Origin of the sequence: Flavobacterium sp. EDS, from assembly GCF_020991525.1 — a bacterium.
Lineage (GTDB): Bacteria > Bacteroidota > Bacteroidia > Flavobacteriales > Flavobacteriaceae > Flavobacterium.
In genome coordinates this window covers 1-57671 of sequence record NZ_JAJMOZ010000011.1, presented here as the reverse complement: position 1 = coordinate 57671, position 57671 = coordinate 1, and the positions used below count along the sequence as shown (strand labels likewise).

Annotated in this window: 48 protein-coding genes and 1 pseudogene (1 of these 49 running past the window's edge); 29 read left to right on the top strand and 20 right to left on the bottom strand. The window is 31.9% G+C overall.

Annotation, left to right across the window (positions count from 1 at the left end; genetic code table 11):
• From hisC to LPB87_RS15390, 7 genes are all read left to right on the top strand, one after another.
• A protein-coding gene (gene hisC / locus LPB87_RS15420) for a histidinol-phosphate transaminase (RefSeq protein ID WP_129538450.1) crosses the window boundary here: on the top strand, positions 1 to 1048 show its 3' portion. It extends 2 nt beyond the left edge of the window; only the last 1048 of its 1050 coding nucleotides appear in the window; only part of the start codon is in view: it crosses the left edge, with 1 base visible at position 1; the stop codon is at positions 1046 to 1048.
• 102 nt (positions 1049 to 1150) lie between these two features.
• Positions 1151 to 2287, top strand: coding sequence for a bifunctional histidinol-phosphatase/imidazoleglycerol-phosphate dehydratase HisB (gene hisB, locus LPB87_RS15415; protein WP_230728471.1), 1137 nt, complete (start codon positions 1151 to 1153; stop codon positions 2285 to 2287).
• A gap of 77 nt (positions 2288 to 2364) precedes the next feature.
• Positions 2365 to 2952, top strand: a complete 588-nt coding sequence (hisH, locus tag LPB87_RS15410) for an imidazole glycerol phosphate synthase subunit HisH (RefSeq protein ID WP_230728470.1) — start codon at positions 2365 to 2367, stop codon at positions 2950 to 2952.
• A gap of 71 nt (positions 2953 to 3023) precedes the next feature.
• Entirely contained in the window at positions 3024 to 3746 is a 723-nt protein-coding gene (hisA, locus tag LPB87_RS15405) for a 1-(5-phosphoribosyl)-5-[(5-phosphoribosylamino)methylideneamino]imidazole-4-carboxamide isomerase (RefSeq protein ID WP_230728469.1), read from the top strand.
• Positions 3747 to 3986: 240 nt separating this feature from the next.
• Complete coding sequence (gene hisF, locus LPB87_RS15400; protein WP_230728468.1) at positions 3987 to 4742, top strand: imidazole glycerol phosphate synthase subunit HisF; 756 nt, start codon at positions 3987 to 3989, stop codon at positions 4740 to 4742.
• Positions 4743 to 4785: 43 nt separating this feature from the next.
• Complete coding sequence (gene hisIE / locus LPB87_RS15395) at positions 4786 to 5385, top strand: bifunctional phosphoribosyl-AMP cyclohydrolase/phosphoribosyl-ATP diphosphatase HisIE (protein ID WP_230728467.1); 600 nt, start codon at positions 4786 to 4788, stop codon at positions 5383 to 5385.
• Positions 5386 to 5714: 329 nt separating this feature from the next.
• Positions 5715 to 6179, top strand: a complete 465-nt coding sequence (locus LPB87_RS15390; RefSeq protein WP_230728466.1) for a hypothetical protein — start codon at positions 5715 to 5717, stop codon at positions 6177 to 6179.
• 10 nt (positions 6180 to 6189) lie between these two features.
• Here the strand turns inward: LPB87_RS15390 and LPB87_RS15385 are convergent, their stop codons facing one another.
• Positions 6190 to 6888 (bottom strand): carbohydrate-binding family 9-like protein, encoded by a 699-nt coding sequence (locus tag LPB87_RS15385; RefSeq protein ID WP_230728465.1) that lies wholly within the window; start codon positions 6886 to 6888, stop codon positions 6190 to 6192.
• A gap of 156 nt (positions 6889 to 7044) precedes the next feature.
• Between LPB87_RS15385 and LPB87_RS15380 the strand changes: the two genes are divergently transcribed.
• Positions 7045 to 8700 carry a M1 family metallopeptidase gene (locus LPB87_RS15380; protein WP_230728464.1) on the top strand — a complete coding sequence of 552 codons (1656 nt, stop codon included), beginning with the start codon at positions 7045 to 7047 and terminating at the stop codon, positions 8698 to 8700.
• A 259-nt stretch (positions 8701 to 8959) separates the two neighbouring features.
• A complete protein-coding gene (locus tag LPB87_RS15375) occupies positions 8960 to 9169 on the top strand; it encodes a hypothetical protein (protein ID WP_129538441.1) in 210 nt (69 codons plus the stop codon).
• 148 nt (positions 9170 to 9317) lie between these two features.
• Here LPB87_RS15375 and LPB87_RS15370 read toward each other — a convergent pair whose 3' ends face one another.
• On the bottom strand, positions 9318 to 10862 hold the full coding sequence (locus LPB87_RS15370; RefSeq protein WP_230728463.1) for a hypothetical protein: 1545 nt from the start codon (positions 10860 to 10862) through the stop codon (positions 9318 to 9320).
• Between the two features lie 155 nt (positions 10863 to 11017).
• On the opposite strand from LPB87_RS15370, the gene LPB87_RS15365 reads away from it, so the two are divergent.
• The 14 genes from LPB87_RS15365 (at position 11018) to LPB87_RS15300 (ending at position 27389) form a co-directional block, all read left to right on the top strand.
• Entirely contained in the window at positions 11018 to 12193 is a 1176-nt protein-coding gene (locus LPB87_RS15365; protein ID WP_129538439.1) for a 2-isopropylmalate synthase, read from the top strand.
• A 47-nt stretch (positions 12194 to 12240) separates the two neighbouring features.
• A complete protein-coding gene (gene leuB / locus LPB87_RS15360) occupies positions 12241 to 13359 on the top strand; it encodes a 3-isopropylmalate dehydrogenase (RefSeq protein ID WP_129538438.1) in 1119 nt (372 codons plus the stop codon).
• A gap of 279 nt (positions 13360 to 13638) precedes the next feature.
• A complete protein-coding gene (gene ilvD, locus LPB87_RS15355) occupies positions 13639 to 15312 on the top strand; it encodes a dihydroxy-acid dehydratase (protein WP_230728462.1) in 1674 nt (557 codons plus the stop codon).
• A gap of 172 nt (positions 15313 to 15484) precedes the next feature.
• Positions 15485 to 17173, top strand: a complete 1689-nt coding sequence (ilvB, locus tag LPB87_RS15350; RefSeq protein ID WP_230728461.1) for a biosynthetic-type acetolactate synthase large subunit — start codon at positions 15485 to 15487, stop codon at positions 17171 to 17173.
• An 84-nt stretch (positions 17174 to 17257) separates the two neighbouring features.
• A complete protein-coding gene (ilvN, locus tag LPB87_RS15345) occupies positions 17258 to 17782 on the top strand; it encodes an acetolactate synthase small subunit (RefSeq protein WP_129538435.1) in 525 nt (174 codons plus the stop codon).
• 75 nt (positions 17783 to 17857) lie between these two features.
• A complete protein-coding gene (gene ilvC, locus LPB87_RS15340; protein ID WP_129538434.1) occupies positions 17858 to 19327 on the top strand; it encodes a ketol-acid reductoisomerase in 1470 nt (489 codons plus the stop codon).
• 558 nt (positions 19328 to 19885) lie between these two features.
• On the top strand, positions 19886 to 21793 hold the full coding sequence (acs, locus tag LPB87_RS15335; protein WP_230728460.1) for an acetate--CoA ligase: 1908 nt from the start codon (positions 19886 to 19888) through the stop codon (positions 21791 to 21793).
• Positions 21794 to 21965: 172 nt separating this feature from the next.
• The gene (locus LPB87_RS15330; RefSeq protein WP_230728459.1) at positions 21966 to 23096 is read left to right on the top strand and encodes an NAD(P)/FAD-dependent oxidoreductase; all 1131 of its coding nucleotides are present in this window, start codon (positions 21966 to 21968) and stop codon (positions 23094 to 23096) included.
• A 2-nt stretch (positions 23097 to 23098) separates the two neighbouring features.
• Positions 23099 to 23812 (top strand): methyltransferase domain-containing protein, encoded by a 714-nt coding sequence (locus tag LPB87_RS15325; RefSeq protein WP_230728458.1) that lies wholly within the window; start codon positions 23099 to 23101, stop codon positions 23810 to 23812.
• Entirely contained in the window at positions 23809 to 24861 is a 1053-nt protein-coding gene (locus tag LPB87_RS15320; RefSeq protein ID WP_230728457.1) for a type III polyketide synthase, read from the top strand. Before LPB87_RS15325 ends, LPB87_RS15320 begins: the two co-directional genes overlap by 4 nt.
• A 37-nt stretch (positions 24862 to 24898) precedes the next feature.
• Positions 24899 to 25327 carry a 3-hydroxyacyl-ACP dehydratase FabZ family protein gene (locus tag LPB87_RS15315; protein WP_230728456.1) on the top strand — a complete coding sequence of 143 codons (429 nt, stop codon included), beginning with the start codon at positions 24899 to 24901 and terminating at the stop codon, positions 25325 to 25327.
• 24 nt (positions 25328 to 25351) lie between these two features.
• Positions 25352 to 26623, top strand: coding sequence for a beta-ketoacyl-[acyl-carrier-protein] synthase family protein (locus LPB87_RS15310; protein WP_230728455.1), 1272 nt, complete (start codon positions 25352 to 25354; stop codon positions 26621 to 26623).
• Positions 26624 to 26647: 24 nt separating this feature from the next.
• A complete protein-coding gene (locus LPB87_RS15305; RefSeq protein ID WP_129538427.1) occupies positions 26648 to 26911 on the top strand; it encodes an acyl carrier protein in 264 nt (87 codons plus the stop codon).
• Complete coding sequence (locus tag LPB87_RS15300; RefSeq protein WP_230728454.1) at positions 26898 to 27389, top strand: 4'-phosphopantetheinyl transferase superfamily protein; 492 nt, start codon at positions 26898 to 26900, stop codon at positions 27387 to 27389. Before LPB87_RS15305 ends, LPB87_RS15300 begins: the two co-directional genes overlap by 14 nt.
• A 95-nt stretch (positions 27390 to 27484) precedes the next feature.
• On the opposite strand, the gene LPB87_RS15295 is transcribed toward LPB87_RS15300, so the two are convergent.
• Positions 27485 to 28081, bottom strand: coding sequence for a 3'-5' exonuclease (locus tag LPB87_RS15295; RefSeq protein ID WP_129538425.1), 597 nt, complete (start codon positions 28079 to 28081; stop codon positions 27485 to 27487).
• 1 nt (position 28082) lies between these two features.
• A complete protein-coding gene (locus LPB87_RS15290) occupies positions 28083 to 29999 on the bottom strand; it encodes a DUF294 nucleotidyltransferase-like domain-containing protein (protein WP_129538424.1) in 1917 nt (638 codons plus the stop codon).
• Positions 30000 to 30817: 818 nt separating this feature from the next.
• On the opposite strand from LPB87_RS15290, the gene LPB87_RS15285 reads away from it, so the two are divergent.
• On the top strand, positions 30818 to 31243 hold the full coding sequence (locus LPB87_RS15285) for a helix-turn-helix domain-containing protein (RefSeq protein ID WP_129538423.1): 426 nt from the start codon (positions 30818 to 30820) through the stop codon (positions 31241 to 31243).
• Between the two features lie 155 nt (positions 31244 to 31398).
• Here LPB87_RS15285 and LPB87_RS15280 read toward each other — a convergent pair whose 3' ends face one another.
• Entirely contained in the window at positions 31399 to 31812 is a 414-nt protein-coding gene (locus tag LPB87_RS15280) for a hypothetical protein (RefSeq protein ID WP_129538421.1), read from the bottom strand.
• Between the two features lie 149 nt (positions 31813 to 31961).
• Between LPB87_RS15280 and LPB87_RS15275 the strand changes: the two genes are divergently transcribed.
• Positions 31962 to 33191 carry a multidrug effflux MFS transporter gene (locus LPB87_RS15275; RefSeq protein WP_129538420.1) on the top strand — a complete coding sequence of 410 codons (1230 nt, stop codon included), beginning with the start codon at positions 31962 to 31964 and terminating at the stop codon, positions 33189 to 33191.
• 621 nt (positions 33192 to 33812) lie between these two features.
• On the opposite strand, the gene LPB87_RS15270 is transcribed toward LPB87_RS15275, so the two are convergent.
• The 4 genes from LPB87_RS15270 to LPB87_RS15255 all read right to left on the bottom strand — a co-directional run bounded on the left by LPB87_RS15270 (position 33813) and on the right by LPB87_RS15255 (position 39308).
• The gene (locus LPB87_RS15270) at positions 33813 to 35081 is read right to left on the bottom strand and encodes an NAD(P)/FAD-dependent oxidoreductase (protein WP_230728453.1); all 1269 of its coding nucleotides are present in this window, start codon (positions 35079 to 35081) and stop codon (positions 33813 to 33815) included.
• A gap of 83 nt (positions 35082 to 35164) precedes the next feature.
• Positions 35165 to 36499 (bottom strand): DEAD/DEAH box helicase, encoded by a 1335-nt coding sequence (locus LPB87_RS15265; protein ID WP_230728452.1) that lies wholly within the window; start codon positions 36497 to 36499, stop codon positions 35165 to 35167.
• A gap of 629 nt (positions 36500 to 37128) precedes the next feature.
• Positions 37129 to 38667 carry a DEAD/DEAH box helicase gene (locus LPB87_RS15260; protein ID WP_129538417.1) on the bottom strand — a complete coding sequence of 513 codons (1539 nt, stop codon included), beginning with the start codon at positions 38665 to 38667 and terminating at the stop codon, positions 37129 to 37131.
• A 107-nt stretch (positions 38668 to 38774) separates the two neighbouring features.
• The gene (locus LPB87_RS15255; RefSeq protein WP_230728451.1) at positions 38775 to 39308 is read right to left on the bottom strand and encodes a DUF6155 family protein; all 534 of its coding nucleotides are present in this window, start codon (positions 39306 to 39308) and stop codon (positions 38775 to 38777) included.
• 104 nt (positions 39309 to 39412) lie between these two features.
• On the opposite strand from LPB87_RS15255, the gene LPB87_RS15250 reads away from it, so the two are divergent.
• On the top strand, positions 39413 to 39697 hold the full coding sequence (locus LPB87_RS15250) for a DUF3817 domain-containing protein (RefSeq protein WP_129538415.1): 285 nt from the start codon (positions 39413 to 39415) through the stop codon (positions 39695 to 39697).
• Positions 39690 to 40946: a mechanosensitive ion channel domain-containing protein gene (locus LPB87_RS15245; RefSeq protein WP_129538414.1), complete on the top strand. Its 1257-nt coding sequence runs from the start codon at positions 39690 to 39692 to the stop codon at positions 40944 to 40946. Before LPB87_RS15250 ends, LPB87_RS15245 begins: the two co-directional genes overlap by 8 nt.
• A gap of 93 nt (positions 40947 to 41039) precedes the next feature.
• Here LPB87_RS15245 and LPB87_RS15240 read toward each other — a convergent pair whose 3' ends face one another.
• Positions 41040 to 41423 (bottom strand): hotdog domain-containing protein, encoded by a 384-nt coding sequence (locus tag LPB87_RS15240; RefSeq protein ID WP_129538413.1) that lies wholly within the window; start codon positions 41421 to 41423, stop codon positions 41040 to 41042.
• A gap of 70 nt (positions 41424 to 41493) precedes the next feature.
• On the opposite strand from LPB87_RS15240, the gene LPB87_RS15235 reads away from it, so the two are divergent.
• Positions 41494 to 41907: a glyoxalase gene (locus tag LPB87_RS15235; RefSeq protein WP_230728450.1), complete on the top strand. Its 414-nt coding sequence runs from the start codon at positions 41494 to 41496 to the stop codon at positions 41905 to 41907.
• Between the two features lie 63 nt (positions 41908 to 41970).
• Here LPB87_RS15235 and LPB87_RS15230 read toward each other — a convergent pair whose 3' ends face one another.
• The 3 genes from LPB87_RS15230 to LPB87_RS15220 form a co-directional block, all read right to left on the bottom strand.
• Positions 41971 to 42720: a hypothetical protein gene (locus LPB87_RS15230; protein WP_230728449.1), complete on the bottom strand. Its 750-nt coding sequence runs from the start codon at positions 42718 to 42720 to the stop codon at positions 41971 to 41973.
• A gap of 408 nt (positions 42721 to 43128) precedes the next feature.
• Complete coding sequence (locus tag LPB87_RS15225) at positions 43129 to 45441, bottom strand: glycoside hydrolase family 3 N-terminal domain-containing protein (protein ID WP_230728448.1); 2313 nt, start codon at positions 45439 to 45441, stop codon at positions 43129 to 43131.
• An 11-nt stretch (positions 45442 to 45452) separates the two neighbouring features.
• Positions 45453 to 47705 (bottom strand): TonB-dependent receptor, encoded by a 2253-nt coding sequence (locus LPB87_RS15220; protein ID WP_230728447.1) that lies wholly within the window; start codon positions 47703 to 47705, stop codon positions 45453 to 45455.
• Positions 47706 to 48092: 387 nt separating this feature from the next.
• On the opposite strand from LPB87_RS15220, the gene LPB87_RS15215 reads away from it, so the two are divergent.
• Positions 48093 to 48839, top strand: a complete 747-nt coding sequence (locus LPB87_RS15215) for an NUDIX domain-containing protein (protein WP_230728446.1) — start codon at positions 48093 to 48095, stop codon at positions 48837 to 48839.
• 447 nt (positions 48840 to 49286) lie between these two features.
• On the opposite strand, the gene LPB87_RS15210 is transcribed toward LPB87_RS15215, so the two are convergent.
• The 7 genes and pseudogenes from LPB87_RS15210 to LPB87_RS15180 all read right to left on the bottom strand — a co-directional run.
• Positions 49287 to 49565 (bottom strand): DUF983 domain-containing protein, encoded by a 279-nt coding sequence (locus tag LPB87_RS15210; RefSeq protein ID WP_230728445.1) that lies wholly within the window; start codon positions 49563 to 49565, stop codon positions 49287 to 49289.
• Between the two features lie 1238 nt (positions 49566 to 50803).
• Complete coding sequence (locus tag LPB87_RS15205) at positions 50804 to 51022, bottom strand: hypothetical protein (protein ID WP_129538406.1); 219 nt, start codon at positions 51020 to 51022, stop codon at positions 50804 to 50806.
• Positions 51023 to 51436: 414 nt separating this feature from the next.
• Complete coding sequence (locus tag LPB87_RS15200; protein ID WP_129538405.1) at positions 51437 to 51964, bottom strand: hypothetical protein; 528 nt, start codon at positions 51962 to 51964, stop codon at positions 51437 to 51439.
• 24 nt (positions 51965 to 51988) lie between these two features.
• Positions 51989 to 53980 carry an OmpA family protein gene (locus LPB87_RS15195; RefSeq protein WP_230728444.1) on the bottom strand — a complete coding sequence of 664 codons (1992 nt, stop codon included), beginning with the start codon at positions 53978 to 53980 and terminating at the stop codon, positions 51989 to 51991.
• Between the two features lie 13 nt (positions 53981 to 53993).
• Positions 53994 to 54908: a type IX secretion system membrane protein PorP/SprF gene (locus tag LPB87_RS15190; RefSeq protein WP_129538403.1), complete on the bottom strand. Its 915-nt coding sequence runs from the start codon at positions 54906 to 54908 to the stop codon at positions 53994 to 53996.
• Between the two features lie 362 nt (positions 54909 to 55270).
• A complete protein-coding gene (locus LPB87_RS15185) occupies positions 55271 to 56503 on the bottom strand; it encodes a gliding motility-associated C-terminal domain-containing protein (protein ID WP_230728443.1) in 1233 nt (410 codons plus the stop codon).
• 285 nt (positions 56504 to 56788) lie between these two features.
• Positions 56789 to 57671, bottom strand: a pseudogene (locus LPB87_RS15180) (hypothetical protein); the annotation flags it as partial.

The window sequence follows — 57671 nt, the reverse complement described above, 5'->3', positions numbered from 1 at the left end:
GGAAAATTTTGATATAAATAACTTAGTTCGCACAAACGTAAAAAAATTAAAACCCTATTCGTCTGCACGCGATGAATTTGAAGATTTTGATACCGCCAACATGGTATTTTTGGATGCTAACGAAAATCCATATGAAAACGGTGTAAATCGTTATCCAGATCCACAACAAAATAACGTAAAGCAAGTTTTAGCAAAACAAAAAAATGTCAACCAAAATCAGATATTATTAGGAAACGGAAGCGATGAAGTACTCGATTTACTATTTCGTGCATTTTGCGAACCTAAAAAAGATAATGTGATATCATTACCACCAACATACGGCATGTATAGTGTGTTGGCAAATATAAATGACGTAGAAAATAGAGAGGTCTTACTCTCAGAAGACTTTCAGCCACAGATTGAAAAAATCTTAAGCGCTGTAGATGAAAATACTAAAATTATCTTTTTATGCTCACCAAATAACCCAACAGGTAACTCATTTTTAGATGAGAGTGTGGTTACATTATTACAGAATTTCAAAGGCTTGGTAGTTATTGATGAAGCGTACATCGATTTCTCTAAAAAAGAAAGTTGGATTAACGAATTGGATGCGTATCCTAATTTAATAATTACTCAAACCCTCTCAAAAGCATATGGATTAGCAGGGATACGATTAGGAATTTGCTATGCCACTAAGGAGGTTGTTTCTATTTTAAACAAAATAAAACCACCCTATAATGTAAACGAACTAACACAACAAAGAGCAGGTTTACGCCTAAAAGAAAATGCTAAAATAAATACAGAAATAGCTTCTATTATTGCGCAAAGAGAGCAATTACTTAAAGTATTACTTAATATAGATTATATTAAAAAAATATACCCAACCGAAGCCAATTTCATTTTAGTAAAAGTAGATGATGCCAACAAAAGATATGATGAATTAATTGCAAAAGGAATCGTTATAAGAAATAGAACAACTCAGCCATTATGCGAAAATTGTTTGCGATTAACTGTTGGAACTGAGGTCGAGAATAAAAAATTAATTGAAGCATTAAAATTATTGAATTAAAAGAATAGGCTACAGATTTCGCAGATTAAACAGATTATTAAAATTTTCCCTCAATAAAAACCCCTCTTTAATCTGTAAAATCTGTGACAAAAAAAATAAACCATGAAAAAAGTACTTTTTATAGACCGTGACGGAACAATGGTTCTAGAACCAGCAGATTACCAATTGGATAGTTTTGAAAAATTAGAATTCTACCCAAAAGCATTTCAATATTTGGCTAAAATTGCCAATGAACTAGATTATGAATTAGTAATGGTAACTAATCAAGACGGATTAGGAACCGATTCTCATCCTGAAGAAACATTCTGGCCAACACATAATTTTATAATAAAAGCATTTGAAAATGAAGGAGTTGTTTTTGAAGCAGTTTTTATAGACAAAACCTTTCCACATGAGAATGCACCAACACGTAAACCTAGAACTGGAATGTTAACACAATACATAAACAATCCTGCATACGATTTGGAAAATTCATTTGTATTGGGAGATCGTCTAACAGATGTAGAATTAGCTAAAAATCTAGGTTCTAAAGCTATTTTCATTAATACCGATGAAGGTTTAGGTAGTACTGAAGTAGCATCAAAAAGAGAAGAATTAGATCCAGTAATCGCATTACAAACCACTGATTGGAAAACAATATATGAGTTTTTGAAGCTTGAAGCACGTTCAGCTACAATAACACGCAAAACCAACGAAACTGATATTTACATCAACCTGAATCTTGACGGAACTGGAAAAAGTAAAATCGAAACAGGAATTGCATTTTTCGATCATATGCTAGATCAAATTGCCCGCCACGGACAAATGGATCTTGAAATTCTCGTAAAAGGAGATCTCGAAGTCGATGAACATCACACAATCGAAGATACCGCAATTGCATTAGGTGAAGTTTTTGCAAAAGCATTAGGAAACAAACTAGGAATTGAGCGTTATGGTTTTTGCTTACCAATGGACGACTGTTTATCGCAAGTTGCCATAGATTTTGGGGGTAGAAACTGGTTGGTTTGGGAAACCGAATTTAAACGTGAAATGGTTGGAAAGATGCCTACTGAGATGTTTTATCATTTCTTTAAATCATTCTCGGATGGCGCCAAAGCAAATATCAACATCAAAGCCGAAGGAACAAACGAACACCATAAGATAGAAGCTATTTTTAAAGCTTTCGCAAAAGCAATAAAGGTAGCCGTAAAAAGAGATACCGAAAAAATGTTTTTACCAAGTACAAAAGGAATGTTGTAAAAAATGTTTCAAGTTTTAGGTTTCAGGTTCGATATGTAACTTGAAACTTTAAACTTTAAACCTGAAACAAAAATTAAATGAAAATAGTAATTATAGATTACGGTGCAGGAAATATTCAGAGCATTATGTTCGCAATTGAAAGATTAGGATATAAAGCTACTTTAAGCAATAATCGTAACGAAATAAGCACTGCAGATAAAGTCATTTTTCCAGGTGTTGGCGAAGCAAGCTCAGCAATGGAAAAATTAGTAGAAAGCGGTTTAGATTCTTTGGTTCCAAATCTAAAACAACCCGTTTTGGGAATTTGCTTGGGAATGCAATTAATGTGTAAATCAACAGAAGAAGGAAATACGTCTGGATTAGGAATTTTTGATGTTGATATAATAAAATTTAGACCTACAGTAAAAGTACCACAAATGGGTTGGAATACCATTTACAATCTGCAATCTTCTTTATTTACCGGGATTAACGAAAACGAATATATGTACTTAGTACATAGCTATTATGCACCACTTTGCAAAGAAGCAATTGCTACAACAAATTACGGTGCAGAATATGCATCGGCATTACAAAAAAACAATTTTTATGGAACTCAATTTCACCCAGAAAAAAGTGGAAATATAGGAGAACAAATTTTGTCTAATTTCATTAAATTGAATGATTGAAAAATTTAAAGATTGAAAAAAAATCAAAAATCTTTAAATTGTTTAATTTTTAAATCTTTTAATAAAAAAACATGAGAATAATACCAGCCATAGATATTATCGAAGGGAAATGTGTTCGCTTATCCAAGGGAGATTACAACACCAAGATTATTTACAATGAAAACCCACTCGAAGTAGCCAAATCATTTGAGGCACACGGAATAGAATACTTGCATTTAGTAGATTTAGATGGAGCAAAATCAAGCCAAATTGTGAATTATAAAATTCTGGAGCAAATTGCAACAAGAACAAACTTGAAAATTGATTTTGGAGGCGGATTAAAATCCGATGCCGATTTAAAGATTGCTTTCGAGAGCGGTGCAAACCAAATTACTGGCGGAAGTATTGCAGTAAAAAACAGAGAAATATTCGAAAAATGGATTGCTGAATACGGTTCTGATAAAATAATACTTGGAGCAGATGCTAATAATGAAAAAGTTGCTGTTTCAGGTTGGCTAGAAGATTCTAACGAAGATCTAATCCCATTTATACAAGATTATCAAGGAAAAGGAATTCAGTACGTTATTTGTACCGATATTGCAAAAGATGGAATGCTAGAAGGTCCTAGTTTTGAATTATACACCAAGATTCTGGCTCAAGCCAATGAAATAAAACTTATTGCCTCTGGTGGGATTTCAACATTTGACGAATTACCAAAACTAGCTGAGTTGGGTTGTGAAGGAACAATTATTGGGAAAGCAATTTACGAAGGAAGGATTTCATTGAAACAACTTGAACAATATATAATTAGATAATGAGAAAATTTAATAATTAGATAATTACAACGTTCTGTGAAACAATTGTCTAATTGACGAATTCTCAAATTTTATAATGAGAAAATTTAATGATTGGATAATTACAACGTTGTGTGAAATAATTGTCTAATTGACGAGTTCTCAAATTTTATAATGAGAAAATTTAATAATTAGATAATTACAACGTTCTGTGAAACAATTGTCTAATTGACGAGTTCTCAAATTAACACATTAAAAAAAATGTTAGCAAAAAGAATTATTCCTTGTCTTGATATAAAGAACGGAAGAACTGTAAAAGGGGTAAATTTTGTAGACTTACGTGACGCTGGAGATCCAGTAGAACTAGCCAAAATATATTCTGATGAAGGCGCAGATGAATTGGTTTTTTTAGATATTTCAGCAACAGAAGAAAGACGAAAAACCTTAGTAGATTTAGTTCGTAAAGTGGCGTCAACAATTAAGATTCCATTTACTGTAGGCGGTGGAATTTCATCTGTAGAAGATGTTGCTATTTTACTAAATAATGGAGCCGATAAAGTCTCTATAAATTCTTCTGCAGTAAAAAATCCGCAGTTAATTAATGATCTAGCTCAAAAATTTGGAAGCCAATGCGTGGTAGTCGCCATCGACGCAAAACAAATTGACGGACAATGGATTGTGCATTTAGTAGGAGGAAAAGTCCCAACAGAGTTAAACCTATTCGATTGGGCATTAGAAGTTGCAGAGCGAGGAGCAGGTGAAATTTTATTCACATCGATGGATAATGATGGAACAAAAAACGGATTTGCAAATCAAGCCTTAGCCAAGCTTTCAGAATTAGTAAACATACCAATAATCGCATCGGGTGGAGCAGGCAACATACAGCACTTTATAGATGCTTTTAAAGAAGGAAAGGCAGATGCAGCACTAGCAGCAAGCGTTTTTCATTTTAAAGAAATTGAAATCAAAGACTTAAAACAACAAATTAAAAATAACAATATAGAAATTCGAATCTAGTTTTTTTTAAGACTTTCGACTTTATAACTTTTGACTAAATATTATGAATATAGATTTCTCAAAAAACAGCGACGGATTAATCCCAGCAATAATACAGGATAGCGAAACCAAAAATGTGTTGATGCTTGGCTACATGAACGAAGAAGCGTATCAAAAAACGATAGCAACTCAAAAAGTTACTTTTTATAGCCGCACCAAGAAACGATTGTGGACAAAAGGCGAGGAGAGTGGTAATTTTTTACACTTAAAAAGTATCAAAAATGACTGTGATAATGATACCTTATTAATTCAGGTACAACCCGAAGGCCCAACCTGTCATACAGGAACTGACAGCTGTTGGCAAGAAGAAAACAAAACTACTTACGGCTTTATAACAAACCTTGAAAATACAATTAAATCAAGAAAAGAAAATGCCGATTCAGAAAAAAGCTATGTTGCTTCACTATTCAAATTAGGCATTAACAAAATTGCTCAAAAAGTAGGAGAAGAAGCTATAGAAGTAGTTATTGAAGCCAAAGATGATAACGATGATTTATTCTTGAGCGAAAGTGCCGATTTACTTTTTCACTATCTTATATTACTGCAAGCCAAAGGCTTTCAATTAAACGATGTGGTAGATGTATTAAAAAAACGTCAGAAGTAATCGTTACTGATATTTTTTAGATTTTTAATACCTGTATCATTTTCTTACAAAAACTATAAAAGGATATTTCTATGAATATAATAACCTTTGTCAATTTTTAGATTGACAAAGGTTAATTTGTTTATATACATCATTTTATAATGATAGCATAACTCTTTTTGATCTACAAATATTTCTTAGCAACATCAATAGATTAAAAGTAAAATAGTATTATTAATTTAAAAATATGTTATTTTTCTTATTTTTAATTAACTTAAATAATTCTAATTCTTGTTAAATTAATTTAATCAATCCAATAGTTTCATTATACTTGCAAAAAATAATGCAATATGAATATAGAAATAACGAAAGAGAAATTTTTGAATAATGAAAATTTAAGCCCAGAAGAATTACTTTTAATTTTAAAAGATAGCATAGAAACTGTTTTAAAAAAAGGAAAGTTTGAAAACAAAATAAATGCTTTTTATACTAAACATAATTATACACTTATACTAAAAGCTCTCTCAGAGAATCAAATAGAAATTCCATCACATTTAAATTTTAAAATGGAAAATATAGAAAGACTCATCAAAATAGAATACAAAAAAGACTTTAAAGTTATGAGAAACCTAGGAGGAGCACTAATAGTAATAGGATTAGTCTTTACGATTTTAATTATAAAAGATCCTTATTTTAATACTAATTATAGACTTACTCATTCAGAAAAAAGAATGATTCAATTTATTGTTATTACAATCCTAGCTGGTTTTGTATTCTTATTTAGAGGAATCATCAAGTTAAAAAGCCTAAAATAATTAGTATTACTTACTCCAAAAACACAAAAGTTTTAAATTGTTCTGGTTTATGAAATCCATATTCTAAATTACTATAAGAGGAAATTGCAAGATACTCAGTTCTATTACCATAATCAATCCTAAAAAGATTGCCTTTCCATTTTGTACCAACAACAGGAGTTATAAAACCTGAATCTTTAATAGAAGTCAGACTAGAAAACGGAATCATAATTTCAACATCATAACCGTCGGTAGTAATTTTACTAACGGTTTTCATTCCTAAAATATCCAATGAAATATCCGTATCCCAACCGCCACATGAAGGCGAAACACAATGAATAATCATATCGTAATTACTCGAAAAAGCATTCACACCAATCTCAATATAGTTTTGAGAATCTCCATCGGGATCAAAAAACAACTCGACCAAATCATCTATTTTAAATAATTGTGTATCATTCTTTTTAGCTGATCCCACAATTGTAGAATCTTTACTCTTATAAGCAAGATATAAGTTTGTATCATCCCATGAAAGAGAAACATACGTGTCTTGCGTAGCTTTTAATCCAGAATTATGAATAACAAATGGACCGATAAAAGGAGTCTTCCAATCGGATAAATCCCCATCAATCGCGATAGGATTTGTTATTCTATGAATTGGAAAAATTTGCGAATAAGATGTAAAAGAAATACCAAAAACTACAACATAAAACAAACAGGGGAACTTCATAGACTGAATATATAGTTTTATACCGCACTAAAATAAACAAGAAATTTCAGATAACAATAAATTAAATTCAAATTAGCTTGAATTTAATTCGATTGGTTACATTTGTTGAAATAAAAATTTCACCAAAAAATTAACGATAACCCAAAACTTTAATTCATGAAAAAATGTTTTAGCGCTATTTTTTTCGCTGCATTTATTTTTAATTATGCAGGCGCACAAGGACTTCTTAATAAGTCCGAAACTACCTTTACAAGACAAGATACCTTACGCGGTAGTATTACCAAAGAAAGAGCTTGGTGGGATTTAAAATACTACCATCTAGATGTAAAAGTAAATCCTAAAGACAGTACAATTACGGGATCAAATACAATTAAATATACAGTTTTACAGGATTATAACAAAATGCAAATTGATTTGCAAAAACCAATGGATATCTACAAAGTAGTCCAAGATGGAAAAGAATTGAAATTTGAAAGAGAGGGAAATGCATTTTTTATTCAATTAATCGCAAACCAAAAAGTTGGTGAAGTAAAAGAAGTAAAAGTATTTTTTGGAGGAAAACCTAAAGTTGCTGTCCGACCACCATGGGATGGAGGTATTACTTGGAGAAAAGATAGTAATGGAAATGATTTCATCGCTTCATCATGTCAAGGATTAGGAGCAAGCATTTGGTGGCCAAATAAAGATCATATGTATGACGAGGTTGAAAATATGCTTATAAGTGTAAACGTTCCTGGGCACTTAACAGATGTTTCTAATGGTCGCTTGCAAAGCATTAAAAAAGAAAAAGACGGTACAAAAACTTTCAATTGGTATGTAGCAAACCCAATTAACAATTACGGCGTAAACATAAACATAGGTGATTACGTTAGTTTCTCTGAAAAATATAAAGGAGAAAAAGGGAATTTAGATTGTAATTACTACGTTTTAAGAGAAAATTTAGCGAAGGCTAAAACACATTTTAAAGATGTGCCAAGAATGCTTAAGGCATTTGAACATTGGTTCGGTCCATATCCATTTTACGAGGACAGCTATAAACTAGTCGAAGCGCCTTATTTAGGAATGGAGCATCAAAGTAGTGTAACATATGGTAACGACTATAAAAACGGATATAAAGGGCGTGATTTAAGCGGAACAGGCTGGGGATTAAAATTTGACTTTATCATTATTCATGAGTCAGGGCATGAATGGTTTGCTAACAATATCACTTATAAAGATATTGCCGATATGTGGATTCATGAAAGTTTTACCAACTATTCTGAAAGCCTTTTTGTTGAATATTATTATGGTAAAGATGCAGGTGCAGAATATGTAATTGGATGCAGAAAAAACATTAGTAATGACAAACCTATCATTGGTAACTACGATGTAAATAATGAAGGTTCAGGCGATATGTATCCAAAGGGGGCAAATATGTTACATACAATGCGTCAAGTGATTAACGATGATGCCAAATGGAGAGAAATTTTAAGAGGTTTAAACAAAACTTTTTATCATCAAACAGTTACAGGTAAACAAATTCAGGATTATATTAATACACAATCAGGCATTAATTTCAACAGGGTTTTTGCACAGTATTTAACCACAACTCAAATTCCGGTTTTTGAATATATCTTTAAAAATGGAACATTTGGATACCATTGGACCAACTGTGTTGCCAAATTTGATATGCCTGTTAAAGTTAAACTAAACGGCGAAGAAATATGGCTGAAGCCAACTACAGAATGGAAGTCGGAGAAAATAACAAGCGATAAACGAACAGTTGAAGTAGATAAAAATTTCTATGTAACAAGTTCTAATATTGTAGAATAAATTTTAAAAAACATCTTCTGAATAAAAGCAGTAAAGGCTTCCCAATAGTGGAAGCCTTTTTTATTTACTATAATTAAAACACAAGATTTTAAAGATATAAACAAGCTATTCTTACAAATATTTAAAAACAAGTAATTTATAAAAATATTTTTTTTAATTTAGACAGTACCAAATTAAACCATAAAAGTTTAATTATTAACAAACTAAAAAGCGTAATCCGAAAAGCTAAAGAGTAGGAAAAAATTAAATTATTACAATTATGAAAAATTTAAAAAACCTAAAAAACATTGAAATTATTACTAATGCTGCTCAAAAACTTATTTTCGGAGGTGTAAAACTCCCATATGTAAATCCAACAATCGGCTTATGCGATAGATTGTGTGGAGAAGCAGGAGGAGTACTATCTAATACACCAGGAAGAGGTGATGTTTGCTTACAGGGAACATCAACATGCTGTTATTGCAGATAATAAAATATACAAGAAAGACTTCCATAAGGAAGTCTTTCTTTTTAATATGTATAAGAAAAACAAACTAAAAAACTTGTTTTTTTAAGCTAAGAAAATCTGTCTCAGCTCTTAGTACCTCAGAAACTTAGTTTCTTAGAACCTAAAAAAACTACCTATTAATAAGCTTCGCTTTTTCCTTCATAATATCAGCAATTTTTCGATTCTCAATTTTGCTTTCAAGCCATGAAATAATATCCAAATATAAAAAAGCTCTTTTTTCATAAGTATTTTTTTCTAGCTCAATAAAACGCTCACGCATCTTTATAAATTCCTTCTTGATATCATTAGGATAGAAATTATTTAGATTCTTTAAGAACTTAATAATTTCTTTCTGCACTTCGTGTAAGTCATTCATTTTCAATAAAAACTTATACGTGTTTTTCAATTGATTCTCTAAATAATAATCTTTTCCTAATTCGTAATGAACAATAAGACACAATATTCGGGAGAAACACATTAAGTCTTCACGCATCGAAAGATTTTTATTATTTATAATTTTCTCTAAATAAAATATAGACTCATTATACTTCTCATTACCAAAATAAATACAAGCAATTTTATAAAAGAACAACATTTCGTGATGCTCATCAAGATGCTCATTATGCAACTTTATTTTATCTAAAATTTCAGGAATCAAATATTCACTTTCAGCAAAAGATGCATCAAGAATATGATAGTTTAGTTTATTGTTATACAGATATAAGAACGACAATGAAGCAACATTATCATTAACTGGAAAACGGGAATCATTAATAGTTTCTTCTAATAAAGTCAAATACTTCTTGAAATTCGATTTGTACTTTAACATATAAAGTGACTCCAAGAAATAATTATTCCCTTTTAAAAAGAATACAGGATTCAGATAAATCATATTTGGATTATCATAAAATAAGGTAACCCATTTATAAGAATATTTATAGCTAGCTAAAAAATCCTGAACCAAGAAACTACGCCATAAATTGGCATTATAAAACCAATATTTTTCACGGAAACCAAACTTACTTTCGTCTAATTTGGCAATATGTTTGTTAAAGTAATCATCAATATATTTATATTCTTCATCACTCTTAACATAACCAGTTTTTAGCATTATACCATATAACTGTAGAGACAGATTAGAAAGCTTACTAGAAATTGTATTGCGATAATTTAATTCTTTGGCCTGAATTACTAATTCGTCTGCGCGTCCTTGAATACTTCGCGTAATGTACTGAGACTCGATTAATTTCTCAAATTCAACAATTTCATACGCCATATATTTTTCGTCGTTCTCCATTGCTTGTATTTTGGTTTTATCCAAAATCTTCAAGCTCTGTTTATACAAACCTTTATTATATAGGATAGCAGCAAAATCAATTTGCTCACGTAGTTGATAACGAATGTTTTGACTAGGAATATTCAGGCGAATACTAACCAAAATCTGTTTGTATAGATACGATTTCAGATTAGATAATTGTACTTTTTTAATAATTCCACTTTTCAAAATAAGCTTCTCATCATAGACTTCAGATTTGTCTAAAATATTAAAAAGCTCGATAAATTTTGTATTTGAGCTCGTCTCTAATCGACTAGCAAAAATCTTAAATTGTCTCTTTTCTGATTTGGAAAGGGATTTTATTAATACAAATAAAAAATCTTTTTGATGGTTAGCCATTGTAAAATATAATAATGTAATTTATTGATATTTAGGTAGTTAATAACTTTTAAATTGTGTTATGAACAGTATATTTTCATTATAATGAATTTCATACTAAAGTAATACAATATATGTTTGTTATCAGGATGTGAAATTACATTAAATATATTAAAATGAATAGAGAGAAAGTTCAAATTTTTGACACCACCTTAAGAGATGGCGAACAAGTCCCAGGATGTAAGTTAGATACAAAACAAAAGTTAGTGATAGCAAAGCGCCTGGATGAAATGGGAGTTGATATCATTGAAGCTGGTTTTCCTGTGTCTAGTCCAGGAGATTTTTTATCAGTCTCTGAGATTTGCAAAATTGTAGAGAACGCCACCGTCTGTGGTCTTACAAGAGCAGTAAAAAATGACATAGATGTTGCAGCTGCGGCATTAAAACATGCAAAAAAACCAAGAATCCATACAGGAATCGGAACATCTGAATCTCACATCCTCCATAAACTAAACACAACCAGAGAAGATATTATAGCAAGAGCAAAATTTGCCGTATCACACGCAAAATCATATGTAGAAGATGTAGAATTTTATGCCGAAGATGCTGGTAGAACTGATAATGCATTCCTTGCAAAAGTTTGTGAAGAAGTAATAAAATCAGGTGCTACTGTGCTTAATATTCCAGATACAACAGGATATTGCTTGCCAGAGGAATATGGAGCAAAAATTAAATATTTAAAAGAAAACGTAAAAGGTATTGAAAATGTAATTCTTTCATGCCATTGTCATAATGATTTAGGAATGGCAACAGCAAATTCAATTGCAGGAGCTATAAATGGAGCAAGACAAATCGAATGTACGATTAATGGTATTGGAGAAAGAGCCGGAAATACAGCGCTAGAAGAAGTAGTGATGATATTTAAACAACATCCTTACTTAAATCTAGATACCAATATTAATACAAGACAGCTAAACGAAATGAGCCGTTTAGTATCTGAAAGTATGGGAATGATTGTACAACCAAATAAAGCCATAGTAGGAGCAAATGCTTTTGCACACAGTTCAGGAATTCACCAAGATGGCGTAATAAAAAACAGAGCAACATACGAAATCATGGATCCACTAGATGTAGGAGTGAATGAATCTTCGATTATACTTACAGCAAGAAGCGGAAGAGCGGCATTAGCATATCGCGCTAAGAAAGTAGGCTACGAACTTACCAAAGTGCAATTAGACATTGTATATGTTGAGTTTTTAAGATTTGCAGATATTAAAAAAGAAGTTTTAGATGAAGATATTCATCAAATCATAGAAGCTTGTAAAATAGAAAGTGAATTAGTTAGAAGCTAATTATAAAAAATAAATATAAGATTTAAATACATAAAGAACGAGGCATTATGAATTTGAAAATAGCAGTTTTATCGGGTGACGGAATCGGACCAGAGGTAATATTACAAGCAAAAAAAGCATTATACGCTATAGGCGAGGTATACAATCATGAATTTGTTTTTGAAGATGCACTCATGGGAGCAATTGCAATCGACAAAACAGGGAATCCACTACCAGAGCAAACTTTAAACCTTTGCCTGAATACTGATGCTGTACTATTTGGTGCAATCGGAGATCCTAAATATGATAACAATCCAAATGCAAAAGTTCGTCCGGAGCAAGGACTATTAAAACTGCGCAAAGAACTTGGTTTATTTGCAAATATTCGTCCAATAAAGCCATACAAAGCATTATTAGATGCATCTCCTTTAAAAAGAGAAATTATCGAAGGTGCTGATTTTACTATTTTCAGAGAATTAACAGGAGGAGCCTATTTTGGTGAGAAAAAACTAAACGAAGCAGGAACACAAGCCTCAGATTTATGTGAATACTCAGAAGAAGAGATTACAAGAATTACACATTTAGCTTTTAAAGCCGCACAAAATCGTCGTAAAAAAGTAACAATGGTTGATAAAGCCAATGTATTAGAAACTTCTAGATTGTGGAGAAAAGTTGTAAAAACGGTAAGTGAGGATTACCCAGATGTAACTTTAGACTTTTTATTTGTAGATAATGCAGCAATGCAAATCATTCTTAATCCAAGACAGTTTGATGTTATTTTGACAGAAAACTTATTCGGAGATATCTTATCAGATGAGGCAAGTGTTATTACAGGTTCAATCGGATTATTAGCATCAGCATCATTAGGAGGGAAAAATGCGCTTTTTGAACCAATTCACGGATCCTATCCGCAAGCAAAAGGGAAAAACATCGCTAATCCTATAGCATCAATACTATCGGCAGCCATGTTATTAGAACATTTTGGACTTTTTAAAGAAGCAAATAAAGTTTACGAAGCAGTAGAGAAAGCAATTGAATATCAAGTAGTAACAATTGATTTAAAATCAGATTCAAAATTTGGAACAAACGAAGTAGGTGAATTCATTTCAAATTTTATTTTAAGCAAAGATGACTTGCTTTATTTCAATAATGATAACGTACATATCGGACAGTCTACGATTGTTTAATGTATTTTGTTAAAATCATGATATTAATCACAAGAAGAAGTTGAAATGTTGAGATTTTATTTTTTTAGTAGTTTTAGTTTTTATACATTTGACACATCTAAAAAATAAACATGAGAATTTCAATTATTATTATTTCTGTCATTAATGTCAATGTGGTAATCACATATACATAGGGGAATGGTATAAATATAATTGAAAAATAATATTATAAACCTTCCAAATATTGGAAGGTTTTTTTTTGAATAAAAATTAAAAAAACGAAAATACAAAAAACACATAATGGAATTAAATAAGTACAGCAAAGTCATTACTCAAGACCAAACACAACCAGCAGCACAAGCAATGTTATATGGAATTGGTTTAACTGAAGAAGATTTAAAAAAGGCACAAGTTGGGATTGTAAGCATGGGTTATGAGGGAAACACATGTAACATGCACCTGAACGATTTGGCTAAAGATGTCAAAAAAGGAGTAGGAAATGCTGATTTAGTCGGATTGATTTTTAACACTGTTGGTGTAAGTGATGGAATCTCAAACGGTACTGACGGGATGCGTTTTTCATTGGTTTCACGTGATGTTATTGCCGATTCTATTGAAACTGTTATGGGAGCACAATGGTATGATAGTTTAATTGCTATTCCTGGTTGCGATAAAAATATGCCAGGTGCTTTAATTGCTATGGGAAGAGTAAATCGCCCAGCTCTTATGGTTTATGGAGGATCGATTCATTCAGGAAAATGGAAAGGAGAATCACTAAATATTGTTTCAGCTTTTGAAGCTTTAGGGAAAAAATTCCAAAATACGATTACAGATGAAGATTTTAAAGGAGTAATTCAAAATGCTTGCCCAGGAGCTGGGGCATGTGGCGGAATGTACACAGCCAACACCATGTCATCGGCAATTGAAGCATTAGGAATGAGTTTACCATTTAGCTCTTCATATCCCGCATTAAGCAATGAAAAAAAACAAGAATGTCTTGACGCAGGAAAAGCAATTAGAGTATTATTAGAAAAAGATATTAAGCCAAGAGATATTATGACTCATAAGGCTTTTGAAAATGCTATTACACTCGTAGCTGTTTTAGGAGGTTCTACAAATGCAGTAATGCACTTAATTGCAATGGCACATTCAGTTGATGTTGAAATTACGTTGGCAGATTTCCAAAGAATTAGTGATAAAACACCAGTTCTTGCAGATTTAAAGCCAAGTGGAAAATACATGATGGAAGATTTACATGATGTAGGAGGAGTACCAGCAGTAATGAAATATTTATTAAAAGAAGGATTCATACACGGAGATTGTTTAACCGTAACAGGAAAAACTGTAGCCGAAAATTTAGCTTCTGTACCAGATTTAAATGATGGACAAGAAGTAATTTTTGAAATTCAAAAGGCATTAAAACCAACTGGAAACATCCAGATATTATACGGAAATCTAGCTTCAGAAGGAGCAGTTGCCAAAATTAGTGGAAAAGAAGGGGAATATTTTGAAGGAACAGCAGTCGTTTTCGAAAGCGAATTTGATGTTATTCCAGGTATTCAAGCCGGAAAAGTAAAACCAGGAGATGTAGTCGTCATCAGGTATTGTGGACCAAAAGGTGGTCCAGGGATGCCTGAAATGCTAAAACCTACATCGGCTATTATAGGAGCTGGATTAGGAAGTAGCGTTGCACTTATTACAGATGGAAGGTTCTCTGGAGGTTCACATGGATTCGTGGTAGGACACATGACACCAGAAGCTTATGATGGTGGTGGTATAGCTTTAGTGCAAGATGGAGATTTAATTACCATTGACGCTATTAAAAATACAATCAACCTGAAAATATCTGACGCAGAATTTGACGAAAGAAAAGCCAACTGGATTCAGCCAGCTTTAAAAGCATCAAAAGGAGTATTACTTAAATATGCAAGATCGGTTTCAAGCGCCTCTACAGGTTGCGTTACCGATAAATAATTTTACAATAACAATTTCAAAAATCAATAGCAATGACGATACAATAACAAAAAATTAAAAGCAATAAAATAATAAAAATCAATTTATAGGTTATCATTGAATTTGATTTTTGACATTGTGATTAAATTTTGAAATTGATTTTTGACATTGACATTGAAAAAAACAATATACTATGAAAATATCAGGTGCAGAAGCTGTTATCAGATGCTTATTAGAAGAAGGAGTAGACTTGGTTTACGGATATCCGGGAGGAGCAATCATGCCAGTTTACGACGAATTATATAAATTTAAAGATCAATTACACCACGTTCTTGTACGCCATGAGCAAGGAGCAACACATGCAGCCCAAGGATATGCGAGAGCAACGGGAAAAGTCGGAATCGCAATTGCTACATCTGGCCCAGGAGCAACAAATTTGGTAACAGGAATTGCCGATGCTCAAATTGATTCCACACCAATGGTTTGCATCACAGGGCAAGTAGGCAAACACTTATTAGGATCAGATGCTTTTCAGGAAACAGATATTATCGGAATTTCAACTCCAGTAACAAAATGGAATTACCAAGTTACCGAAGCTTCAGAAATTCCTGAAATTATAGCAAAAGCATTTTATATTGCAAAATCAGGTCGCCCAGGTCCAGTTTTAATCGATATAACAAAGAATGCGCAATTTGATGAATTCGAATTTAGCTATAAAAAATGTACTGGAATAAGAAGTTATAATCCAGTTCCTAAATTAAAAATTGATAAAGTTGCAGAAGCAGCTGAATTAATCAATAAAGCCAAAAAGCCTTTTATCGTTTTTGGTCAAGGAATTATTCTTGGTCAAGCCGAAGAACAATTAAAAGCATTAATTGAAAAAACAGGAATCCCAGCGGGCTGGACAATATTAGGGCTTTCAGCTTTACCTACAGACCATCCATTAAACGTGGGAATGTTAGGAATGCATGGTAATTACGGTCCAAACTTACTAACTAATGAATGCGATGTATTAATTGCATTAGGAATGCGTTTTGATGATCGTGTTACCGGAAATTTAGCCACGTATGCTAAACAAGCAAAAGTGATTCATTTTGACATTGATCCAGCCGAAATAGATAAAAATGTTAAGACAGAAGTAGCCGTTTTAGGAGATGTAAGAGAAGCTCTGGATGCATTACTTCCGTTAATCGACAATAACAAACATGAAGGTTGGCACAATATCTTCAAAGAAAAACATCAAATCGAATTTGATTCGGTTATAAAAGAAGAATTAAATCCAACAAATAATAAAGGTATTTCGATGGGTGAAGCCATGGAAATGATTAACAAACACTCTAAAGGAGATGCAATAATTGTTTCAGATGTTGGTCAACACCAAATGTTTGCTTGCCGTTATGCAAAATTCAACACAACCAAGAGTAATGTTACTTCTGGAGGATTAGGAACAATGGGATTTGCATTACCTGCTGCAATTGGAGCAAAAATGGGAAGACCTGATCGTGAAGTTGTTGCTATTATTGGAGATGGAGGATTCCAAATGACTATTCAGGAATTAGGAACCATTTTTCAGACCAAAGTACCAGTAAAAATTGTAGTACTTAACAATGAGTTCTTAGGAATGGTGCGTCAGTGGCAAGAATTATTTTTTGACAACAGATATGCTTCAACAGAAATGATTAATCCAAACTTTGTTGCTATTGCTGAAGGATATTATATCCAAGCAAAAAAAGTAACAAAACGAGAAGATTTAGATGCGGCCGTAGCAGAAATGATGGCTTCAAAAGATGCCTATTTCTTAGAAGTTATGGTTGAAAAAGAAAATAATGTATTCCCAATGATTCCAACAGGAGCATGTGTTTCTGACATCAGATTAAGCTAAATAAAGAAGTTTAAAGTTTCAGGTTTAGTTTCAGGTTGCAATTTGGAACGTGAAATATGAAACAAAAAAAAACTAAAAGACAACATGGAAAACAGAACATTTACCATTTCGGTATACTCAGAAAATAATGTGGGCTTGTTAAATAGAATATCCGGAATATTCTTAAAGCGTCACATTAACATATTAAGTCTAAATGTTTCAGAATCAGAAATAGACAATGTTTCAAGATTCATTATAGTTGTAGAAACAACAGAAAAATGGGTTAAAAATATTGTTGGACAAATAGAAAAACAAATCGAGGTAATAAAAGCTTTTTATCATACAGATGAAGAAACCATTTATTTAGAAAATGCTTTATTCAAGATCCATTCAAATTTGTTATTTGATGAAAAACAAATTCAGAATATCATCAAAGAAAGCCAATCTACAATTGTAACCGTTTCACGCGATTTCTTTGTGATTTCAAAATCAGGAAGACGTTCAGAAATTGAAGAAGTACACGCTAAGCTGAAACCATACGGAATCATGCAGTTTGTACGCTCAGGAAGAATTTCGGTTTCTAAAGAAAAAATGGAAGTATCCACATTACTAGAATCACTAAAACTATAATCGGTTTCAGTTTTCAATACCAACTAACTTATACAATTATTAAATTTCACATTCATTAAATATTTTTTAAAAAAAATGGCAAATTATTTTAACACATTACCACTAAGATTACAACTAGAACAATTAGGCGTATGCGAATTCATGGAACAATCAGAATTCGCTGATGGAATTGCTGCTTTAAAAGGAAAAAAAGTAGTTATCGTAGGTTGTGGAGCCCAAGGCTTAAACCAAGGTTTAAACATGAGAGATTCAGGACTTGATATTTCTTATGCTTTACGCCCAGATGCAATTACAGAAAAAAGAGCTTCTTATAAAAACGCTGCTGAAAATGGTTTCAAAGTAGGTACTTATGAAGAATTAATTCCAACAGCTGATTTAGTATGTAACCTTACTCCAGATAAACAACATACAGCTGTAGTTACAGCAATTATGCCATTAATGAAAAATGGTTCGACACTAGCATACTCTCATGGTTTTAATATCGTGGAAGAAGGAATGCAAATTCGTAAAGACATTACTGTAATTATGTGTGCTCCTAAATGCCCGGGTTCTGAGGTTCGTGAAGAATACAAAAGAGGATTTGGTGTACCAACGCTAATTGCAGTTCACCCAGAAAATGACCCTAATAATTTAGGATTAGATCAAGCCAAAGCATACGCTGTAGCAACCGGAGGACATAAAGCAGGAGTTTTAAAATCATCATTTGTTGCCGAAGTAAAATCGGATTTAATGGGAGAACAAACTATTCTTTGTGGAATGTTACAAACTGGATCAATCTTATGTTTTGACAAAATGGTCGAAAAAGGAATCGAGCCAGGATACGCTTCAAAATTAATCCAATACGGATGGGAAACTATCACCGAAGCTTTAAAACATGGTGGAATCACCAATATGATGGATCGTCTTTCAAATCCTGCAAAAATTGAAGCTTATGAAATTGCAGATGAATTAAAAGACATTATGCGTCCATTATTTCAAAAACACCAAGACGATATTATGTCTGGAGAATTCTCTAGAAACATGATGATTGACTGGGCAAATGACGATGTTAATTTATTGACTTGGAGAGCGGCAACAGGAGAAACAAACTTTGAAAAAACTGCTCCAACAGAAGCTCCTATTTCAGAACAAGAATATTTCGACAATGGAGTATTAATGATTGCAATGGTTAAAGCGGGTGTAGAATTGGCTTTTGAAACAATGACAGAAGCGGGTATTATTGAAGAATCAGCATATTACGAATCATTACACGAATTGCCTTTGATTGCAAATACAGTAGCAAGAAAGAAATTATACGAAATGAATAGAATTATATCGGATACTGCCGAATATGGTTGTTATTTATTTGATCACGCTTGCAAACCATTATTGACCGATTTTATGAAAACTGTTGATACAAATGTAATCGGAAAACCATTTTCAACTTCAAACGGAGTAGACAATGCGGTACTTATTGCAGTAAACAAAACTATTCGTCAACACCCTATCGAAGAAGTAGGAGCCTGGTTAAGAGAATCAATGACCGCAATGAAAAAAATTGGATAATTAATGGGATTTCAACCTAAGTTGAAGTTTGCGCTGTATCTCTATTTTTATATAATATTTTGAATTAGTAAGCACTTATTAAGATAATATGGATATAGATGCATATTACTTTCACTTAACTACAAACGAGGAGATAGTTAAGTGGAGTAATACCTAATAAGAAACAGAATTAGTTCCGTCTTTTATTCTCCAATTAAATTAATAATGCTGCTACTATTCTCAAAAAATCAGAGAAGATATCTTAAGATACAGAATATAAGATTATTGCCTTTCATCTAGTATAGATAATAAAATAATTGTTTAATAATTCATCTATATCAATGTTTTCAGGCACTAAAATTAATTGTTGTTAATCTTGTTAATACTAAAGGCATGATAAATGATATCATGCCTTTTTTCATGTTAAGCAAATTTATCTAGTAATCACTAAATTTTAAACAATTGCAAATTAATTGCCATGTTTTAAATGTATATTACATTTTTTTGTCATTATTAATAAATTAAATAGTTTTAAGAATAGAAAGAGATTTAATACTTTTATAAAAAAATTGAGAAACAATGAGTTATTACAAAATTGAAAATTTAGAACAATATTTTAAACACTACAATAAATCTGTTCGTGAGCCAAGAAAATTTTGGGGAAAAATAGCAGAAGAAAATTTCACATGGTACCAACAATGGGAAAAAGTTGTCGATTTTAATATGGCAGATGCAGAGGTAAAATGGTTTTCTGAAGCAAAAGTAAACATTACCAAAAACTGTATTGACAGACATTTAAGTAAAAGAGGAGAAAAAACAGCAATAATATTCGAACCAAACGACCCTTCAGAAAGTTCATTACACATATCTTATAATGAGCTGTACGAGAGAGTGTCAAAAATGGCTAATGTTTTACGTGAACAAGGAATAAAAAAGGGAGACAGAGTTTGCATTTATCTACCAATGATTCCCGAATTGGCCGTTTCAATTTTGGCATGTGCACGAATTGGAGCAATACATTCAGTAGTATTTGCAGGATTTTCAGCTTCAGCTGTAACAGCAAGAATAAATGATAGCGAATGCAAAATGGTTATCACTGCTGATGGAGGATACAGAGGTAATAAAACGATTGATTTAAAAGCAATTGTTGATGAAGCATTAGAAACATGCCCATGCGTTACCAACGTTTTGGTTGTCAAAAGAACACAAACTGATGTAAAAATGAAAGAAGGACGTGACCAATGGTTACAACCGCTTCTAGACGCTGCATTAGATTATAATGTTGCAGAAATTATGGATGCTGAAGATCCTTTATTCATCTTATACACATCGGGTTCTACAGGAAAACCTAAAGGAATGGTTCACACCACTGCAGGTTATATGGTTTACACAGCTTATACATTTAAAAACGTGTTTAGTCATGAAGAAAATGATATTTTCTGGTGTACTGCAGATATTGGTTGGATAACTGGTCACTCATACATATTATACGGACCGTTACTAAATGGAGGAACTACTGTAATTTTTGAAGGAGTTCCATCGTATCCAGATTTTAGTCGTTTTTGGGAAATTATCGAAAAACACAAAGTAACTCAGTTTTATACAGCACCAACAGCAATACGTTCGTTAGCAAAAGAAAGCTTAGATTATATCCAAAAATACCCTTTAAAATCGCTTAAAGTAATCGGATCAGTAGGAGAACCTATAAACGAAGAAGCATGGCACTGGTACAATGATCACGTAGGAGATAAAAGATGCCCAGTTGTAGATACTTGGTGGCAAACAGAAACTGGAGGAATTATGATTTCACCAATTGCATTTGTTACACCTACAAAACCAACATATGCAACGTTGCCTCTTCCAGGAATTCAACCCGTTTTAATGGATGAAAAGAGAAACGAAATAGAAGGGAACCAGGTTGTTGGAAGTTTATGTATTAAATTCCCATGGCCAGGAATCGCTAGAACTATCTGGGGCGATCACCAACGTTATAAAGACACTTATTTCTCTGCATTTCCAGGTAAATATTTCACAGGTGATGGAGCATTAAGAGATGAAGTAGGTTACTACAGAATCACAGGTAGAGTAGATGATGTTGTTATTGTTTCAGGCCATAATCTAGGAACAGCTCCAATTGAAGATGCAATCAACGAGCACCCAGCTGTAGCAGAATCTGCAATTGTCGGATTCCCACATGATATAAAAGGAAATGCATTATATGGTTTCGTAATCTTAAAAGAAACTGGAGAATACAGAGACAGAGCAAACTTAAGCAAAGAAATCAACCAATACATCTCAGATCACATTGGCCCAATTGCTAAGTTAGATAAGATTCAGTTTGTATCTGGTTTACCAAAAACACGCTCTGGAAAAATCATGCGTAGAATTCTACGTAAAATAGCAGAAGGAGATTACTCTAATTTTGGTGATATTTCAACATTATTGAATCCAGAAATTGTAGAAGAGATCATGAAAGAAAAAATCTAACATATTTCCAAAATAAATACTAAAGCTGCCTCAATATTTCTGAGGCAGCTTTTTTTATTTGAAAATGATTTTTCTATTAAGAAATTACTTAAATTAGCAATAGTATAATATTATTAAGTTTAAAAACTAAATTAAAGACATCATTTCTGTTAAAAACAAATAATATCTACATATGAAAAAAAATCCTGATGTAGTAATTATTGGTGGGGGACTAGCAGGGCTAACTTGTGGCATTCATTTATCTAAAATGGGGCAACAAGTGATTTTGATTGAAAAAAACGAATTCCCTAAACATAAAGTTTGTGGAGAATATGTTTCTAATGAAATTAAACCTTATTTGGATTGGCTTGACTTAAAAATTCAGGACTTAAATCCTGCAACAATTACACAATTAGAATTTTCTATACCAAACAAAAAAACAATTCATTGTAATTTACCTCTAGGAGGGTTCGGACTCAGCCGTTACACATTAGATTATCATTTATATAAAAAAGCAATCGAAAATGGATGTGAAATAATTCACGATACTGTTGAAGATATAAATTTTGAAGATGACTTATTCACGATTACAACCTCAGAATTAAAAAAAATCACAACTCGTATTACTATAGGTGCATTTGGTAAACGCTCTAATTTTGATCAAAAATTACAACGGAAATTCATTTTAAAAAAAGCGCCTTGGCTCGCTGTTAAATCACATTACAAAGGTAAATTCCCAAATAACCTTGTTGGCTTATATAATTTTGAAGGAGGTTATTGTGGCGTTTCAAAAGTGGAGAACAATATAATAAACATTTGCTACCTAGTTAATTTTGAATCTTTTAAAAAACATAAAAACATTGATGATTTTCAAGCCAATATCATCTATAAAAACCCACATCTAAAAGAGTTTTTTAGTAATAGTACACCATTATTTGATAAACCATTAACTATAAGTCAAATTTCATTTGAAGAAAAAACAACAATCGAAAATCATATCATAATGGTTGGAGACAGCGCTGGCTTAATTCAGCCTTTATGCGGAAATGGCATGGCAATGGCGATTCATAGTGCCAAAATTGCTTCTGAATTAATTGTAGATTTCTATACTAAAAAAACCATTTCAAGAAAAGAGCTTGAAAAAAAATACATCCAATCATGGGACTATAATTTCAAGAAAAGATTAAAAACAGGTCGCTTTCTTGCCTCACTTTTACAAAATAAAAAAAAATCAGCCGTTATAATGTGGCTACTAATTCAATTTCCATTTTTACTGCCTCAAATTATAAAAAGAACACATGGTAAATCTATAATTCTAAATTAAGAATGGCTATAAAAACCAAATATAGAACGGATGATCCTGAGATTATGGATGATTTCAATTTAAAAGGGGAAGTTTTACAAAATGCATTGGATAAAATTGCTAAAATAAATCAGCTTCTTGGAGGAAACCAATTAACTTTACAAGGAGTCGAAAAATTATTGGATGGTATTACCAAAGAGCAAACAATAACGATTATCGATGTAGGCTGTGGAAATGGAGACATGCTAAGAATGCTAGCTGATTATGCATTAAAATACGATTGGGATTTTAAACTAATAGGTATCGATGCTAATGCATTTACAATAAATTACGCCCGAAAATTATCTATACATTACCCCAATATAAATTATCGATGCGAAGACATATTCAATGAAGCTTTTAGTAAATTAGAATACGACATTGCATTATGTACATTGACTTTACATCATTTTAGAAACAATGAAATAATTAATCTCGCAACCATTTTTAATACAAATGCAAGACGTGGTGTCGTAATAAATGATTTACACAGGAGTATCATTTCCTATCGCTTATTTCAAGCAATGTGCTTTGTTACCCGGTTAAACGGAATGTCAAAAAAAGATGGACTTACATCTATCTTAAGAGGATTCACAAGAAGTGAGTTACTTGATTTTTCAAAACAATTAAACTTAAAAAAATACACCATTCAGTGGAAATGGGCTTTCCGATATCAATGGATAATTTCAAAAATATGAGTGTAAAAATAGCCAGCGTTGCCAAGCAATTGCCTAAATATTCAAGAACGACCGAAGAAATTATTCCATTTTTAGATTCATGGCTATTTGGTCAAGATGAACGCTTTATCAGAAAAGTAAAAAAAATTTTTGAAGGTGCCGCTGTCGATAAACGATATTCCATAATGGATCCTATCGAAGTTTTCTCTCACACCTCTTTTGAAGACCGAAACGATATTTATGTCCGAGAGGTCATTGATTTAGGAGAAAAGGTCTTAAAAAAAGCATTAAGTAAATCAAACTGGGAACCAGAAAGTCTTGACTATATTATTACAGTAAGCTGTACTGGCATCATGATTCCGTCTTTGGATGCCTATCTTATAAACAAACTCAAACTGCGTCAGGATATCGTACGGCTTCCTGTAACCGAAATGGGCTGTGCTGCTGGAATTTCTGGAATTATTTATGCCAAAAACTTTTTAAAAGCCAATCCAGGAAAACGTGCTGCCGTAGTTGCAGTCGAAAGTCCAACGGCAACATTTCAGTTAAATGACTTTTCAATGGCTAATGTTGTGTCGGCGGCAATTTTTGGAGATGGTGCTGCTTGCGTATTATTATCTTCACATGAAGCAGATAATGGCCCTGAGATTCTTGATGAAGAAATGTATCATTTTTACGACAACATCCATATGATGGGATTTAAGCTTGTAAACACTGGTTTGCAAATGGTACTGGATATTGAAGTTCCTGAAACAATTGCATCACATTTTCCTGATATTATCCATCCGTTTTTAGCAAAAAACAATTTAAAAATAGAACACATTGATCATTTAATTTTTCATCCGGGAGGAAAAAAAATTATACAGACAGTAGAAGAGTTATTCACCGATTTAGGAAAGAATATTGACGACACAAAAGAAGTACTCCGTTTATACGGAAATATGTCGAGTGCAACTGTTTTATATGTTTTGGAACAAATTATCAATAAAAAACCCAAAAAAGGAGAAAAGGGCTTAATGTTGAGTTTTGGGCCAGGGTTCTCAGCTCAACGTGTCTTATTACAATTTTAAAGTAAATGGTTTTAAATATTTATCATAAATTCTAAAAATGACAAGTCAGGATATTATATCTAAATTACCATACAGCAAGCCTTTTTTGTTTGTAGATAAAATTATATCTATATCCGAAAATGGAGTAGAAGGAACGTATTATTTTGATAAAGATTTAGACTTTTACAAAGGACATTTCATATCAAATCCAGTTACACCTGGCGTAATACTGACCGAAGTCATGGCACAGATTGGATTAGTATGTTTAGGCATATATATATTAAATAAAGAATTCAATATAACAACTTCAATTGCCTTAACATCAATTGAAATAGATTTTTTAAAAGCTGTTTATCCGAATGAAAATGTAACCGTAATTTCAGAAAAAATATATTTTAGATTTGGAAAATTAAAATGTAAAGTTAGCATGAAAAACCAACTCGGAATTGAGGTTTGTTCCGGAACGATTGCTGGTATGATTGTTTAAATTATAATCTTTAAAATAAGTAAGATGCAAAAAAGAGTTGTCATTACAGGTCTTGGAGTTGTTGCCCCAAATGGAGTAGGACTTGATGCATTTACAAATGCAATAAAAAAAGGCCTGTCGGGTATTAAACACGATGCCGAATTAGAGCGCTTACAATTTTCTTGTCAGATCTCAGGAAAGCCAGAATTATCAACTGAACTGATTGGTAACTATTTCACAGAACTTGAATTACGTAATTTTAATGCCTCGGGTATTCTTTATGGCGTAATAGCTGGCTTAGATGCTTGGAAAGATGCAGGATTAACAATTCTAAAAAACGAAGAACCTGATTGGGATAGCGGAACAATTTTTGGCGCAGGAACATCGGGAATAGAAAAATTCAGAGAAAGCATCTATAAAATTGATGATTTACAAACTAGACGATTAGGAAGTACTGTTGTAGCACAAACTATGCTTAGTGGCGTGAGTGCTTATTTAGGCGGTAAACTTGGTCTTGGAAATCAAGTTACCACCAACTCATCAGCTTGTACAACTGGTACAGAAAGTGTTTTAATGGCATATGAACGAATAAAATTAGGTCAAGCCAAACGTATTTTAGCAGGAAGCACTAGTGATTCAGGCCCTTACATTTGGGGAGGTTTTGATGCTATGAAAGTTTGCACATTCAAACACAATGACGCTCCAGAAAGTGGCTCAAGACCAATGAGCGCTAGTGCTTCTGGGTTTGTTCCGGGTAGTGGCGCAGGAGCTTTGATACTCGAAGATCTAGAAACTGCCTTAGATAGGGGAGCCCGAATTTATGCTGAAGTACTAGGAGGGAACGTCAATTCTGGTGGGCAACGTGGAAGCGGAAGCATGACAGCTCCAAATGCAACTGCTGTACAAAAATGTATTCGCAATGCAGTAAAAAATGCAGGTATTTCTCCTTCAGAAATTGATTTAATTAACGGACACCTAACAGCAACGTCTAAAGACGCGTTGGAAATCGATAATTGGAGCATTGCGTTAAATCGCAAAGGAAACAACTTTCCATACGTAAACGCATTAAAATCAACTGTAGGCCATTGTTTGTCTGCTGCTGGAAGCATTGAACTAGTAGCTTCAGTTTTACAGTTATATCAAGGATTTATTTCTCCAAATACAAATTGTGAAGATATAAATCCCGAAATCACATCTATTATCAACAAATCTAAAATCCCAACTCAATTAATTAACGCTAATTTAAATATTATTGCCAAAGCTAGCTTTGGTTTTGGAGACGTTAATGGTTGCGTAATTTTAAAAAAATATAACTAACATTAACCTAATACTAGCATCAATATGAATAACCAACAACTATTAACCGAATTAAAGACAATTATTAAACCTTATGTAAAGAATGATACTGCTTTTGAAAATTTTACAGAAGACACAAATTTTATAACTGATTTAAATATTAATTCTGCCAATTTAGTCGATATTGTCCTAGATGTCGAAGAATTTTTTGACATTATAATCGATAACGAATCGATGGAAAAATTGGTTAATGCAAAAGCTGCTTTAAGTATAATCCAATCAAAACTAAACGAAAATGATCGGAAATGATATTGTGGATTTAGAAACTGCACAAAGAGAAAGTAATTGGAAACGCAAAGGATTTTTGGATAAGATTTTCACTTATGAAGAACAATTACTTATTCTAAACTCTAAAGTACCTGAAATTATGGTTTGGAATTTATGGAGCCGTAAAGAAGCTGCTTATAAAATATACAATCGCGAAACCAAAATAAGTGGCTATTTTCCAACTAAGTTAGTTTGTTTTTACGAAAGTCTTAGTTCTGGTACTGTATCAATAAACAACCGTTTATACTATACACAATCAATAATTACAACAGATTATATAAATACTGTTGCTGTCACTCAAAAAGAAAATTTAAATAAAATTTTAGTTTTAGATATTAAAACTAAAATTCATAAAAAACATGGCATTCCTTATGTAATTGATTCTAATACAAAATCTTTTATACCAGTCTCAATAAGCCATCATGGACGTTTTATAGAGTCTGTAAGAGTTATGCCGTAAAACAAAATGTAAATTAAATATGAATTCCACTAATTTACACTAATAAGTTTCGTGAAAATTCGTGGAATTCGTGTTTCTCTTTGTTTTTATGAATATTATTTTATCCCTAATCTTGATTTTAGTTTTAAAAATAACAAAGCAATTCTATAAGCATCTTCTGAAGATGAGTTTCTTTCGCTTTTTGGTATCTTATAAATATCACATAATTCATCTAGAGAGAACTGCCTGTCATTAATATCATGCAGTTTACGATACATGACATCCACATCTAATGCCTCATTTTTAAGTCTTCCACAATCCAGTTTTTCTAGAGCGGCATTAATCATTTCTACATCAAAATTTATATGATGCCCAACTAAAACGCCATTACCAATATATTCTATCAATGCCTTAAGTGCTTCAGGTTCTGGTAATTTTTCCATTTTACTCTCAATAATAAACTCATTTGTAAGTCCATTATCATGGAAGAATTTATATTGTAACAAGACAGCTTCAAAGCTATCTTGAATAATAATACTGTTATTTACAACAGCAAATGAACCAATAGATAAAATTACATCTTTCGTTGGGTTCAACCCAGATGTTTCGGTAGATAACACAACAAAACGCTCTGATTTAGTCTCAAATTTAGCAAGGTATTCTTTCCAAAAATCAGGGTATTCTTTGTTGATATTTTTCAGCCATTCTAGCATATTACGAAAATTGGGTCAGTTGAAATTTATTTTTTATAAGCTCTTCTAGCTCTTTCATTGGAGCTAATGCATTTTTTAGTTTGTCTTTATCGCTTTTTGATAGTTCGCTTAAGTTGATATATTGTCCTGAATCATCATTCTTTAATCCCTCGATAGTTCTAAACTTTGATAAGGTTAAGAAAGCTTCGGCACAACTAAGATAAACATCAGCATGCTTAGAATCTGTAATTGCTAGTTGCTTGAATCTTAAATAGGTATTTTTAATTCCTTTTATGTTCGAACTTAATATTAGTAAACGTGCTCCATCAATTAAAGGCATTAATGCACGAGTTTTAATATCGAATTTAAACTTATGCGGTCCTTCTTCTTCAACATTAAATTTCTTAAAGAAACTTAATGGTGAGTTTTTTCTCAATGCATCATTTCCTAAGAAATCAAAGAATAAAACATTGTTTACAGCATTTTTAAATATCACATTTTCAATCACTTCTTCAATTTTCGGCTCTCCAAAAACAATTTCATAATCAAAGAAAATACTACTTAAATCATTGCTATTTTCACCTGGAGTATTCATCCAGCTGTTGTATTGTTTTGTCCAGTCAGTCAATGACTTACACCACAACATATTACTTGCCATATGCCCGTTTGGACAATAGTCATATCCGATTTTCTCTAATGTTGCGGTAGTTCTTTTAGCAAGCTGTAAGAAATAATCTTTTACATCACGGTATTTTTCTGCAGTAACATCTTCAAAAATCAAAATACTATCCTGATCGGTCAATAAAAGCTGTTCTTTTCTTCCTTGACTTCCAATACTTAACCATGCAAATCGAGCAGGAGGTGACCCCATCTCTAAAATTGATAATTCAACTGAACGTTTTATTAACGCCAAATTAATCTCATTTGCAATATTACTTATATGGGAAATCGGGATGTTTTTTTGTATATAATTCTGAATCAAATCTGACAAACGATCTCTAATTTGCTTTAAATCTTTAGGCAGTTGTGAACGTTTAATTTCTTTTATCAAAACTCCTGGATTGCTAGCTTGCGCAACAATTAAGTCGTGTTCAGAAATAACTCCTTTTACAGCCGATTTACTAGTTCCGTCTTTAGTAACACATAAATGACTTACATTATGCTTTAACATTAACAATTGCGCTTCTGCTAAAGAAACATTTTCTATTACAGTTACAACAGGCGAGGACATGATTTTATCTACCGTTTCGTCGATGGAGAATCTACCTGTAGCAATTTTAGATGATAAGTCGGCATCAGTTACAATTCCGATTGGATTGTTATTCTCGCAAACGACAACATTATCCACCATAGCATCTGTCATGCGCAAAGCAACATCTTTAACAATATTGTTTGCTTCTGCTTTTAGTGGAGAGTTATTATAACTTAAAGACTGTATATATTGTATTTCTGACTGTTGATCAGAATAGAATATATTATCTGAAATATGATTTCCCTTAAAATCTGAATTATCTTTAGTATGACGCGTGTTTGCAGCAAAACTCTCTAATAAGAAATTTAAAACATCTGGATTGTTTGCAACAAAAGGCCTAAACACAGCGATTGGTATTGCATACACAATACTTTCTTCTCTGGCTTTTGCAGTCATCATATAGTTATTCTTGGCGAAAAAAGGACGTAAACCAAATATATCGCCATCATGGCATTTATTCAATAAAGTTTCTTCAGCATCGGCAATTACCGATAAATTTATAACACCTGAAGCAACCACATAAAAACTATCGTGTAAGGGATCGTTAATTTGAAACAATACAGCGTGTTTTTCTAAATTAATAACGCGAATATTGGTTGCAATCTCAGATAACTCTTGAAAAGTTAAATTATCGAATGGCGGATATTCTTTCAAGAAATCTGCAATATGCTCAGCAATTGTATTCATAAGTTGGATAAAATTTTAGAAAGTATCGTTTGTAAAAATAATAAAATAAACCCTTACGATGAAAGCATAAATAATTTTGAATCTATTTATTTTACCATATATTAAGCTAAAATAAGCAATAAAAGCATGCAATTACAAAGATAGGGCTTGATATAACTATTTTCAGGTTTAAAAACATTCTATTTTACATAATATAAATTATAGGTCAAAATACTATAGTGCAAAATACAGCTGTATGTTGTCCGTATTTGCGATATTCTAAATCTTATTTTAAAAAGTTTGATGTAATTAAACCTCGTACAATTGGAATCTTTGTAAAAGAAACTAAACAGATGAATTAAAACATATCAAATAATAATTGACCGGCGTTTATTAAAATTGATTGATAAGTTTTCAATAAATAAATAAATTATAATTGGCGAATACTTGATATACACAAAAATTAAACTTGTAAGTTCATTTAATGAAAACTTAAATCTCTTGAAACGACTTATCTGATTTATATATGAATTGCTATCAATATTTTAATGAATACTGCTTAGTGAGATGATTTCTGAATATTTAATCATAATATCATATTACTATATTTCTATTTGACATAATATACTAATCTTTTAGCTCAAATCTCTGGTCTTCGGCTACTGTAATTTGAGTTGCGTTTTTTTATGAATATCAACAACTTTTCATATTGCTAATTTAAAATAATACAGCATATTCAATCCATCACAGAATATTTATACCACAAAAGCATAATTTTAAAAAACAACATTTACCTTTGTATATTAATTCTTTTAAAGAAAAAGATTATATTTGATATTATGACACATACTGATATGCCAAATAAAAAAATACATCAAGGTCGAAATATAAAACGTTTCCGAGAAATGCTCGGTATCAAACAAGAAGCACTCGCATTTGAACTTGGCGATGACTGGAACCAAAAGAAAATATCATTACTCGAACAAAAAGAAATCATAGAGTCAGATATACTTGCGCAAGTAGCACATATCTTAAAAGTACCTGCGGAAGCTATCGAGAATTTTGATGAAGAACAAGCTGTAAATGTTATTGCAAATACTTTTAATGATGAAGCATTCATTGGTAATTCGGGCGGAACTTATAATATCAACCCAATCGAAAAAATAATTCAACTTCACGATGAAAAGATTGCTCTTTATGAGCGTATGCTAAAAGAAAAAGATGAAATGATGACAAGGTTGGAAAAATTGATTCAAGGGAAATAAAATCTTAAAAATCTATATATCAATCTTTAATGCCTATATATCTATAAATAATTAGTCTCGCTAAGCGTAGAAACATAAGGAAAACAATACAATTACTTCAATAAAAAAACCATCTTATTTCTAAGATGGTTTTTTTATTTATACTTACGATAGCATTAATATTTCTTTAAGTAAACTGATTTACCATTTACAAAAACTCCAAACTGGTTTTTATCTTCATAGTATACCGTTTTTATGACATCTCCTTTAAAAACAGAAATATCTCCGTGAGTTCTTCCATCAGCTTTTGTAGTATAATCATACTTCATTGTTTTATTATAAGGTCCAATTGCTAAGCTATATGCAGAGAATTGTGTTCCTCTTAAATCAAATTCTTGCTTTGAGTCAATGATCTTATCATCGCTGTAAAAATTAGTAATTTGCTTAGTAAGTGGAATATCAGGATAAAATTCATTAACTTTTTTAATAAATTCATACTGCTCAACACTTACCGGCTCAATTTTGGAAGTAACTGTTTGAGAAAAAGAAACTGTAGTAACTAAAAGTAATAATAAGGCACATCTTTTCATAATTGAATAATTTTAAATTAATAATTATAGCCCTTTACAAAGCTAACTTGTTAAAAAATTAGATTTTTCACTAAAAATTTCTTTAATGAATTAACAAGGTACGAAATATTTATCTTTGCATTGAAATAAAAATATTATTTTTTAAATAAATGACTACAAAAAAATACATCAAATTAATCCTTATTTTAGGTTCTCTAACTGCTCTTGGTCCGTTTTCTATCGATATGTACCTACCTGGTTTCTCTGGAATTGCCCGAGATTTAAATACTACTGTTGCAAAAGTATCGATGAGTTTATCTAGTTATTTTATAGGTATTTCGGCTGGACAATTGCTTTATGGGCCTTTATTGGATCGATTTGGAAGAAAAAAACCCTTGTTTGTTGGGTTAATGGTTTACATTTTGGCTTCTTTGGGATGTATTTTTGTTACTGATATTGATACTTTTATTGGTTTGCGTTTTTTACAAGCCGTTGGTAGCTGTGCTGCAACTGTTGCTTCTGTTGCTATGGTTCGCGATCTTTTTCCTGTAAAAGATATCCCTAAAGTATTCTCTATGCTTATGCTTGTTGTAGGTCTTTCGCCTATGCTTGCTCCAACTATTGGTGGTTACGTAACTTCTGATTACGGATGGCATACTGTTTTCTTTATCCTAATGTGTATGGGAATTGTGATTTTAATGGCTGCTCAAATTGGCTTGCCTAACACACATAAACCTGATACCTCTATTTCGTTAAAACCCAAACCTATCATTACAAACTTCCTTAAGGTTGTAAAAGAGCCTCAGTTCTTTACTTATGCCTTTACTGGTGCTGTATCTTTTTCTGGTTTATTTACTTATGTTGCCTCCTCTCCTATCGTTTTTATGGATATTTTTGAAGTTGATGCTAAAATATATGGCTGGATTTTTGCCTTTATGTCTTTGAGTTTTATTGGTGCCAGTCAACTGAATTCTTTTTTATTAAGAAAGTTTTCTAGCGAACAAATGATTTTTGGTGCTTTGATTACTCAATCTGTAATTAGTATTGTCTTTTTGATTTTGGCAATAAATAACCTTCTTGGTTTATACCAAACAATTGGTATGTTGTTTATTTATTTGGCTTGTTTGGGAATTTCAAATCCTAATACTGCTGGTCTTACAATGGCTCCGTTTGCCAAAAATGCTGGTAGTGCATCGGCGTTAATGGGTGCAATTCAGCTTGGTTTGGGCGCAATAGCCTCTTTTGCTGTTGGTATTTTTGTAAAGAACTCAATTATTCCGATGGTTGCTATTATGACAACAACTACAATTACTGCTTTTATTATTTTAAATATTGGTAAACGATTTATAAAAGAAAAAGTTGCTATTTCTAACAATGACGAAGCAGGAATGATTCATTAGTTTTTTTAAGGTTCTAAGCTTCTAAGGTTCAAAGTTGCAAAGGTTCTAAAAAAGGTAATATTGAGAAAGTAAGATGCAAGATACGAAATACAAAACGCAAGACTTACCAAAAATTGTCAAGCTAAGCGGAGTCAAAGCTATATTTAGCAATAAAGGTTTTGAACTACTAAGACTCTGGGACTCTAAGATTTTTTTTTAGATTCTGAGTCACTCAGTTCCGATAACTATCAGATCTGAAGTTCTAAGCTACTAAGGTTCAAAGTTACAAAGGTTCTAAGTTGCAAAGGTTCTAAAAAGGTAATATTGAGAAAGTAAGATGCAAGATACGAAATACAAAACGCAAGACTTACTAAAAATTGTCAAGCTGAGCGGAGTCGAAGCTATATTTAGCAATAAAGGTTTTGAGCTACAAAGGCATAAAAAATAATATTTGGACTGAGACTTCAAGCTATGCCTAAAACTAAGAGCAAAATACTGAAAACGAGGTTTCTTGTTCTAAAATGACAAAATAGAGACTGAATACAGACTCTAAAAAACAAAAAAGGTTTTTCTTTAGATTACTCTAAGAAAAACCTTTTTATATATAAATTACTTAATCGTAATCTTTATTAAAACTGCAATTTAATTTATTGCCTGTTTTTTATCTGGTCTGATAATCATACGTAGTGATTGATCTTTTGCAAAATACGCTACCATCCAATTATAAAATGTACTTAAGCGATTGCGATAAGTTATCAAGGAAACAAGGTGAATAAATAACCAAATTGCCCAAGCTAAGAACCCATTAAAATGCCACTTAGGTTTTGGCAAATCTACAACTGCTTTATTTTTACCAATAATTGCCATAGATCCTTTATCAAGATATATAAATGGCTTTAGCGGTTTATTTTGAACAATTGCTTTAAAGTTTTTAGCTAAGTTCACTCCCTGCTGAATTGCTACTTGCGCTACTTGCGGATGTCCGTTTGGAAATGCTGGATCTGTATCCATGATAGATGTATCACCGATAGCATAAATATTTTGCATTCCATTTACTTTATTATACGCATCGGTTGCCATACGTTTGCCACGTCCGTAACTTTCCATCGGAATACCGTCAAAGGCTTTCGCTGAAACTCCCGCTGCCCAAATTAGGTTTTTGGTATGAATGGTTTCTCCGTTTGAAAAATGTACTATATCATCTACATAATCAGTAACGCGATTATTTAGTTTTACCACTACTCCTAAATCTGTAAGTGCCTTAAGTGTATCTTGCTGCGAAGCTTTGCTCATTGGTGCCAATAGCGCATCTCCCCCATCGACCAGGTACACATTACTTGCTGTGGTATCTAGTTCTGGATATTCTTTTAGTAAAATGTTTTTACGCATTTCAGCAAACATTCCCGAAACTTCTACTCCTGTTGGTCCACCTCCAGCTACAACAATCGTTAATAGTTTACGACGTTTACGAATATCTTTGGTAATGGTAGCCTTCTCAAGGTTTTTAAGCAGTGTATTACGCATTACGATGGCATCGTTTAGCGTTTTCATCGGAATGGCGTTTTTCATTACGTTTTCCATTCCAAAATAACTAGTTTCGGCTCCTGTTGCAAATACCAAGTAATCGTATGCTAATTCTCCGTTATTAAGAATTACTTTGTTTTCGGCTGGAGCTACTTGTTGGAGTTCTCCCAATCTAAATTGCAAGTTTTTCTTGCCTGCAAAAAATTTCCTAAATGGATAACTAATGCTTGATGGCTCTAAAAAAGCGGTCGCAACCTGATATATAAGTGGTGGGAAAAAGTTATAGTTATTTTTATCTACAAGTGTTACTTGTATTTGAGGCTGGTTTACAAGCTCTTTGGCTAGATTTATTCCTGCAAAACCGCCTCCTATGATTACTATCTTCATATATGCTGTCTATTAAATAGGTTTTATAAAAAAATACCTTATAAAAGTACAACATATATTAACAGTTACATACTCATCAATACTTACTTTTTGAATTTTTTAACAGGTTTTTCAACTGCCTCTGGTTTGTTTTGCAAGATATAATTTGCCAACAACTTTTCTATCAATTCATCTTTAGTTAAATGATGAAAAACTGTTTTTACTTTTGTCTTTAAATCAGTTGAAACGTCGTGATTTGGTTTTGTTTTAAAAATTTGTTTTGCCCACAATAGTGTATTATTCTCTTCTAAACTTGCAACTGATGGTTTTTTGAACTCTGTGAATTTAATTCCTAATTCTTTTTCAAAATCAGCGATTTCTACAACTTCTTCTGGTTGCAAAACTGTAAGTGATAATCCTTTTGCTCCTGCTCTAGCTGTTCTTCCGCTACGGTGTACATAAGCTTCGTAAGCATCTGGCAAATGATAATTTACTACATATGAAATTTCTTTAACATCTATTCCTCTAGCTGCCAAATCTGTCGCAACTAATATATTAATATGTCCTTCACGAAATTGCTCCATGATTCTATCACGGATTCCTTGTGATAAACTTCCGTGCAATGCTCCTGATGAAAAACGATTTATTGCTAAGTTTTTAGCTAGTTTGTTTACTGCCGCTTTTGTTTTACAAAAAATAATTCCGCGTTCTCCCTCTCTAGAATTCAAGAAATGCATTAAAACATCTAGTTTCTCAATCGGATCAACGACTATATATTCATGGTCAATTCCTTGATTTCCTACAGTTTCCATGTCGGCACTTACCTGAATTACATTTTTAGATAAGTAATTCTGAATCAATTGCTTGATCGTTCCTGGCAATGTTGCTGAAAACAGGAGTGTTGTATGTTTTTTTGGTAATTCGGCTACGATTTCATCTAGACTTTCTTTTAAGATTGAAACCATTTCGTCAGCTTCATCCAATATAAGATATTGTGTCTCTTTTAGATTGATTGCTTTACGCTGAATTAAATCGATTAAACGCCCCGGTGTAGCAACTACTATATGTGTAGGTTGTGTAAGACGCTCTATTTGTGGTTTTATTGGAATTCCTCCGCAAGTTGCTGCTATAGAAACTTGTGGCAGGTATTTTGAAAAATCTTCTAAATTTTTAAATATCTGATGTCCTAATTCTCTTGTTGGAACTAAAATCACTGCTTGAACTGTAGGGATTTCAGGATTTATTAGCTGTAACAATGGTAATCCAAAGGCTGCTGTTTTTCCTGTTCCTGTTTTGGCTAAACCTACTACATCACTGTTATTAGCTAAAATTAGCGGAATAGCTTTCTGCTGAATTTCGGTTGGAGTACTAATATTTAATTCGGTTAGCGCTTTTAGTATCAGTGCTGAAATTCCTAAATCTGAAAATTGTTTTGACATTGTCTTAATTTATTTAAAATTGAAAAATTTAAAGATTTAAAAATTTCTAACTATTCTTTATTTTACCATTAAGAAATTAAGGAAGATTAAGCTTAATCTCTTACTAGTTTATTTTTTTGTTTCTTGCCACTGATTAAAATGATTTTTCTTAATCTTGTCTTCCTGACAAAGGAAGGATCTTCACTCGCTTAATTAGTTTTGCATAGAATTATGCAATTTTAAAAAAGGCTTAATTTTTCTTAATTTCTTAATGGTTTGTTTCTAAACCACTAATTGTACTAATTTTTATTTTTTTACCATTAAGAGATTAAGTTTTATTTAAACATACCTTAATCTCTTAATGATTTCATTTTTTTGTTTTACTATAAATACGAAAACCCTAGCCCTGATGGAAGCGATATCCTTTTATTTTTTTTTCAAAAAATAAAAGATAAAGCATACAGCAGGTCCCGATAGCTATCGGGATAGCTCCTAAAAGCTCTTCGACTCCGCTCAAAGTGACAGATTGTAGGATTCTCTCATACAAATACTCTTCGACTTCGCTCAGAGTAACAAACTACTATAACTTTTATTCAAAGTGAGTGATGCTTTTGACTTTAAGACTTTCGGCTTTAAGACTCAAAAGAATATCAATCTGGTTCGTTCATTATTTTTTCACGGTATTTTTTACCAGTTAATAACACCAACTTCAATTTATAATCGTCTATAAGCCATTCGCGGTAATTCTTGCTACATTGACTCAAACATTTTGAATATCGTTTGATACGACAATCGATATCGTCGTCTAGTTCTTTTCCTAGTGCTTTTGCCTCTTGTAACGTTTCAGTATTATCTACACACATTGCAGCGTGTTGTTCTAATGACTTATCTAAAACGACCTTTGAGCGTAAATTTTGTGCTATTGCAATTTTATGTTCTTCATCGACATCAAAACTTACATCGGCTGTCTTACTAAATTTTGCACGCAATTCTGGTGGCATGCTGTATTTAAAATACAATTCGATTTCGGTATCATCTCTTAAATTCTCCAAATAAAATTCTGGTGATTTAAAAATATGTTGCCAATTTACTGGCTCACTCCATAATCCGAAACGTGCTGCATTATTTCCTAAATCGATAACTGTAAACTCATCTTTATTAGGTAATTTTCGAGAACCACGTCCTATCATTTGGTAATACAAAGTCAATGATTTGGTTGCTCTATTTAATATAATGGTTTCTACTGTCGGTTCATCAAATCCTGTAGTTAAGATTCCTACTGATGTTAAAATTGCATCTGGAGTTTTCTTAAACCATTGTAATATATCTTTTCGTTCTTCGTTGCTACTTGTATTATCAAGATGACGAATATCATAACCTGCTTCTCTAAAGGTTTCATAAACATATAATGAAGTATGAATACCATTATTAAAAATCAAGGTTTTCTTTCCTAACGATTTTTCTGTATAAGCATGCAATAATTTCTCTTGCATGATTGTGTTTGTATATAAATCATCTGAAGATTTTACGGTATAATCTCCATTGATACCTACTTTAAGTGATGTTAATCCTACATCATAACTATAAGTTGTTGCACGTGCCAAAAATCCTTGATCGATTAACGAACCTATTGTGTCTCCTACAATTAGTTCATCATAACTTTCGTGCATTGGCAATTTGATATTTGAACTTAACGGCGTTGCTGTTACTCCTAATATAAATGCATTTTTGAACGAGCTTAATAATTTTCGGAATGAATTGTAATGTGCCTCATCGATAATTACTAAACCAATATTATCTAAATGTAATTTTTCGTCATTAATACGGTTTTTTAATGTCTCGACCATCGCTACAAAGCATGAATATTCATTTTGGTCTAATAGTTCTTTTACCTTACTATTGATAATCTTGTTTTTAACACCAAAACCTTTCAACATTTTTGAAGTTTGCTTACAAAGTTCAATTCTGTGTGTTAAAACTACTACTTTTTTCTCGTGTTGCGACAAATAACGGCGTACGATTTCAGAAAAAATCACTGTTTTCCCTCCTCCCGTAGGCAATTGATACAACAAATGATGTTGCGCCGATCCGTTATCTAAGCGGTCAAAAATGGCATCAATATCATTTTGTTGGTATGCATAAAGTTCTTTTTTTTCTTCTCTTTCTATTTCTAAAGTGTTTTGAGACATTGTTTTTTATTGGTTTTTGCAAAAATACACCTAAAAAACAGTTATTGCGCCTTTTTTATCTTAAAATAAAAAGAAAAGTTCACGATTATTTAATTATGGAATGGGTTCTAAAATGTGATTTTATCCAAAATTACTTCAAAATCAGGCTCATTTTTCCATTTTTGAGTAGCTGTTTCCTCATAAATCTGATTTATTCTGGATTTAAATTCGGCTAAAATTCCGTTTGAAACTATAAAATTCACTGCCTGATCGAATGAATTGTACATGCTTTTGTAAAAAAGTTCTTGCTTTACAGGATTTTCAGATGAATATGTTTGTGCTATTTCGATATTGTAAAGCATAACATCAGCGATTACAAACGGATCTACTCCTAAAAGTATAAAATGTTTGATGTATTTTTGAGCTACTGAACGTCGCATTTTTGGTTTTAAACGCCGTCTTGATGCTTTTGCTTTAATTGGAAAATATTCGTTTGAAATTTTCAACTTACATTCCTGCAGCAATGTCTCTTCTTTTGGATTGAACACAAAATCATAATAGACTTTTACAGGAGCAAATTTCTCGTACAATTCGATTAACTGCTCTTCTAATTGTTCTTTAGTAAGATCGTTTAAATATTTTTTTAAATCGCGTTTACTCATTATCAAAGTTTAAGATTGTAAAAGTAAATTACTTTCTCATTCGATACCCTAAAAATCAAGCAGAATCATTAATTTTACCGTTAATAATTTAAAAAAATAATTAAATGCTCAAGATTTTTAAGATTACAGCGATTTTAGAAGGAATTTCATACTTGGTTTTATTCTCTAACATGCTTTTTATTAAGCCTACAAACCTAGATTTGTACAAAACACTATTATTCCCTATCGGAATGAGTCATGGTTTGCTATTTGTGGCATATGTTTTATTAGCTATTTTATTAAAAAGTGCTCAAAAATGGGATTTTAAAACTTTCATGTTAATCTTAATTGCTTCAGTGATTCCGTTTGGTACTTTTTATGTTGAGTATAAATACTTGAAAAATGCTTAAGTTTTTGGAGAAAATATTTAACTTTTTATACCCTCTTTTTAGAGACTGGGGTATGAGTCGCAATATTGCGGCCTACCTTAGTCTTGTATTAAATATTGCTTTATTAATAATAATGGCATACGCCGTATATTATATAGCTAAATTTCTTTTGGTAACTCTTACCGCTGTTTTTGCCCAAAAAACAAAAACTAAGTTTGATGATTTTTTAATCAATAATAAAACTACTAAATACACCGCTTACTTAATTCCGTTTTTCTTTATCTATAAAGCTGTTCCTATAATCTTAGACAAATATGAATATTGGGAATTGGTCTTTGGGAAAATTGTTGGTGTATATATCGTACTATTATCGCTATGGATCATTCAAACTGTTTTTAATTCTCTTAAAGATTATTTGAAACAAAAACCTGAATATAGCGATAAACCTATTGATAGTTTTATTCAGGTTGTTATGATGATTCTATGGATATTTGGAATTGTAATTATTGTTTCTAAATTATTCGGAATCAAACAAGGTGAATTATTAACCATTTTAGGAACTCTGTCAGCAATTATTATCTTAATTTTTAGAGATACTATTCTTGGTTTCGTTTCTAGTGTTCAGGTTGCTATCAACGATATGGTTCGTATTGGCGACTGGATTACAATGGACAAATTTGGAGCCGATGGTGATGTTATCGAAATTAATCTTACTACAGTAAAAGTTCGAAATTTTGACAATACAATTACTACCATTCCCACTTATGCTTTGAGTTCTGACTCTTTCCAAAACTGGCGTGGGATGCAAAAATCAGATGGTCGTCGTATTAAAAGGCATATTTTGATTAAAACCAGTACGATTCGTTTTTTGTCTAATGATGATTTGAATATGATGAAAAAGATTCAACTTATTACTCCTTATATTGAATCTCGTCAGTCCGAAATTGAAAAATACAATACGATAAATAATATTGACAAGTCTTTGGCTCTCAATGGTCGAAATATGACTAATCTTGGGTTATTCAGAAAATATATTATTCAATATATGGTAAGTCATCCGGGATTAAATAAAGATATGCACATGATGTGTCGTCAATTACAATCGACTGCTCATGGAGTTCCTTTAGAAATTTATACTTTTTCAAGTGATAAACGTTGGGCAAATTATGAATATATAATGGCTGATATTTTTGATCACATTATTGCTTCTGCACCTTATTTTGATCTAGAAATATTTGAATTACCATCAAAGATTGGTCATTTAGAGTAGTTTTTAAACCATATAAGTTATATAAGAAAACATAAGCCTTGCTTTAATCAACTTACATGACTTATATGGTTATTTTTTTATATAATGTAAAATCTATAAACGGTCTTTTACGTATTCTATCTTCGTTTTTCCATGTGCCTTTGGTTTCCCATCCTCACCAAGATTTACCATTGTAATAGTATCGATTGTAATAATAGTTTCTCTGGTCATCATGTTCCTTACTTCACTTTTCAATACTAGTGAAGTATTTCCGAACTTAACTACATCAATTCCAATTTCGACAATATCTCCTTGTTTGGCTGAACTTTTAAAGTTAATTTCCGACATATGCTTGGTTACCACTCTATAGTTTTCTAGCTGAATAATTGTATATAAAGCCAACTCTTCGTCTATCCATGCCAGTAATTGTCCTCCAAATAACGTTCCGTTTGGATTTAGATCTTCGGGTTTAACCCATTTTCGAGTATGAAATCTCATAATTGTTAATTTATTAGTAACAAAAATAACCTTTTAGTATCATTATTTTTTTTAATTTTAGAATAAAAATATGAGCCAGCGAGATGCTTTTTTACAAGAATTCCGAGGACCAACTTTAGGCACTGTAAATGCTCAATCTTCTGCAGATGAATTATTTCAAAACGAAGTACTTCGGCCGATTTTAAAACTCCAAAATGATTTATTAGTCGCTGTTTTTATAAATTATGTCAATAAAAACAAAACTGATTTTTATTCTTATACCGTTGAAAAGAAACTTTCGGTAATTGAAAATGCTATTCAAAAAGACATTAAATTCCGAAATTCACTTAAAGGTATGGTAATCGCTCTTTTTACTTTGGATGAATATCAATCGTATATTCTAAATTCTTCCAGCTTGAATAAAAGAATGATGAATTTGGTAATTGAAAGGCTTAAAAATCAAGTACAATTATTTGAATTAGAATCAAATAATGAATCATTTTAAAATTGAATTGCATTTTTTATAATGCATAAAAAAACCAGTGAACTTAACTTCACTGGTTTTCTTTTATTTATAGGCTATTATTTTAAATCCTTTTGTAAATGCTGTTCCTGTAGGTTTGTGTATTCCAAAATTTTTCTCGTGAGACATTCCAAAGTCTGAAGCAGGTCTTTTGAATATCATTCTTAATCGATCTCCTTTTGCAAATTGTTTAATAGCAGGAGCTACATTTATAGTCTGTGATAAATCTGCATAATCTATAGAAAATAAACTTCTTGCTGCAGCAAGATTTTCCCATTTCCCATTTTCATAATATTGTATAGCGACATTTACCCCTGCATATCTTTCGGTAGCATATTTGTTAGTAATATTTGGGCTATAGTTAATAAAACCACTAATTTCATACATACCACCTTCTTTAAACTCAAAATATTGCGTATCTAAGTTACTCGGATTACCATTAAAGGCTACTATATTATTTGTAACTATTTCTGATAAATCCCATGCTACAATAAATTCGTCTCCAGCATTAAACTTATTTATCGATCCTACATCAGTATATGTTTGAAGTTTTGATGATTGTATAAACATCAATTTAGCTGGAACAACAGGTAAAATACCAATATTTCCTTTATCATTAACTCCTAAGACATGTGCTTGTGTAGATAGAACTGGAGTTTCTGTTAGAATCATGTCCCCTTTAACGTGTAGATCAGCTTCAGGCTTTTGTGTATTTATACCTGTCATTTGCCCAAAGACACAATTGGTAATTAGGAACAAAAACGATGCAACCTTTATTTTTTTTATAAAAACCATAGTACTAAATATTATTATTTTCGTAATATAAGAAAAAAAGTATATTTAATCTATAGCAAAATAAAATTATTAAGAATATAGCAACAAAATACATAAAACCATATTAATTATCACTACCTTATTATAATATATTAAATTTATCCAACCCGCATTATTTCAATTAGCTTCTTCTGAACGTTAGCATTTCATTTTTTATATCTCAAACAAATATGAATTACACTAACCTAAACTATCTTAAAAGAATGATGAATTTGGTAATTGAGAGACTAAAATCAAATAACGAATCATTTTAAGATTAAATTGCATTTATTATAATGCATAAAAAAACCAGTGCTCTTTACTTCACTGGTTTTTACAACTAACTTTACTTTTTATTTATATGCTCTTATATGAGCTATTTTAGATATGCTATTCTTTCTTATATGTGCTGGTTCTGCTATCTTTTATAACTCCTTTCCAGTTTAACCCATAAGCAAAATCATAAACATTTCCTTCACTGTCCTTATGCGAAACCATATCAAATGGAACGTCTTCAAATTGTTTTTCAACTGTTTCCATATTAGCTGGCATCTGAATTGGCAATAAACCTGATGGTTCTGTTTTTCCAGATATTATATCTAATACAGCCTGTGTAGATACTCCAAAATTTAAAACAATTCCATCAACTTGATTTTCAAACTCATTAAAAATCATTGGCTTTGAAGCTGTTACTGAAACTATAACTGGCTTACCTTCCATCATGTCTTTTGTATCCAGAATGGTTCTCAAATCCATTGTATTGGCTACAGTAACCGTTTTATTTTTATAAGTTCTATCGGTAATAGTTGGGTCAATAACCTGATCTCCTGCGGCTATACTTTTAGCTCTTGCTGTTGTTGCTGTATACGTTCCGTATTGTAAAGAAATTGGCACATAGCCATTACTTCCATTAGTTCTGTCATTTAAATCATACCCATCTTCTAAACTTTGTGGACTTGTTACAAAAACAATTGCAAAATCTGCTTTTGAAGGTTCGTCTGTAACATTATAGTATTTTTTTACTAATTCTAAATTTACTGGGTATTCAAATTTTGGCATGCTTCCTACTCCCCACCAGTCTTTCTTTGAAGCTGTATAAATTTTAGGAATAAAAACTGTTTTCTTTTCTTTTAATGGAAGAATTGATGCCTTATTTTTCAATAATACAATCGATTTTAATTGTGCATCATATCCTGCTTCCATAAACTTTGAATTTCCAACAACTTCTTTTGTTTCTGATATATTCAGATATGGATTTTCAAAAAGTCCTACTCTAAAAATATTCTTTAATAATCGAACTGCTGATCTTTCAAAGCGGGCTCTCATAAATGGTTCTCCATATTCTTTGATTCCTATTTCATAAGCGGCTAAAACTGGTTTTTTATCATTATTTCCTCCAAATTGATCTACTCCTGCCATGATCGCTTTGTAATGTCTGTCTACAATCGAAAGATTTTCTACACCCCAAGGTTTTCCTGCAAAGACATTTGGTGTTTTTCCTTCATCTCCTGTAATCAGCCAATCGGTACAAACTACTCCATCGTAACCGTATTTATCTCTTAATAAATCGGTAATAATGTATTTGCTATATCCATTAGCAACATTTTCGTTGTATTTTTTATCCTGATCAAAAGTGATTGTGTAATAAGGCATTACTGCTGATGCTTTACTGGTTTTCCCTTTTAATTTAAACGCTCCATTTACAAAAGGATCTATATGCTGTTGCAAATTATTCCCCGGATATACTGCAAATTTCCCATAAGCCCAATGTCCATCGCGTCCACCTTCTTCGGCTCCACCGCTCGGCCAGTGTTTTACCATGGCATTCACACTCTTGTATCCCCATCCATCTTTGATTTCGTCTTTTCCATATGATGTTTGAAAACCATCGATATAGGCACGTCCCATATCTCTTGTTAATGATGGGCTTTCGCCAAATGTCATCGAAATTCTATACCATCTTGGTTCTGTTCCTAAATCTATTTGTGGTGACAAGGCTGTTGCAATTCCTAATGCACGGTATTCTTTGGCTGCTATTTGTCCAAACTGCTCTACAATTTTTGGATCAAAAGTTGCAGCCATTCCTAAACCGTCTGGCCACATCGAAATTGTTCCTCCTGCTCCTGCATTAAACTCTGAAGTTACAGTTGCTAAATGTCGCGGATCGGTACTGGTATTACTAGGAATTCCTAATCCTATTCCTTCTACAAATGCCTGCATCTTATTGTTCCATAATGCAGCTACTTCTGGACTTTCTACATTTGTAATTAATACATGACGCAAATTATCTTCTTGTAAAAATGCTTTTTGTTGGTCTGCCAGATCATACGCTTTGGCATTACTTTCTGGGAAAACTTTACCATTATATGTTCCTAAATTATATCCCGATACTCCTGCTGGTAATGATTGATGACGGCTATAAAGCATTAATCCTGCAATTTGTTCTACCGTCATTTTTGATGCTAAATCTTTGGCACGCTCATCTGCTGAAAGTCGCCAATCTTCATATTTATCTAATTTTCCGTTTTTATTTAAATCTTTAAATTTTTTTCCGTTTATGGTTAAAATTTTTACTCCTGATTCAGGAGAATATCCTAAATCTGCCCCTTTATTATTTTTAACTATTGTGAAATTTTCCTGCTGGGCATGCATCGTTACGCTTAAAAAGAAAGCTAAACTTATCGTTATGACTGTTTTTTTCATTTATATACTATTTAAAATCTGAAATTTAATGACGCTTCTAATGTAAATGGTCGAATATATGATCCTACCAATAGTTTATCGTAATATGGTGAAGCATCTGTAATTAATTCTGCTCCGTTTATTGTTCCTTTCGCTCCCGTTTGATTTAAGAAGTTTACTGCTGTAAGTCCGATATCGAAATGGTTATTAATTTTATAATTTACTCCTCCAAATGTTTCCCATCTTGGTGCAAAGTATAATGCATTTGTTTGATTTGCATATTGCTTACTGAAATAACGGAAGCTTGCCCATAGTTTAAAATCTTTATAGGTATAACTAGGATCAATTTCCATCAATACTTTTGATATTTCTAATACATTTTTGTCATTATATGAATAGTTATTTCCAAAAGCTGAAAAATTATAATTTTTATAAACTGGATCCTGGAACGTTATCAAGTAATGAAGATTAAATCCTTCAAATGGCGTTGCCACGATATCTGTAGTCCAACCCAAAGTTTGTATGTCATAAAAAACTGTTGCTACTTCTGACTGGCTTGAGTTTGTTGGATTTACTAAATTAAGTCTTGCCTGATAATTATTTCTTGTTAGATAAGTAGCCTGTGAAACAATACTAAATTTTTCCTGATTAAAATATACTCCAAATGCTCCCAATGGGCTTTTTGTTTTTGCTAAGTTAGGTTCTGCTGCTCCTGAATAACTTTCTAATTGTCCATTTTTTTCGGTATAAGTAAAATCAGCTAGGATTCCTGCACTTTTTATTACTTTATAAACTGCATTTATAGATCCTCCTAAATGAAACCAGTTATTATCAAAATATGTTTTCTGACTTGGATCAAATACAACATTTGGTGTTCTTGGTGTTTGATAATAATCTCCTTTTAATTTGTGATATCTTAAATTTACACCATATGCTACTGTTAAACGATCTGATATTGTCCAGTTATCTGAAAAATAAGCCGATAGTTTATTCTCAAAACCATTATGATACTCTCCTCCTACGTTATAGTTGTAAAATCCACTTGCATCTGTATTTGCTTTTCCTCCTGGAGTATTACGCACTAATTTATCTGGGTTTGCACTTACTGTCTGATTAAAAAACGAACGGCTTGATGTAAACTCATCTACATTATAATAGTATTCCATTAACCCAAATCTCCATTTGTGATTATCAACATTCTTTTTTATTTCAAATCGTGATAAAAAAGTAGTTGTTGGTGTTCCATCTGTGTACATTGCAAGCATTGAATTCACATTACCTACATATGGTTGCCCTGTAGCCTGATAAGTAAAATTATCAGCTGCTGTAGCTTCAAAAATACTTAACGGTATTGTTACTAATTGTGATGCTTTTGCATAACGAAAACGAGTTGAGAAATTAAACTTCCAATCATTAGCTAAGTCATAGTTCCCTAATAAATCAAATGTATGTGAAGTTGATACGGCATCACTACCTCCCATATCAGCTTTTTTTGACTGTCCTGTAAGTATGTCTTTAAACATGAAAGTTCCATCGTTTACGATATAAGAATCTCGTCCTATTCTAAAACCGTTGTACTCTTCTACTTTACCTCCTTCTTTATATTCAAAAACAGCATAGTTGCTTAAAGATGCTGAGTTAGCATATTTATACAAAAAGCTAATTTCGCCTTTTCCATTGTTGAATTTCTTAGTTATTCCTGCTCGGTAAATTTGTGTCCTATCTGAATAGTTAGCAAATTTTAAATCAAATGAATTCGGATCAAAATTAGCATAGGCTCCCATTGTATACGACCAACCTTTGCTTAATGGTCCTGTACCATTTAAGTCTCCTTTCATCCATCCGAAACTTGATCCCGAAAAATTACCGTTTATTTCTAATTTATCTGTTCCTAATCTTGTATATGAATTAACTGTAAATCCTAAATCACCTGTTGTAATTGCTGCTTCACCAATTTTCAATAAACCCGTTCGTCCTAAACTCTTGCTTTGTCTCCATGTTCTGTTTGGTAACTCTGGCCAGAAATAATAAACTACTGGTAAATCATTTTCCTGAATTGTGATTCCCCCTACTGTTGTTGGTAATCCTATATTCACATCACGCGGCCCTGTATTGTTTGCCGCATTTAACATCACATTTCTGTTTTTTTCTTCTTTGGTGTCGGTTTCTAGAATTTTTGTCTTTGTGGTATCTGTTGCTTTTCGTGATATTTTTTCCTCTTGTGAAAATCCTTCAAAAGCTGGGAAAATTGTCATACAAATTGCTGAAATAATTATTCTTTTCATAAGTTATCTGGTTAATTAAATAAAAGGATTAAATTTCATTGCTTCATTATGAAGCAATATTAATTAGATTTTTTAATATTAGCAAACAATTGAAAGAATAATTATATAAATCGAATTTTTAAGTATAGATAAATCACATATAATTAACAAAAAACTACTATTGTTACATTTTAAAATTTGAAGAAAAAAGCACTATCACGTTTGCGTAAAGCCCCGTAAACAGTGAGAAAAATCTTTATACCGTAATTTTTATCAATGTTAAATTCTGAGTTAGATAACAAGTTTTAAGAGCTTGATTAAAAAAAAAAATGAAAAAAAAATCCAAAAAATTTTTTAAAAGTTGACATATAGATATCAAAAGAGTAAATTTGACCGTAATTATATTCTATGGAGTTTAAAAAAATACTAGAAAAAGATTCTGAAGTGTCATGGGGAAAATATGTTCCTTCACTCTCTATTGATTGTGCTGTTTTCAGTTTTAAAGATTCTTCTCTTCAGGTACTAACCATTAAAATGAAAGATCAGGATGCTTTTGGTCTTCCTGGTGGTTATGTGCAAAAAGATGAAAATATTGACGATGCCGCCATTCGGATTTTAAAAAACAGAACCGGTACCGAAAATATCTATCTCCAACAATTTCACACCTTTGGTAATTTAAACCGTTCCGAAGGTATTTTTAAAGATTATGATGATAATTTATGGAATAAACAACGATTTATTTCCATAGGCTATTACGCTCTTGCTGAACACTCTAAGGTGAATTTAAATATAGATGATATCTCTACTGCCTGCGAATGGAAATCTATTGATGATTTGCCTCCATTTATGATGGATCACAGAGAAATTTTAGATAAAGCTCTTGTTACTCTACGTGAGCAATTAAGCAATCATCCGATTGGTTATAATCTTCTTCCTGAAAAATTCACCATGCCCGAGCTTCAAAAATTATATGAGATCATTTTGGATAAAAAGCTTAATCGCGGTAACTTCTATAGAAAAATATTACGCTATGATATTCTAACCAAATTAGATGAATCCCGTAAAGGCGGTGCACATAAAGCTCCTGATTTATATAGTTTTAATATAGAAGAATACAATAACGCACTGAAAGAAGGCTTTAAAGGGAGTTGGTAACGCAAAGGTTCAGAGTTCCGATAGCTATCGGAACAAAGGTGCAAAGTTTCGGATAGATATTAGAATAAAGGTACAAAGGTACAAAGATGCAAAGGATCTGATAGTTATCGGAACTTTGATACTTAATTTTAGAACCTTAGCGACTCAGAACTTAAAAAAAAATGGTGCCTTACTCTTAGCAACTTAGTACCTTTAAAAGAATTTTTCAATCCTCGAACAAAACCAGAGCAAGTAGCTCTATAAACTATCTCGAGTTACTTAATGAGACCCTTCCTCCGTCAGGGTGACAAGATTGGGATTGTTTTACCTAGAAAATTAACCACAAAGTTCGAAAGCATTATCGCAAAGAGTTACACACAGACAAACAGCCTTTGTTCCGATAGCTATCGGAACTTTGTAACTTAGAACCTCAGAGTCTAAAAAAACCTCAGAACCTTATAGAAAAAATTAAGCCTTTTTACTATCTCCTATAAAATTCAGAGTTAAATTTATCAAAACAGCTTTAGAAATTCGTATTATCGGAACTTGTATTGCAAGGCAAATAACCATAAATATTGGTATCAGAATTTTTAACGATAATCCATACATCGTATTTAATGCAATGACTGAAAGTACTAAGTGAACAACAATTAGTAGTATTATTGGGTATTTAATCCATGAAGCGGCGGAGTAAAAGTTGGGTTCTATTTTAAAATCCTGACTACAGTGTGAGCAATTTCTATTCATTTTACGAATCTCTTTCACTACGAAAAGTCCGTGATTTGTAAATAAATTGCCTTTGTAGCATTTAGGGCATTTAAGTTTAAAAATAGTATGTAACCTCATTCTTGTGTTTATATTATTATTAAAAACTCCTATAAATCGTCTCTGCACTTATTTGAAACTTGCATTTCAGTGTCTTTACGAGTGGAAGATTTTAAAATTATTAGAGTCTTTTTTTTTGATCGAGGGGGAAATTTAACCGCAAAGGGCATGATCTCGATAACTGTCAGAATACGCAATATACGTAAAGATTTAATTTTTCAGAAAAAAAGATGCTATCTTTTAGAAAGATTCTGAATTACTGAAGTTCTGATAACTGTTGGTTATTTCATTCTCTGTCGCTGTTTTAGGCTCGCAGATAAAGCGGATTTACTTTAATTGTCCGCTATTGTTTGTAGGAAACATTTTATTCTTAATTATTGAAGCTTGTGTTTTTACGTCTTGTTTTTGGCATGCAGATAAAGCAGATTTATATTAACTGTTCGCTAATTTATTATTCTTTTATTATTAAAACTTGCACTTTTGCGTTTTATTTTTGGCTCGCAGATAAAGCAGATTTACTTTAATTGTCCGCTAATTTATTATTCTTTTATTATTAAAAATTGCGCTTTTGCGTTTTATTTTTGGCTCGCAGATAGCGCAGATTTATATTAATTTTCCTTTATTGCCCTTAACATCATTAATTGCGAGTATCTTATTTGTGTATAAATAATGAAAGACTGGCATTACTTTCACAATACCAGTCTTTCTAAAACAATACTATTAATAAATTAATCTCTCATACCTCGGATACAGGCTAAATAATTAGCTGGTATATTGTCCATTACTAAACCTTAAGCTGGGCTATTTTACGCCATCACGTGAAAATTTTAGTTCATATACTAACATGAGCGTAATACCATTATTTTTAAAAACTAAAGCACTATACCAAAACATCTCTCGCTTAAGGCACAGAATCGTATAGTTTATCTAATTGGCTATTTACTAATCTATATTTTTTATCTATTCAGCTAAAACTTATCAAAAATGCCTGCTTTTAATAGATTTTACACATATGAATCTGAGCCACAATGTGTTAAAACAGCAGTGTAGACATAAACAGGCATTTTATTTGTCCATTTACAGCCACTACTACAAACCAAAAAATATAAAAAACTATTCAATTTTATTCTACATTATATTTCATCTGCTAACGATCTATTTTAAAGTTTAAAATAAAACATAGAGGTACGTGCTCCATTAGCTTCATTAGGTGTACTATTAGTACTTCCATTTTTCAGTGTAAGATCAAAAGATTGATCTTTACCATTATTATGACCACGAGCCATTTTAAAAAAAACTCTATCTCCTTTCATTCCTGATACGGTAAGGTTTATTGTATAGGTAATAGATGCACCTTTTCGAGGACTAATGAGTCCCATTTCTGAAATATCTGCTAAAACTGAAGCTGATCCTACTGAAGTATCTGCTTGCTCTTTCCATCCACTAATAAAAAACCATTGTTGTTGTATAGTAGTAATAGCACTAGCGGTAACTCCGTATAACCTAAAAGAAAAAACGTAAGCCCCATCATCAGGTAATTCGATATATTTATCAAAATCTACATCATTTCTATACCAAGTTAGTATGCTTCCGTTTGCTCCAAATTCATTGCCATCTTCTATCTTAACAGAATTCTTAAGTGTGTATTGTAAAGCTTCCGTTTTTGTCTTTCCTCCTACTTCTATATCTCCTAATGATTGATCTTGAAATTTTATTTTAAGATCTTTTATAGAACCCGCGCTAACAGATGATCCAGGCTTCCCCGTGATTTTATAAAATAATGTCCCTGTAGATTATTCTAACTTTCCTGCCTGAAGCTCTAAATACACTTCCTTACTTCCTCCTACAGAACCGCTTGCTAAATATTTAGCTCCACTTGGGTAATAAACACCATTACCACCAGAATAAACCACTGTTAAAATATCATCTATTATTGTTGCTGAATAGCTATTTGATAATAATCTTTGAGAATCTTTAACAAGCCCATCTTTTATAATTGCTTTGCCTGTTTTTGTAGGAGATAATATAACCCATGAATCAACATTCCAATACATATATCCAGGAATGTTAAAATTAGAATCAAGCCCTGTATTATAAACTAAAAGTGATTCTGCAGGGTTTGGTATGGTCGTATTGTCTGTATTACTCGTAAGTGTTACCCGAGGAATCAGTACCCCTTTATTATTTGACTGAATTTCTAGTACAGATGATGCATTTGGATTTTTTGTATTAATACCTGTTTGTCCCCAAGTATTTATTGATAAAAAAAAGCATAAAACTAATACTCTTTTTATGTTTCTTCCGTTTGTAATGTTCTTCATAAAAAATTAATTAAAATAATTATTCTATTTATTCAATATTATAATAAATTCGGAGCGTCTGTTTAATTCATGCTCTTTTTCTGAACACTTTACTCCATTTGTACAATGGTTAATCAGCATTGTTTCTCCAAAACCTTCGCCAGTAACTCTTTCTTTTGCAATACCTGCTTTTACAATATATTCAACTGTAGCCGCCGCTCTTTGTTTTGATAAACGTAAATTGAATTCATCTCTTCCTCTACTGTCTGTGTGTGAATTTACTTGCAATGAAATATTTGGCCTGGCTAATAATAGTGCTACAATTTTATCCAGCTCTGCTTTAGATGATTCTCTTATTTTGGAACCTTCATAATCAAAATAGATCGGATTTAGTTCTAACTTTTTGGTTAAATCATCTCCTTCTTTCAGTATTACTCTCTTATTAGCAACAATAACTTCCATCTCATTATACAAATCAGGAGATATCACTCTTTTTTCTAACTGTTGTAACATAGGGATTGACACTGTTTCTTCTATTAGTCCTACTTTCTTATATACTAATGTATGATTTTGAAATGGCTCAAGTAAAATAGAATATTTACCTTCATTATCAGTATAATAGGTTGCTGTTTTGTTAAAATCAGCATCATAAACTTCAATAGTAACATTTGCTATAGGTGCTTTTGTAATACTATCTTTTATTGTACCTGAAATAGTTGGTTTTATATTAAATGAAAAATCTACTGGTCGGTTTTCTGTAAAACCGTATAAGTTGTCATTTCCTTGTCGATTTGACGAAAAATATCCTTTTTTGTTTTCTTTGTTGATTCCGTATGTAAAGTCATCATAAGCTGAGTTTACTCCGTCTCCCAAATTAACAACTTTATAAATACCTGCCTCATCTTTTACAGCCGCAAAAACATCTAGTCCTCCTAATCCTGGGTGTCCATCTGATGAAAAGTATAATATCCCTGAAGCATCTACAAAAGGGTAAGTCTCTCTTCCTAATGTGTTAATTTCGTCGCCTAATGATCTTATATCGCTTACTCCATCAGCTTCTGTTATATTACCAACATACAAATCTGAATTCCCCTTTTCGTTATTCCTGTCTGATACAAAGTATAACTCTTTATCATCTGGACTTAAAGCAGGATGTCCTGACGAAAATCCATCACTGTTTACAGGATAAGGTAATTCTTCTATATCTTTCCATTGATTATCGATATAATGTGCTTTATATATTTTTAAATAATTAATTCCTAGCTCTCTACTTCTTCCTAACTCTCCTCCTATATAATTACTCCCTGTAAAGTACATCGTTTTACCATCTTTTGTTATTACTGGTGTACTGCGATGATACTTTGTATTTACATCTCCTTTTAAAAGTTTAGGATTTGCTAATCCTCCGTCGGGAGTAATAGTTGCCATATAAATTTTAAAGTACGAATGATTGTCCCAATTGTTTTTTTGTGTCAATACTGAACTAGAGTTTTTAGCTGTTGCGTACAGTAGTTTATCTTTATCCCAAAAAGTGACTCCAAATTCTGATGAAGGCGAATTGATCGTAATGTCTTTCAGCACATAGCGCCCAGATTGTTCTTTTATTTTGGACAAAAAATTTTCTGGAAGCCAATTATCGCTTGTGTCTTTTTTTCCTGTTTTTAAATAATACTTTTTTAGAATAGTAGCCGCTTCAGCATATTGCTCTGCAGTTTTTAATGTTTGTGCATACCTAAAATAATATTCTGGTGCTATATTCCCTTTAGTCTCCATTAGCTTAGCATACCATATTAGTGCTTCTGAGTAATTGGAATTATAATAATAAGAATCGGCTAGTTTAGCATATACAGTTGCTGAAGCATTCCCTTTGTTTGTTATTCTTTTGTACAATTTACTTGCTTCTGCAAATGCAAATTGATCATAAGCTTCATTTGCTTTTTGTAATTTTTTATTCCGTACCTGTGTGTAAGCTGTATGTGTTATAGAAAAGAAAAGGAAGGCAAAAACAATGGCTATTTTTTTATAGATCATTTTCATAGATTATCAATTATTAAAAGAATCTTGGTGTTATCATTCTATATTTTGATGTTGGAAACAAATCAAATCGCAAGAAAACTTCATGAGATCCTGAATTGTATTTCCCTATTTTCTGAGTATCAAAATCATATGCATAACCAATATTTAAACCTTGTGAGATTTGAAAACCAGCCATAGCGCTTATAGCTGCATCCCATCTGTAGGCCACTCCCAACGTAAGCTTTTCCTCCAAAAGAAAGTTTGCTGACACATCAACCGCAAGTGGTGATCCGCTTATTGCTTTTATCATCGCTGCAGGCTTAAATTTTACTGCATCTGATAATTCAAACACGTAGCCTCCCATTGCATAAAAATGTTTTTTTCTAGTAGCAGTTGAGATTTTAACATCGTCATAGAATTCTGTTTCCAAAAATCTTGGTACAGATATTCCCGCATACCATTTATTTGAATGTAAATATGCTCCTGCTCCTATGTTTGGAGAAAACTTGTTTTGTATACCTGAGAGTAGGATGTCATTTCCTTCATGAATAGTTAATTTAGTGTGATCGATTTCCCAAAAATTACCCACAGCACTCAATCCAAAAGATAGCTTTACATCCTCTGACAATTGAATTGGATAAGAATAATTAACCGAGACTGCAGTTTCTTTTGTTGGTCCTATTTGATCATTGATAATGGATAATCCTAACCCCTGCCCATCTATACTTATGGGAGCTTGAATAGAAAAACTTCCAGTTTTAGGCGCTCCTTCTAATCCAACCCATTGCGCCCTATAAATTCCCAATATACTTGTAGTACCACTTGTTCCTGTGTATCCTGGATTTATTGTCATGGTATTGTACATATACTGTGTATATTGTGCATCCTGCTGTGCAAAAGATGGAGAAAAACCAGCTAGCAATAACAAAACTATTATTATTTTTTTCATATTATTTTTAATTTTTAAATACTGATTTAAGTAATAATTTTAATTTAGATACTTCTTATTTCAATTTCAAATCAACATAGAATCTATATTTTTAAAATAATCACTTAAAATAGTTTTCAATTTGCACACCCAGACAGTGGCATGTTCTAATAATATATCTTGTTTAAAACTCTGATACTTTTTAGTCATTGATTAAAAAAAGGTTATTTGTATTTTAGTTCTAAATCAACATTAAGTCATATATGTTTAAAATAGTTCCCCATATAAGTCATGTAGATTCATCTAAGCGAGATTTTTTTAATATCAATTAAGCTTAAATAAATTAAAACCCTCTACCAATTTTGATTAGTTGTATTCCTATATTAGAAATACAGATAACCAACTTTTTCTCTAGTAATATCCTCGCTTATTTTATACCTAAGTATATAAAAATAGGTTCCTGTAGATAATTTTTCGCCTTTGCTAATAGTTGCTCTTCCTTCTGAAATTCCTTTAAACCAGTTTCCATCTATACCATATCCTGAAGTTTCAAACACTTTAACTCCCCATCTGTTATAGATTTCTAAGGTGTTATTTGGGTAAATTGATAATCCTTCTATAAAGAAGAAATCATTAATTCCATCCTCGTTAGGTGAAAAACCATTGTAAACAATTACATTTTCTTCTTTAGGTTTAAGTATTTTATTTATTCTAGCAAGTGTAAAAATCCCATCCTGAGTAATTTTGGCTGTTACTGTTTTATTATTAACATCAGTTGCTACATTATAAGATTTCCATTCTTTATCTTTTTCATCCCATCTTACAATTCCAATAGAAGTATTTGCCTGTGTGCTATTAATGATCTCCGCTGGTGTCGTATCTTCATGCCATGAAAGCGTTAATGCAAAATCAATAGCGTCGTCAGTTGAATCAAATTTCCAATACTCTCCAGAATTAATAAATGTAATTGCTTCTTGCTTTTTATTATGTGGATACGCTCCATTCGAATTCTTCTTAAAATATTCACTTGTATAATTCTTATTCTCTTGGTCACTTTGTCCAATAGCCATTGATCTATAGTATCCTCCGTCTCCTATGGGAAACTCAAATTCATTCTTTCCTTTTTGTTCTACATGTCCTAATACATGACTATCATTATTTGTAGTTTCATGAGAAGCATTGGCTTCAAATACAAAGTTTCCTCCATCAGTTTCATTGTCTACTATTCCATAATAAAATTTAGAAACACCGTAAACATTTAAATCTCCAGACAATAAAAAAGCTGGTTGTGCCGACTTGTTTTCAAATCGTACATCGTTTAATTCACTCGGTAATGTTCCTGAAATAATTTGTGCTCCAGTTGTTCCTTTAAAATGGATTAACCCTGTATTTAGTGAGGGGCTAAATGTCACCATTCCGTCATTATTATAATTAGCATATACAGAAAATATGCCGTCGTTAACAACGTCACCAGTAGTAATATTATTAAAATCTCCTACTGTCGAAAACTGTGTTCCGGGCATCATTACTAACTCTCCTGTATTTACTGTTTGTGCATTAAGTTTTCCAGCTGTACATACTGCCAGTATAATTGCACTTATATAAATTTTGGTCATAACTATTATTTTAAATGTTATCCATAAATATGATTTGTTATCATTTTTATACATTAAAAAACACCTCTTTTATCATACTCTAAAAAGAGGTGTTTTTACTTTACCATTTCCTCCATAAGGAAACGATGTAACTTATTTTAATCTTTACTTGTACACTTATAATTGCCTATGCAACTCTGTCTAAAAGCAGAAAGACTTCTTAAATTTTGTATATAGAATGCTTAATACTCGTATAAATTTTAATAAAGAACTGCAATTAAAAATTGCAGTTCTTTAAACTTTTGATTATTGATTATCTTTTTCTGAAATCAATCTTTCTAATTTTTCCAAACGCTCATTCATAGCTTTTGAACTTGCTTTTAATTCCTGAATTTCATTGTTTTTTGCATCAAGTTGTTTGTCTTGCTCAATAACATGCAAATACAATTCTTCGGTTTTTTCTAATAACTGAATTGATAATTCTGAAAGGTTAAATGCATAGCCTTCTGCTGTTTTCTCTAATTGAGTAATTGGTGTTATACCTGGTAAGTGCTTGTTCTTTCTTATATAAGCATCTACTTCAGATAATGACTTAAACTTATATTCTGCTTTTATATCTGAGAAACCTTTAAAATAATCTTCAAAAACATAATCGGCAAAATAACTGTTTACTGTAGTAATAGTACCATTTACTCTAAGCATCTCATTTGGTGCAGCAGATTTTTCTGTAAATCCAATTCCTACCCATCCTTTAGTATAGATGTCTTCTGTATTTAGAGTTGCTCCTTTATTAGTAGTTGTACTAAACCAAGGTTCTTTTACCAATGGAGTAATATCTAATTTATGAGTTGTCTCTTCATTAGTATAATCTAAAGTACCATTTGCAAGTGTATTCACTTCAAGCTTAGTTACTGTTTCTTGAATTTCAACTGGCGCATTTGTCGTCTCATTCGTATAAGTAGCAATTTTATGTCCTGATACAACAGGAGTTATTGTTGTTACTGTTTCAGCGGCTCCTACTAAGTCTGTTAATTTGAACGTTTCAGTCTTTCCTTTCTCATCTTTATACGCTAATGTATGGGCAACATCATCATAAACTAAACTTGTTAAGGTTTCTGAAGCACCAACTAAATCTGTTAATTTAAAGGTTTCCGTTTTTCCATCCTCATCTTTATAGGCTAAAGTATGG

What these genes read in the sequence shown, in the direction of transcription:
- ilvC (WP_129538434.1), top strand. Translation starts at nt 17,858, where the DNA reads ATGGCAAATTATTTTAACACATTACCACTAAGATTACAACTAGAACAA.
- hisIE (WP_230728467.1), top strand. Translation starts at nt 4,786, where the DNA reads ATGAATATAGATTTCTCAAAAAACAGCGACGGATTAATCCCAGCAATA.
- LPB87_RS15245 (WP_129538414.1), top strand. Translation starts at nt 39,690, where the DNA reads ATGCTTAAGTTTTTGGAGAAAATATTTAACTTTTTATACCCTCTTTTT.
- LPB87_RS15215 (WP_230728446.1), top strand. Translation starts at nt 48,093, where the DNA reads ATGGAGTTTAAAAAAATACTAGAAAAAGATTCTGAAGTGTCATGGGGA.
- hisB (WP_230728471.1), top strand. Translation starts at nt 1,151, where the DNA reads ATGAAAAAAGTACTTTTTATAGACCGTGACGGAACAATGGTTCTAGAA.
- hisH (WP_230728470.1), top strand. Translation starts at nt 2,365, where the DNA reads ATGAAAATAGTAATTATAGATTACGGTGCAGGAAATATTCAGAGCATT.
- LPB87_RS15205 (WP_129538406.1), bottom strand. Translation starts at nt 51,022, where the DNA reads ATGGGACTCATTAGTCCTCGAAAAGGTGCATCTATTACCTATACAATA.
- LPB87_RS15310 (WP_230728455.1), top strand. Translation starts at nt 25,352, where the DNA reads ATGCAAAAAAGAGTTGTCATTACAGGTCTTGGAGTTGTTGCCCCAAAT.
- LPB87_RS15330 (WP_230728459.1), top strand. Translation starts at nt 21,966, where the DNA reads ATGAAAAAAAATCCTGATGTAGTAATTATTGGTGGGGGACTAGCAGGG.
- LPB87_RS15235 (WP_230728450.1), top strand. Translation starts at nt 41,494, where the DNA reads ATGAGCCAGCGAGATGCTTTTTTACAAGAATTCCGAGGACCAACTTTA.
- LPB87_RS15250 (WP_129538415.1), top strand. Translation starts at nt 39,413, where the DNA reads ATGCTCAAGATTTTTAAGATTACAGCGATTTTAGAAGGAATTTCATAC.
- LPB87_RS15220 (WP_230728447.1), bottom strand. Translation starts at nt 47,705, where the DNA reads ATGAAAAGAATAATTATTTCAGCAATTTGTATGACAATTTTCCCAGCT.
- LPB87_RS15370 (WP_230728463.1), bottom strand. Translation starts at nt 10,862, where the DNA reads ATGGCTAACCATCAAAAAGATTTTTTATTTGTATTAATAAAATCCCTT.
- LPB87_RS15285 (WP_129538423.1), top strand. Translation starts at nt 30,818, where the DNA reads ATGACACATACTGATATGCCAAATAAAAAAATACATCAAGGTCGAAAT.
- LPB87_RS15230 (WP_230728449.1), bottom strand. Translation starts at nt 42,720, where the DNA reads ATGGTTTTTATAAAAAAAATAAAGGTTGCATCGTTTTTGTTCCTAATT.
- LPB87_RS15270 (WP_230728453.1), bottom strand. Translation starts at nt 35,081, where the DNA reads ATGAAGATAGTAATCATAGGAGGCGGTTTTGCAGGAATAAATCTAGCC.
- LPB87_RS15390 (WP_230728466.1), top strand. Translation starts at nt 5,715, where the DNA reads ATGAATATAGAAATAACGAAAGAGAAATTTTTGAATAATGAAAATTTA.
- ilvN (WP_129538435.1), top strand. Translation starts at nt 17,258, where the DNA reads ATGGAAAACAGAACATTTACCATTTCGGTATACTCAGAAAATAATGTG.
- LPB87_RS15295 (WP_129538425.1), bottom strand. Translation starts at nt 28,081, where the DNA reads ATGCTAGAATGGCTGAAAAATATCAACAAAGAATACCCTGATTTTTGG.
- LPB87_RS15290 (WP_129538424.1), bottom strand. Translation starts at nt 29,999, where the DNA reads ATGAATACAATTGCTGAGCATATTGCAGATTTCTTGAAAGAATATCCG.
- LPB87_RS15385 (WP_230728465.1), bottom strand. Translation starts at nt 6,888, where the DNA reads ATGAAGTTCCCCTGTTTGTTTTATGTTGTAGTTTTTGGTATTTCTTTT.
- LPB87_RS15200 (WP_129538405.1), bottom strand. Translation starts at nt 51,964, where the DNA reads ATGAAGAACATTACAAACGGAAGAAACATAAAAAGAGTATTAGTTTTA.
- LPB87_RS15315 (WP_230728456.1), top strand. Translation starts at nt 24,899, where the DNA reads ATGACAAGTCAGGATATTATATCTAAATTACCATACAGCAAGCCTTTT.
- LPB87_RS15280 (WP_129538421.1), bottom strand. Translation starts at nt 31,812, where the DNA reads ATGAAAAGATGTGCCTTATTATTACTTTTAGTTACTACAGTTTCTTTT.
- leuB (WP_129538438.1), top strand. Translation starts at nt 12,241, where the DNA reads ATGAATTTGAAAATAGCAGTTTTATCGGGTGACGGAATCGGACCAGAG.
- LPB87_RS15375 (WP_129538441.1), top strand. Translation starts at nt 8,960, where the DNA reads ATGAAAAATTTAAAAAACCTAAAAAACATTGAAATTATTACTAATGCT.
- ilvD (WP_230728462.1), top strand. Translation starts at nt 13,639, where the DNA reads ATGGAATTAAATAAGTACAGCAAAGTCATTACTCAAGACCAAACACAA.
- LPB87_RS15260 (WP_129538417.1), bottom strand. Translation starts at nt 38,667, where the DNA reads ATGTCTCAAAACACTTTAGAAATAGAAAGAGAAGAAAAAAAAGAACTT.
- LPB87_RS15210 (WP_230728445.1), bottom strand. Translation starts at nt 49,565, where the DNA reads ATGAATAGAAATTGCTCACACTGTAGTCAGGATTTTAAAATAGAACCC.
- LPB87_RS15320 (WP_230728457.1), top strand. Translation starts at nt 23,809, where the DNA reads ATGAGTGTAAAAATAGCCAGCGTTGCCAAGCAATTGCCTAAATATTCA.
- LPB87_RS15300 (WP_230728454.1), top strand. Translation starts at nt 26,898, where the DNA reads ATGATCGGAAATGATATTGTGGATTTAGAAACTGCACAAAGAGAAAGT.
- LPB87_RS15185 (WP_230728443.1), bottom strand. Translation starts at nt 56,503, where the DNA reads ATGACCAAAATTTATATAAGTGCAATTATACTGGCAGTATGTACAGCT.
- ilvB (WP_230728461.1), top strand. Translation starts at nt 15,485, where the DNA reads ATGAAAATATCAGGTGCAGAAGCTGTTATCAGATGCTTATTAGAAGAA.
- LPB87_RS15265 (WP_230728452.1), bottom strand. Translation starts at nt 36,499, where the DNA reads ATGTCAAAACAATTTTCAGATTTAGGAATTTCAGCACTGATACTAAAA.
- hisF (WP_230728468.1), top strand. Translation starts at nt 3,987, where the DNA reads ATGTTAGCAAAAAGAATTATTCCTTGTCTTGATATAAAGAACGGAAGA.
- LPB87_RS15365 (WP_129538439.1), top strand. Translation starts at nt 11,018, where the DNA reads ATGAATAGAGAGAAAGTTCAAATTTTTGACACCACCTTAAGAGATGGC.
- LPB87_RS15195 (WP_230728444.1), bottom strand. Translation starts at nt 53,980, where the DNA reads ATGAAAATGATCTATAAAAAAATAGCCATTGTTTTTGCCTTCCTTTTC.
- LPB87_RS15305 (WP_129538427.1), top strand. Translation starts at nt 26,648, where the DNA reads ATGAATAACCAACAACTATTAACCGAATTAAAGACAATTATTAAACCT.
- LPB87_RS15255 (WP_230728451.1), bottom strand. Translation starts at nt 39,308, where the DNA reads ATGAGTAAACGCGATTTAAAAAAATATTTAAACGATCTTACTAAAGAA.
- LPB87_RS15325 (WP_230728458.1), top strand. Translation starts at nt 23,099, where the DNA reads ATGGCTATAAAAACCAAATATAGAACGGATGATCCTGAGATTATGGAT.
- acs (WP_230728460.1), top strand. Translation starts at nt 19,886, where the DNA reads ATGAGTTATTACAAAATTGAAAATTTAGAACAATATTTTAAACACTAC.
- LPB87_RS15240 (WP_129538413.1), bottom strand. Translation starts at nt 41,423, where the DNA reads ATGAGATTTCATACTCGAAAATGGGTTAAACCCGAAGATCTAAATCCA.
- LPB87_RS15225 (WP_230728448.1), bottom strand. Translation starts at nt 45,441, where the DNA reads ATGAAAAAAACAGTCATAACGATAAGTTTAGCTTTCTTTTTAAGCGTA.
- LPB87_RS15380 (WP_230728464.1), top strand. Translation starts at nt 7,045, where the DNA reads ATGAAAAAATGTTTTAGCGCTATTTTTTTCGCTGCATTTATTTTTAAT.
- LPB87_RS15275 (WP_129538420.1), top strand. Translation starts at nt 31,962, where the DNA reads ATGACTACAAAAAAATACATCAAATTAATCCTTATTTTAGGTTCTCTA.
- LPB87_RS15190 (WP_129538403.1), bottom strand. Translation starts at nt 54,908, where the DNA reads ATGAAAAAAATAATAATAGTTTTGTTATTGCTAGCTGGTTTTTCTCCA.
- hisA (WP_230728469.1), top strand. Translation starts at nt 3,024, where the DNA reads ATGAGAATAATACCAGCCATAGATATTATCGAAGGGAAATGTGTTCGC.